This is a genomic window from Flavobacterium sp., from assembly GCF_004295795.1.
Lineage (GTDB): Bacteria > Bacteroidota > Bacteroidia > Flavobacteriales > Flavobacteriaceae > Flavobacterium.
The window spans coordinates 56,369-106,130 of the sequence record NZ_SEBR01000021.1 but is presented as its reverse complement, the minus strand read 5'-3'; the positions used below and the strand labels follow the sequence as shown (position 1 = coordinate 106,130).

The 49,762-nt window shown below is 46.7% G+C and carries 42 protein-coding genes (1 of these 42 only partly in view); 10 read left to right on the top strand and 32 right to left on the bottom strand.

All coding sequences use genetic code 11. The annotated features are described in order from the left end of the window. Nucleotides 1-1,464 precede the first annotated feature (1,464 nt). The 5 genes from EOO49_RS15630 to gcvP form a co-directional block, all read right to left on the bottom strand. Nucleotides 1,465-2,313, bottom strand: a complete 849-nt coding sequence (locus tag EOO49_RS15630; protein WP_290847367.1) for a glycosyltransferase family A protein — start codon at nucleotides 2,311-2,313, stop codon at nucleotides 1,465-1,467. A gap of 48 nt (nucleotides 2,314-2,361) precedes the next feature. Next, nucleotides 2,362-2,892, bottom strand: a complete 531-nt coding sequence (locus EOO49_RS15625) for a methyltransferase domain-containing protein (RefSeq protein WP_290847365.1) — start codon at nucleotides 2,890-2,892, stop codon at nucleotides 2,362-2,364. A 166-nt stretch (nucleotides 2,893-3,058) separates the two neighbouring features. Next, entirely contained in the window at nucleotides 3,059-4,120 is a 1,062-nt protein-coding gene (locus EOO49_RS15620) for a 3-oxoacyl-ACP synthase III family protein (RefSeq protein WP_290847363.1), read from the bottom strand. 125 nt (nucleotides 4,121-4,245) lie between these two features. Further along, on the bottom strand, nucleotides 4,246-4,623 hold the full coding sequence (locus tag EOO49_RS15615) for a group III truncated hemoglobin (protein ID WP_290847361.1): 378 nt from the start codon (nucleotides 4,621-4,623) through the stop codon (nucleotides 4,246-4,248). Between the two features lie 686 nt (nucleotides 4,624-5,309). Beyond that, nucleotides 5,310-8,159: an aminomethyl-transferring glycine dehydrogenase gene (gene gcvP, locus EOO49_RS15610; protein WP_290847359.1), complete on the bottom strand. Its 2,850-nt coding sequence runs from the start codon at nucleotides 8,157-8,159 to the stop codon at nucleotides 5,310-5,312. A gap of 142 nt (nucleotides 8,160-8,301) precedes the next feature. On the opposite strand from gcvP, the gene EOO49_RS15605 reads away from it, so the two are divergent. The 3 genes from EOO49_RS15605 (at nucleotide 8,302) to EOO49_RS15595 (ending at nucleotide 9,689) form a co-directional block, all read left to right on the top strand. Then, nucleotides 8,302-9,123, top strand: a complete 822-nt coding sequence (locus tag EOO49_RS15605) for a hypothetical protein (RefSeq protein ID WP_290847357.1) — start codon at nucleotides 8,302-8,304, stop codon at nucleotides 9,121-9,123. Beyond that, nucleotides 9,120-9,254, top strand: coding sequence for a hypothetical protein (locus EOO49_RS15600; RefSeq protein ID WP_290847356.1), 135 nt, complete (start codon nucleotides 9,120-9,122; stop codon nucleotides 9,252-9,254). Before EOO49_RS15605 ends, EOO49_RS15600 begins: the two co-directional genes overlap by 4 nt. Before the next feature lie 114 nt (nucleotides 9,255-9,368). Beyond that, on the top strand, nucleotides 9,369-9,689 hold the full coding sequence (locus tag EOO49_RS15595; RefSeq protein ID WP_290847354.1) for a hypothetical protein: 321 nt from the start codon (nucleotides 9,369-9,371) through the stop codon (nucleotides 9,687-9,689). On the opposite strand, the gene EOO49_RS15590 is transcribed toward EOO49_RS15595, so the two are convergent. From EOO49_RS15590 to EOO49_RS15540, 11 genes are read right to left on the bottom strand one after another with little or no spacing between them, the layout of a single operon-like run. Beyond that, nucleotides 9,686-10,138, bottom strand: coding sequence for an SRPBCC family protein (locus EOO49_RS15590; protein ID WP_290847352.1), 453 nt, complete (start codon nucleotides 10,136-10,138; stop codon nucleotides 9,686-9,688). The two genes, EOO49_RS15595 and EOO49_RS15590, sit on opposite strands and share 4 nt — an antisense overlap. Before the next feature lie 17 nt (nucleotides 10,139-10,155). Beyond that, nucleotides 10,156-10,518: a hypothetical protein gene (locus EOO49_RS15585; protein WP_290847350.1), complete on the bottom strand. Its 363-nt coding sequence runs from the start codon at nucleotides 10,516-10,518 to the stop codon at nucleotides 10,156-10,158. 9 nt (nucleotides 10,519-10,527) lie between these two features. Then, entirely contained in the window at nucleotides 10,528-10,875 is a 348-nt protein-coding gene (locus EOO49_RS15580; RefSeq protein WP_290847348.1) for a hypothetical protein, read from the bottom strand. Beyond that, nucleotides 10,872-11,315 carry a hypothetical protein gene (locus EOO49_RS15575; protein ID WP_290847346.1) on the bottom strand — a complete coding sequence of 148 codons (444 nt, stop codon included), beginning with the start codon at nucleotides 11,313-11,315 and terminating at the stop codon, nucleotides 10,872-10,874. The genes EOO49_RS15580 and EOO49_RS15575 overlap by 4 nt, the downstream gene beginning before the upstream one ends. A 10-nt stretch (nucleotides 11,316-11,325) precedes the next feature. After that, on the bottom strand, nucleotides 11,326-11,823 hold the full coding sequence (locus tag EOO49_RS15570) for a hypothetical protein (RefSeq protein ID WP_290847344.1): 498 nt from the start codon (nucleotides 11,821-11,823) through the stop codon (nucleotides 11,326-11,328). A 9-nt stretch (nucleotides 11,824-11,832) separates the two neighbouring features. Beyond that, nucleotides 11,833-12,330: a hypothetical protein gene (locus EOO49_RS15565; protein ID WP_290847342.1), complete on the bottom strand. Its 498-nt coding sequence runs from the start codon at nucleotides 12,328-12,330 to the stop codon at nucleotides 11,833-11,835. 2 nt (nucleotides 12,331-12,332) lie between these two features. Further along, a complete protein-coding gene (locus tag EOO49_RS15560) occupies nucleotides 12,333-13,241 on the bottom strand; it encodes a TIGR01777 family oxidoreductase (protein WP_290847340.1) in 909 nt (302 codons plus the stop codon). Nucleotides 13,242-13,266: 25 nt separating this feature from the next. Further along, the gene (locus EOO49_RS15555) at nucleotides 13,267-14,082 is read right to left on the bottom strand and encodes a hypothetical protein (RefSeq protein ID WP_290847338.1); all 816 of its coding nucleotides are present in this window, start codon (nucleotides 14,080-14,082) and stop codon (nucleotides 13,267-13,269) included. A gap of 52 nt (nucleotides 14,083-14,134) precedes the next feature. Beyond that, nucleotides 14,135-14,890, bottom strand: a complete 756-nt coding sequence (locus EOO49_RS15550) for a DUF2071 domain-containing protein (protein WP_290847336.1) — start codon at nucleotides 14,888-14,890, stop codon at nucleotides 14,135-14,137. Nucleotides 14,891-14,932: 42 nt separating this feature from the next. Further along, nucleotides 14,933-15,436, bottom strand: coding sequence for a transcriptional regulator (locus EOO49_RS15545; protein WP_290847334.1), 504 nt, complete (start codon nucleotides 15,434-15,436; stop codon nucleotides 14,933-14,935). A gap of 51 nt (nucleotides 15,437-15,487) precedes the next feature. Next, nucleotides 15,488-16,249: a LuxR C-terminal-related transcriptional regulator gene (locus tag EOO49_RS15540; RefSeq protein WP_290847332.1), complete on the bottom strand. Its 762-nt coding sequence runs from the start codon at nucleotides 16,247-16,249 to the stop codon at nucleotides 15,488-15,490. A gap of 139 nt (nucleotides 16,250-16,388) precedes the next feature. Here EOO49_RS15540 and EOO49_RS15535 point away from each other — a divergent pair, with 139 nt between their 5' ends. Then, the gene (locus EOO49_RS15535) at nucleotides 16,389-16,733 is read left to right on the top strand and encodes a YEATS-associated helix-containing protein (protein WP_290847330.1); all 345 of its coding nucleotides are present in this window, start codon (nucleotides 16,389-16,391) and stop codon (nucleotides 16,731-16,733) included. Here EOO49_RS15535 and EOO49_RS15530 read toward each other — a convergent pair. The 7 genes from EOO49_RS15530 to EOO49_RS15500 all read right to left on the bottom strand — a co-directional run bounded on the left by EOO49_RS15530 (nucleotide 16,730) and on the right by EOO49_RS15500 (nucleotide 23,717). Continuing rightward, nucleotides 16,730-17,494 (bottom strand): LuxR C-terminal-related transcriptional regulator, encoded by a 765-nt coding sequence (locus EOO49_RS15530; RefSeq protein ID WP_290847329.1) that lies wholly within the window; start codon nucleotides 17,492-17,494, stop codon nucleotides 16,730-16,732. The genes EOO49_RS15535 and EOO49_RS15530 overlap by 4 nt on opposite strands. 154 nt (nucleotides 17,495-17,648) lie before the next feature. Beyond that, entirely contained in the window at nucleotides 17,649-19,676 is a 2,028-nt protein-coding gene (locus EOO49_RS15525) for a M3 family metallopeptidase (RefSeq protein WP_290847328.1), read from the bottom strand. Nucleotides 19,677-19,785: 109 nt separating this feature from the next. Beyond that, nucleotides 19,786-20,274: a 5-(carboxyamino)imidazole ribonucleotide mutase gene (gene purE, locus EOO49_RS15520; protein WP_290847326.1), complete on the bottom strand. Its 489-nt coding sequence runs from the start codon at nucleotides 20,272-20,274 to the stop codon at nucleotides 19,786-19,788. Nucleotides 20,275-20,308: 34 nt separating this feature from the next. Continuing rightward, nucleotides 20,309-21,463: a 5-(carboxyamino)imidazole ribonucleotide synthase gene (locus EOO49_RS15515; RefSeq protein WP_290847324.1), complete on the bottom strand. Its 1,155-nt coding sequence runs from the start codon at nucleotides 21,461-21,463 to the stop codon at nucleotides 20,309-20,311. Nucleotides 21,464-21,620: 157 nt separating this feature from the next. Further along, on the bottom strand, nucleotides 21,621-22,004 hold the full coding sequence (locus EOO49_RS15510) for a hypothetical protein (RefSeq protein WP_290847322.1): 384 nt from the start codon (nucleotides 22,002-22,004) through the stop codon (nucleotides 21,621-21,623). Nucleotide 22,005: 1 nt separating this feature from the next. Beyond that, nucleotides 22,006-22,401 carry a hypothetical protein gene (locus EOO49_RS15505; protein WP_290847321.1) on the bottom strand — a complete coding sequence of 132 codons (396 nt, stop codon included), beginning with the start codon at nucleotides 22,399-22,401 and terminating at the stop codon, nucleotides 22,006-22,008. An 86-nt stretch (nucleotides 22,402-22,487) separates the two neighbouring features. Beyond that, a complete protein-coding gene (locus EOO49_RS15500) occupies nucleotides 22,488-23,717 on the bottom strand; it encodes a cation:dicarboxylase symporter family transporter (RefSeq protein ID WP_290847319.1) in 1,230 nt (409 codons plus the stop codon). Nucleotides 23,718-24,043: 326 nt separating this feature from the next. Between EOO49_RS15500 and EOO49_RS15495 the strand changes: the two genes are divergently transcribed. Further along, the gene (locus EOO49_RS15495; RefSeq protein WP_290847317.1) at nucleotides 24,044-24,478 is read left to right on the top strand and encodes a VOC family protein; all 435 of its coding nucleotides are present in this window, start codon (nucleotides 24,044-24,046) and stop codon (nucleotides 24,476-24,478) included. A gap of 22 nt (nucleotides 24,479-24,500) precedes the next feature. Here EOO49_RS15495 and EOO49_RS15490 read toward each other — a convergent pair whose 3' ends face one another. From EOO49_RS15490 to EOO49_RS15470, 5 genes are all read right to left on the bottom strand, one after another. Next, nucleotides 24,501-24,752 carry a hypothetical protein gene (locus tag EOO49_RS15490; RefSeq protein WP_290847315.1) on the bottom strand — a complete coding sequence of 84 codons (252 nt, stop codon included), beginning with the start codon at nucleotides 24,750-24,752 and terminating at the stop codon, nucleotides 24,501-24,503. A gap of 215 nt (nucleotides 24,753-24,967) precedes the next feature. Beyond that, nucleotides 24,968-25,510, bottom strand: coding sequence for a hypothetical protein (locus EOO49_RS15485; protein WP_290847313.1), 543 nt, complete (start codon nucleotides 25,508-25,510; stop codon nucleotides 24,968-24,970). Between the two features lie 73 nt (nucleotides 25,511-25,583). Continuing rightward, nucleotides 25,584-26,105, bottom strand: a complete 522-nt coding sequence (locus EOO49_RS15480; protein ID WP_290847311.1) for a hypothetical protein — start codon at nucleotides 26,103-26,105, stop codon at nucleotides 25,584-25,586. 105 nt (nucleotides 26,106-26,210) lie between these two features. After that, nucleotides 26,211-28,289: a TonB-dependent receptor gene (locus EOO49_RS15475; protein ID WP_290847309.1), complete on the bottom strand. Its 2,079-nt coding sequence runs from the start codon at nucleotides 28,287-28,289 to the stop codon at nucleotides 26,211-26,213. Next, entirely contained in the window at nucleotides 28,286-29,554 is a 1,269-nt protein-coding gene (locus EOO49_RS15470; protein ID WP_290847307.1) for a sorbosone dehydrogenase family protein, read from the bottom strand. The genes EOO49_RS15475 and EOO49_RS15470 overlap by 4 nt, the downstream gene beginning before the upstream one ends. A 180-nt stretch (nucleotides 29,555-29,734) precedes the next feature. Between EOO49_RS15470 and hpt the strand changes: the two genes are divergently transcribed. The 4 genes from hpt to obgE all read left to right on the top strand — a co-directional run bounded on the left by hpt (nucleotide 29,735) and on the right by obgE (nucleotide 33,960). After that, nucleotides 29,735-30,265, top strand: a complete 531-nt coding sequence (gene hpt, locus EOO49_RS15465) for a hypoxanthine phosphoribosyltransferase (RefSeq protein ID WP_290847305.1) — start codon at nucleotides 29,735-29,737, stop codon at nucleotides 30,263-30,265. Between the two features lie 388 nt (nucleotides 30,266-30,653). Continuing rightward, complete coding sequence (locus tag EOO49_RS15460) at nucleotides 30,654-31,226, top strand: adenylate kinase (protein WP_290847304.1); 573 nt, start codon at nucleotides 30,654-30,656, stop codon at nucleotides 31,224-31,226. Nucleotides 31,227-31,595: 369 nt separating this feature from the next. Further along, nucleotides 31,596-32,873, top strand: a complete 1,278-nt coding sequence (locus tag EOO49_RS15455; RefSeq protein ID WP_290847302.1) for a hemolysin family protein — start codon at nucleotides 31,596-31,598, stop codon at nucleotides 32,871-32,873. A gap of 85 nt (nucleotides 32,874-32,958) precedes the next feature. Next, nucleotides 32,959-33,960 carry a GTPase ObgE gene (gene obgE, locus EOO49_RS15450; RefSeq protein ID WP_290847300.1) on the top strand — a complete coding sequence of 334 codons (1,002 nt, stop codon included), beginning with the start codon at nucleotides 32,959-32,961 and terminating at the stop codon, nucleotides 33,958-33,960. Nucleotides 33,961-34,012: 52 nt separating this feature from the next. On the opposite strand, the gene EOO49_RS15445 is transcribed toward obgE, so the two are convergent. Together EOO49_RS15445 and EOO49_RS15440 are read right to left on the bottom strand one after the other, a co-directional pair. Then, a complete protein-coding gene (locus EOO49_RS15445; RefSeq protein ID WP_290847298.1) occupies nucleotides 34,013-35,047 on the bottom strand; it encodes a fibrobacter succinogenes major paralogous domain-containing protein in 1,035 nt (344 codons plus the stop codon). Between the two features lie 368 nt (nucleotides 35,048-35,415). Beyond that, nucleotides 35,416-35,790 (bottom strand): hypothetical protein, encoded by a 375-nt coding sequence (locus EOO49_RS15440; protein WP_290847296.1) that lies wholly within the window; start codon nucleotides 35,788-35,790, stop codon nucleotides 35,416-35,418. Between the two features lie 592 nt (nucleotides 35,791-36,382). Between EOO49_RS15440 and EOO49_RS15435 the strand changes: the two genes are divergently transcribed. Continuing rightward, the gene (locus EOO49_RS15435; protein WP_290847371.1) at nucleotides 36,383-38,527 is read left to right on the top strand and encodes a S46 family peptidase; all 2,145 of its coding nucleotides are present in this window, start codon (nucleotides 36,383-36,385) and stop codon (nucleotides 38,525-38,527) included. A 258-nt stretch (nucleotides 38,528-38,785) separates the two neighbouring features. On the opposite strand, the gene EOO49_RS15430 is transcribed toward EOO49_RS15435, so the two are convergent. Together EOO49_RS15430 and EOO49_RS15425 are read right to left on the bottom strand one after the other, a co-directional pair. Further along, nucleotides 38,786-45,217 (bottom strand): alpha-2-macroglobulin family protein, encoded by a 6,432-nt coding sequence (locus EOO49_RS15430; RefSeq protein ID WP_290847294.1) that lies wholly within the window; start codon nucleotides 45,215-45,217, stop codon nucleotides 38,786-38,788. A gap of 194 nt (nucleotides 45,218-45,411) precedes the next feature. After that, nucleotides 45,412-49,762: the 3' portion of a PKD-like domain-containing protein gene (locus tag EOO49_RS15425; protein WP_290847292.1), read on the bottom strand. It continues 3,788 nt past the right edge of the window; only the last 4,351 of its 8,139 coding nucleotides appear in the window; the start codon falls outside the window, past its right edge — the gene reads right to left on this strand; the stop codon is at nucleotides 45,412-45,414.

The following is a 49,762-nucleotide window of genomic DNA, read 5'->3' as shown; positions in this document are numbered from 1 at the left end:
TTTTCGGCAGCTGCGCTGCCGCAGGCTTTGATTTTCTTTCGTCGCCTGCCAGCGGGGCTTACTTTTACTTCATTGATTTTTATTGTTTTTTAAAGGATTCAGTGAACCTCGTTCCTCGGTTTGCCTCGCCGCAAAAGTAACAAAAGGGCTCGCGGCACGACCGATTTTGGCGACCTGACAGCCTTGGAAATTCGGAAATGAAAGGAACTCGCGGGAGAGTTTTTGTGTAACGACTCATTTTTTAGGTCGCTCAAACAACCTTTCATTTCTGCGAATTTCCAAGACGTCAGGTGCCCGCCAAAACGCTCAAATGCCGGACTGATCGGAAAGTGTCTATTGACATTTTTCCTCCGCTGACGCTGTGAAAAAATGTGTCTCCGAAACACCAAATTTCCTCAATCGCAAGAATCGTTTCCATAACGTCGTCACCGGAAACTTTTGGCTTTGAAAACCCGTGCTTCGAAACAACGAAAGAACCATTTGGAAATTGGTGAGAAGCTGCATTTTCCTAAGACCTAACAAATCTCCGAGATTTGTTAGGTCTGGCCGAAGTTCTGGGAAAAATCCGGGAGTCGATTACAGATTTTCTGTAAAAAATGTTAAGGGTTTTGATCCGAATAGTTGTTTCACGCAAAGGTGAAAGCCTGAGATTTCTCGATCAACGCCAACCCAATTTCGTCGTCAAAGACATAGCTGTTTTTTTTATATAGACAATAGGAACTTTATATTTTCTAAAATCCGTGTTTCGAGACATCCGAATCCCGTCAAAAGCTGCATTTTCCTAAGACCTAACAAATCTCCGAGATTTGTTAGGTCTGGCCGAAGTTCGGGGAAAAATCCGGGAGTCGATTACAGATTTTCTGTAAAAAATGTTAAGGTTTTTGATCCTGATGGTTGTTTTGTGCCGACATAAAACCCAAGATTTCAATCAAAGCCAACCGATTGTTCCGTCAAAGACACACCTGTTTTTTGTTACGGAGACAATCGAGAAGTTCTCGAAACCGAAAACTTCCTACGAAGACAGTTTTTAGCGCCGCGAAGCAAGCTAAAAAGCAAATAAATACTTCCAATTAGTCCGCGGCCTAAGCAAAAACGCGGGCACCTGACATCTTGAAATTTGGGAAAAAAGAGGCGTAAGCGGCACAGCGTATTGTTCGCCTCTTTTACTCCGCAAGCTCCGTCAGTTCGCGTTGCTCGGGTCAAAATTTCAAGGCTGTCAGGTCGCGTTTTTGGTTCAGCCGAAAGGCCTTTTTGCTACTTTTGCGGCCAGGCAAACCGAGGTTCACTGACCCGAGCGCAGCGAACTGGCGAAGCAATCCTTTAAAAAACAATAAAAATCAATGAAGTAAAAGTAGTCCCGCGGAAGGCGACGAATCAAAATCAAAGCACACGACGGCGCGGCTAGCGAAAGAAAAATAACGGAAAATAAAATAAAAGATTCGGCAGCGAAGCTGCCGCAAAAAATTAAAAAAGTTTGTTTTTCATTTTCCGCCAACGATAAGCCCGAACAAATTTCCCTTGTTCCAAAGTAACAAGCATCGCTTTCCCGTCAGCTTTAGCCTTTAAAAAACCATTGAGATAATCGAAAAAAAGAAGTGGTTTTTTCTTGCGCATAGCGAGTTTCGCTGACGCGACAGCCGTGATGAAAAAACCATAACCCAAAGTATAAAAAGCCGCACCTTGCTTGTATCGCGCAGCCTTATCATACGTCGAACCCGTCGGTTTGAGATGCTTTACGCGAAGCTCCGCCAGCGTCACGACCTTCCAGTCGTAAAATTTGCAAAGCAACTCATCGACCGTGTCCCAACCCATTGCTGGCTTGAGTCCGCCGATTTGCTCGAAGCACGCTTTGCGATAAGCCTTGAATGCACCGCGGATATGGTCTTTGTCCGTGAGGTTTTCCAAAATCCATTCGCCGTTTTTTTCGATGTAGGCGAATCCTCCGGCCATTCCGATTTTTTCGTCCGATTGGAACTTGGCTAATATCGTCTCAAAATAATTTTCGGGAAAAATCAGGTCGGCGTCGGCTTTTACGATGACGTCGAAGTCTTTGTCGGCGACCGCGAAGCCTTTCTCAAAAGCCCGTATTACTTTGCTTCCGGGCAAATGAACGGCCTCGGAAGTCGTATTTACAAGTTTGATCCAATCGAATCTGGAAGCGAATCCGGAGACGATTTGCGCAGTGGAATCTGTAGAGTTGTCGTTGACGACTATAACTTGTTTGGGCAAAATTGTCTGCGCAGCCAATGAATCCAACGTCAAGGCGATGAATTTCTGTTCGTTGTAAGCGGGAATGACAATCGAGTAAGTCATGGTTAAAAGTCCAAATTCCACAAAACGGATTCCAATCTTGCTCCGGATTTAATTGTCATTTTGTTTCTCGGCGTAAACAATGTAATAACGATTCGTGATGCGTCTCAAAAAAGGTCGGATTCCGAACTTTTTCACAGGATTTGTCCACTGTTGGCGATCGATGATTTTCCAGCCGGTTTTCTCCAAAAGCCAGTCGAGTTGCCAATCTTCGAATTCGTGGTAATGCCTGTCCCAAGGATCGGTTTTGGAGCGATAGGCAGGCGAAAACCAAAGGCGCATCGGGATGGAAATCAACAGTTTGTTGGATTTTACGGTTTGTAGAATCGTGTAAGGATTCAGGAAATGCTCGAAAATCTCAAAAGCCGTAACTACGTCGTATTCGTTGTTTTTCAAAGCCGATTGGTCGTTGTCAAGATCTTCGCCCGAAGTGTTGGCAACCGAAAAACCTTCCTTTTTCATGATTTTTGAAAACGGATTGTCCACGCCCAAATCGAGAACTTTTTCGTGGATGGAAACGTGTTTTTTTAAGAACGCCAACGTGAGACGGAAGCGTTTGTCTGGATACGTATTTTCGTACATGAATCGATTGCCTAGCCCCGATTTAAGCGGATAGCCCGCAGTTGGAGCGGCTTACTTTTTTGAGGTTTGCCGAAGCGACCAGCGGAAGCTCTTGGCAAGCCTTCAAAAAATTGCCGATACAACGAGGACTAATAGCGGAAAGCGGGAAATTGCTTCTAAAAATTAATCAATATCGGTAGACGAAAGCGTTGATGTTCATGCCCGCGCCAACCGAGGCAAAGATAAGCACATCGCCCTTATGAAGTTCGTGCTCGCCGTCCAATTTTCCTTTCACGAGCAAATCGTAAAGTGTCGGGACGGTCGCCACGGACGAATTTCCGAGTTTGTGGATAGACATCGGCATGATGTCTTTGGGCGGTGTTTGTCCGTAAAGTTTGTAGAATCTTTGGATGATCGCCTCGTCCATTTTTTCGTTGGCCTGATGGATGAGGACTTTTTTTACTTCGGAAATGTCGATGCCGCTTTTCTCCAGACAGGATTTCATCGCGAGCGGCACCTGACTCAATGCGAATTCGTAGATTTTGCGTCCGTGCATTTTGATGTAGCGCACGTCCGGATCGAGTTCTTTGTTGTAGGAATTTCCGAAATAGAGATAGTAAGCTTCGTCATAAGTGAAAGTCGCCGATTCGTGTGCAATCAAACCGACGTCATCGCCCGCCGCTTCTATGATTGTCGCTCCAGCGCCATCAGAATAGATCATCGAATCGCGATCGTGTACGTCGACGACTCTCGAAAGCGTTTCGGCACCGATCACCAAACAGCGTTTCGCCATTCCGGACTTGATGAAAGCATTGGCCTGAAGCACGCCTTCGATCCATCCGGGACAACCGAAAAGGATGTCATAAGCGACACATTTCGGGTTTTTTATGCGAAGCTTGAATTTGACGCGAGTGGCCAGACTCGGCAAAATGTCAGACTGGATCGCGCCTTTTTTGACGTCTCCGAAATTGTGTGCCATAATGATGTAATCGATGGTTTCCCTGTCGATTTTTGCGTCTTCGATGGCGCGTTCGGCAGCTTGGAACGCGATGTCGGAAGTTGTCAGATCATCGCTCACGTACCGTCTTTCCTCAATTCCCGTAATGTCCTTGAACTTGCGGATTACGACCTCGCCGGGATAATGTAGCGGCGTTCCGTCTTCATTTAGAAATTGATGTTGGCCGAAATCGGCATTGCTCATGGTCACTTCGGGAATGTAACTTCCAGAACCGGTTATTCTGACGTTCATTTAAAGGGCAATTAAGTAACATAAAGGTAACTTTTCTAGTGTTTCGGTATTCTGAAATGATAGAAAACGGGTAGGAATTGCGATTTTGTTAAAAAATTACCGCGAAAAAAAAGGATGCTGAAATTTTACTGTGAATTTTGCGCCAGTTTTGCCTGCATTATTGTTCCGATACTTAGCGCCCGCGTTTTTGCTTTTTCGGAATTTTCGCCCTCGAAGTGCGCGTTCACAGTACTGTCAAACGTCTTGAGCCACGTTTGGAAATGCGTTTTTTCAAACCCGACTTTCTCGTTCAGGGCGAGATGGATTTTCATCACGTTCTTTTTGTAATCAGCCGTTTGAAACAAGATTTGTTCCCAAAAATCAACGATTGTCGGCAGGTGTTCTTTCAAGTCTATTTTGGCGATGTCGATAAAGACCCGACGCATTTCCTCGTCCTCAAGCAACGACTCGTAGAATTTTTCCAACAGGAATTCGAGGTCTTTTCTGCTTTGGATGTCTTTCATCGTTTTGCGAATTTGACGTTACTTAATGGCCGCGAACTTTGACACGAAACTGGTGATTTCGCTTTTACGGGACGACAAAAATCCAAGTTTGCGTTAGATTTTGACGGTTCGAAAAAGCCTTCGATTCTTAATGACCTTAATGAACTTAATGTTTCGAAAAAGCCACAAATCCATGAATCTTATCCGGGTTCGCCTTAACCATTCTTAACCGCCTACTGGTAAAAAAAAACCGCGAATTCGCGAATTCACAACTTGGCGTGAGATTTTGATCGGTTAAAAAAAGCCACGAATGCACGAGTCTTATCGGTTTTGCCTGAACTATTCTTAACCGCTTACTGGTTAAAAAAACCGCTAATTCGCGAATTTCCAGTCTTGCGTCAGATTTTAAACGGGTAAAAAACCGCCATCAATCTTAATGTCCTTAACGAACTTAATGGTTCAAAAAAAAGCGACGAGTAAACGAATGTTTTGCGGTTTGGCCTTAAATTGAATGGTTCGAAATGCCTTCCAATCTTAATGCCCTTAATGAGCTTAATGGTTTAAAAAAAGCCACAGGTATACAGATGTGCAGTTTTGTTAACGAATTAACGGTTTAAAAAAAGCTTCTGAATAGTTGAAAAAAAAGCCACGAATGCACGAATAAAACAGTATCCGTACACTCGTGGCTTAAAAAAGTATTTCGTGGTTTAAGATTCCATGTAAGCCTCGATCGGTGCGCAGGAACAAATCAAGTTCCTGTCACCAAAAGCATCGTCAACGCGGCGAACACTTGGCCAAAACTTGTTGTCGGCGATGTACTCGAGCGGGAACGCGGCTTTCTCGCGGCTGTAAGGCAAGTCCCAAGTATCGGCAGTAAGCATCGCCAAAGTGTGTGGAGCGTTTTTCAACGGGTTCACTTTGTTGTCGGCAGTCGCTTCTGAAATCTCTTTTCGGATGGAAATCATGGCGTCGCAAAAACGATCCAACTCCTCGAGATTTTCCGATTCGGTCGGTTCGATCATAAGCGTTCCGGCAACTGGGAAAGAAACCGTCGGAGCGTGGAAGCCGTAATCCATAAGGCGTTTGGCGATATCGGTCACTTCGATTCCATTCTCCTTGAACGGACGGCATTCAATAATCATCTCGTGAGCCGCGCGTCCCATTTCGCCTGTGTAAAGTGTCTCGAAATGGCCCGAAAGTCTTTCTTTGATATAATTGGCGTTCAGGATCGCGTGTTCCGTAGCCGATTTCAAACCTTCGGCACCAAGCATCGTGATGTATCCGTAAGAAATCAAACAGACCAAAGCCGATCCGTATGGCGCGGCAGAAATCGCAGAAATCGCCTGATCGCCACCAGTAGGAATGATAGGATTCGTAGGAAGGAAAGGCACCAAATGCTCGGCGACGCAAATCGGGCCAACTCCAGGTCCGCCGCCTCCATGAGGAATAGCGAAGGTTTTGTGCAGGTTCAGGTGACAAACATCGGCACCGATCGTAGCAGGATTTGTAAGTCCTACCTGGGCGTTCATGTTCGCTCCGTCCATATAGACCTGTCCGCCGTTTTCGTGGATGATTCGCGTCACTTCGATGATCGAAGCTTCGTAAACGCCGTGAGTCGAAGGATAAGTCACCATCAGACAGGACAGATCGTCTTTGTGCTCAATCGCTTTTGCACGCAAATCCTCGACGTCGATGTTTCCGTTTTCGGTAGTTTTCGTAACGACGATGTGCATTCCGGCCATTGCTGCAGACGCAGGATTCGTTCCGTGAGCCGAAGCCGGGATCAAACACACATTTCTATGGCCTTCACCGTTCGCGATGTGGAAAGCACGAATTGCCATCAGTCCCGCATATTCGCCTTGAGCGCCAGAATTCGGCTGAAGCGACGTTCCGGCAAAACCAGTAACGACATTCAACTGATGTTCGAGTTTTTTCAACATCGTCTGATACCCTTGGGCTTGCTCAATTGGCGCAAACGGATGGATCGCGTTCCATTGTGGCAAGGAAAGCGGCAACATTTCAGAAGCGGCGTTGAGTTTCATCGTACAAGAACCAAGCGAAATCATCGAGTGGTTCAACGCCAGATCCTTGCGTTCCAGTTTTTTTATGTAGCGCATCAAAGCCGTTTCGGAGTGATGGCTGTTGAAAACCTCGTGTTTCAAGAACTCGGAAGTTCTTTCGAGATTGTCAGGATAATTCGTATTCGAGGCGAGTTCCGAAACCGTAAAAGCGTCTTTTGAAACCGCTTCGGCGAAAATCGCGATGATTTGGTTGATGTCTTGTGTCGAGGTCGTTTCGTTGAAAGAAATCGAGATCGTATCGGCATCTACGTAGAAAAAATTAACTTCGTTTTTCTCGGCGATCGCTTTTACTTTGGATGCATCGGCTTTGACGAGAATCGTGTCGAAAAAGTGCGAATTGGTTTGGTAAACCCCGAGCTTGTTCAAAGCGTCAGCAGTCGTAACGGCAGAAGCATGCACCTTTTCGGCAATGTATTCAAGGCCTTTCGGACCGTGATAAACCGCATACATTCCGGCCATGACGGCCAAGAGAACTTGAGCGGTACAAATGTTCGAAGTCGCTTTTTCGCGTTTGATGTGTTGCTCGCGTGTCTGCAAAGCCATACGCAAAGCGCGGTTTCCGTTCACGTCGATCGTCACACCGATGATTCGGCCCGGCATCGAGCGCTTGTATTCTTCTTTGGTCGCGAAGAATCCGGCGTGTGGTCCGCCGTAACCCATCGGGATTCCGAATCTTTGGGTAGTTCCCACTACGACGTCGGCGCCCATTTCTCCCGGAGAAGTCAGTTTTACCAACGACAAAATATCGGCTGCGACCGCAACCTTGATGTCTTTCGATTTCGCTTTCCGGATGAATCCCGCGTAGTCGAAAACCTGTCCATATTTGCCCGGATATTGCAAGATCGCCGCGAAGAAATCATCCGCGAAAGCGAACTCCTCGTGATTTCCTACGACCAATTCGATTCCGATAGGCGTCGCACGAGTTTCCAAAACCGAAAGCGTCTGAGGCAAAATTTCCTCGGAAACGAAAAATTTATTGGCGTTGTTTTTCTTCTGGTCGCGCGTTCTCACGTCGAACAAAAGTGCCATCGCTTCGGCAGCGGCCGTACTTTCGTCAAGCAAAGATGCGTTGGCGATTTCCATGCCAGAAAGTTCGATCACGGTCGTCTGGAAGTTCAAAAGCGCTTCCAGTCGTCCTTGTGCGATTTCGGCTTGATAAGGCGTGTAAGCCGTGTACCAACCCGGATTTTCGAAGATGTTTCGCTGAATTGCCGCCGGAACGATCGCCGGATGATAACCAAGCCCGATGTAAGACTTGAAAATCTTGTTCTGGTTGCCGAGTGCGACAATGTGATTGTAGAATTCGTATTCGGTAAGCGCCGGCTCGAGATCGAGCGGGGCTTTCAGTCGGATATCGTCAGGGAGCGTTTCGTAAACCAGGCGTTCAATTGACTCAACTCCAATGGTTTTCAACATTTTTGTCACATCTTCCTGTCTTGGTCCGATGTGCCTCAAAGCAAAAGCGTCTGTTCTCATAAAAGGGTAAAAAGTGCGTGTTGTTTAAAGTGCGACAAAAGTACTGAATATGTCTAAAAATTAATCTTGCTTTAACGCTGATTTTTAGGAAATTTTCAACCGATTACGTGCTTTTTCAACAGAGTGTGTAATTTTAGGGCAAATGCACCTATTCAGGAAACTTATCGATTTTGCGATCCAGGGCAGTCTTGTCGTGGCGACATCTGTTTTCGCGTTGATTCAGGTCACGCGATTGCGCATGGATTTGCCTTTCGACGAAGCGGTTTCGTGGTTTGGATTTTTCGGAACAATCGTCGGATACAATTTCGTGAAATATGACGCGATCGCGAGAAGTGGAAAACCAGCACTCAGCCGCAAGATGAAGGCGTTCATAGCGTTGAGTTTCGCAAGTTTCGTGATGACCGCATTTTTCTTTTTCAGGTTGGAACGGCTCACGCAACTCATTTCGGTAGCGGTTTTTGGAATCACTGCTTTGTATACGCTTCCGTTTTTCCCGAACCGAAAAAAAGCGCGCGATTGGGCCGGACTCAAGATCTATTTCGTGGCCTTGAGTTGGGTTGGCGTTACTGTCGTGCTTCCTGTGGTAAACGCGTCGGCGCCAATGACCGTCGATTTTTACGTGACTTGCGTGCAAAGATTCATCCTGATCGTCGTGCTTTTGTTCATTTTCGAGATCATCGACCTCAAATGGGACGATCCGCACTTGAAAACCGTTCCGCAACAAATAGGAGTGAAGCGCACGAAATGGCTGGGCTTGTTTTTGCTGTTGGCTTTGTTCGTCCTCGAATTGCTGAAAACGCACAGGAACGAAACGCTTTTTTGGTGCAATTTCGCATTCGGAATGGCGGTTCTGCTATGTTTGTTTTTCGCCAATGAAAACAGGGGAAAATATTACACGATGCTTTTCGCCGAAAGCCTGACGGTTTTATGGTGGCTTGCGCTTGCGATGACAGTGAGCAAATGAAAAAGGAAGTTTATTTTTTAGGATTCGCGTGCAACGGCATCAAATTTTTGGTCGTTTTCCTGGCCTGGATATTTTTTATAGTGACCTATATTTATTTGGGTTTGTTCCGATGGACATTCAACATTCTCTGATAGACTGAAAGAAATTAGAAAACTCCAATCCAGGAAAAAAATCTGTTAAAATTAATAGTCGCATTTTGCGAATATCAAGGATTTTCATAATTTAATATCAGAAAAACCACAGCTATGAAAATGCTTCAGATAACCCAAACCGATGTTTTATTGCTAATCATCATATCCTCAGGTATGTTAGCGGGAATTTTGGCCTACTTGATGGTGCCGGCCCAAAAAAAGGAAATGCAGAATTGCATCAAAAGCATGCTCTTCGGAATCGTATTTTCGCTGCTTTCACTTTTACTCGTGCATTTTGCCCTTTACGATTTCGTCAACGGCGTTCCTTCAGAATTGCAGACTTTGTTCCTTTGGTGCGTTTCGTTCATGCCCGCGTTTTTGTTGGCATTGGCTTATGGATTGGTCGCGAGGCGGCACGAAACATTGGAATTCTAAGTTTTTTCGGCCGCGCGTTTTATGCACAAATTGCGGTTTTCGATAAGCTTCCGCAGATGCGCCTCGAGCAATAATCCATCGAAAATCCATCCGAAAATCCCAAACGGCGTTCCATACCTTATAAGGTCTGTCATTTCGGTCAAGCCGGATGCGTCAACGGTAAAAAAATGCTCGTGCCGAAACGATTTGAAATGGCCGGAAATCATTTCGTCCACGAAAAAACCGTCGGTCATTTGTGTTATTTTGCTTTCGTGCGTCAGATAAAATCCGAAGTGTTTAGCACGCCAGGTCACGGTTTCTCCCAACTCCATCAAGCCCGACATTTTTCCGCCCACGACTTTTTCATCGGTTTGAGAGGTCGATTCCAAGTGAAGATCGACGCTTCGGCTCAAGTCGAAAACGGTCTGAACCGAAGCATCGATCGTGGTTTTGAATTTGAGAATGGTCACCACCAAATTATTAATTATTAATTGTTAACTGAATTGGCTTTGCGCTTTCCGCGGAAGAAAAAGTAGAGGTTCACAAAAAGCATTACGCCCAGGTAAATCGAGAATCCGCCAATTTTGTAGCTCAAATCTTCCATCAGATGGCGGTAATCATATTCCGTCAAACTCAATCGCAAGATCATGAGCGCCCAGCCGATGTTCACGAGGTAGAATCCGGTTTCGAACAATTTGTTGGTTGCCGTCGCGATTTCCTCGCGTCCGTGAAAAATGTCCATCATATAAACCTTGCTGTTTTTGAAAAGCGAACGAGAAACGTAAAACGTGAGTCCGAAAGCGATCGGAAGATAGATGAAATAGCCGATGAGATAAAGTGAAGTGTCCATAATAATAATTTATTGGATTAATTTTTTGACGTGATTCGAAATCAGGAAAATGTTGAGATAATGCAAAACGGTTAAAATCGAGACGATGATCGCGGTTTTTTGCGCAACCGATTCGACGACTTGGGCAAAATTCGAGATCGGTTCCCACGAAGCCAAAGTCGTAGCCGCATATCCCACATTCACCAAATAATAACCCGTAAGCAAAGTGCGGTTTATCTTGACGCACAAATCGCGATGTCCCGGAATGAGCGCGAGCACGAACACATTTCCGTTCCTGTAGCAAATCTGTCCGACGAAACCGATGATGAAGACCGCGATCGCGAGAAAAATGGAATAAGCGAAGAGATTCAGGTTCATGGCTCGAGTTTTTGTCCGCGTTTGTAAATTCTGTAGCCAAACCAGATGCCGTGAATGCCAGACGGAATGAAGCCGAATAGGAAAACAAGCACACAAATATTTCCCGTTTCCGAGACGATGGATTTTTCGAAAACCGATCCGTAAAGGAAACAATGCGCGATCGTCGTTGCCAGTAACGTAATCCAGGCGGCGCAAATCCCGACGAATCCTGACGACCAATCGTGAACGAGAATCGCTCTGGCGGCAAAAGTTCCGGAAATTTGTGCTACGAGAAAGAAGGCCAAAGCGTCCAAAAGCAGCAAATTCCACTCTTTTTCACCGAAACTGAAATTGTTCCATAACAAGATCAAAAGGTCAAGGACGATCGCTACCGAAATGCCAAAAGCAGCTTCGGTTCTTCCGATAAAATCGATTTTTGCAAGATTTCTGATAGTTTTCATTGCGATTGCGTTAGACTTCGACGTGAAGGTTTTTGATCCGATTTGAAATTCGGTAACCGAACCAAAGTCCGTGGGCGAGCAGAAAAGGCGAACTGTAAATGAGTATTCCGGCAGGAATTCCGAGCGTAAATACGGCAAGATCCATCCAAAACAAATCTATATTGAAATTCACAATTGCTTCGTTTATGAAAAACAGCGAACTGCAAATGGAGACGGCAATGAACAACGTCACCGCAGCGCAAATTGGCCCGGCAAGCCACCAAATGTGAGGTTTTCGAGAAATTAAAACTGCTGTGCGTTTTGCCAAAAGTTGCCCAAAAACAAGTAGCGCAATGGCGAAAATTATCGGAATCCAAAGCGTTCGCGATTCGATGGCAAACATGCTATCATCGGTCAAAGTGGCGACAATCAGGATTATGCAGTCGATAGTCAACGCGATTCCGGTTGCGATAAAAGCCTCGCGACTCGCGATTTTCCGGATCATTTTTGTGTAATCGTTCGTTTCCATACAAGTGAATTAAAGTTCGGCAGCTAGTTTTTTGATCTTATTTGAAATACGGTAGCCGAACCAAAGTCCGTGGGCGACCAGAACGGGCGAGCTGTAAACCACGAAAACAGCCGGCAATGCAAAAACCGCCGAGACTATATTTTCCCAAACCGAAACATTTCCTTTTATGATCTCGCCCGTCGCCAACAAAAAGTATAAACCGCAAATCGCAGCCGAGACGAACAACGTCGCAAAAGCACAGATTATGCCGCCAAGCCACCAAGCTCGCGAATGTTTCGAGATAAATTTTGCGCATGTTTGGCCAAAAAGTTGTCCGACGATTAGTAACGCAAAAGCAAAAACAGCGGTTGCCCAAAGTTTTGGATCATAAAACGACTCCGAATCATATTGTTTCCCAAAACCGATAACAAGGATTAAAGTGTCTATCAAAAGCGCAATTCCGGTGGCTAAAAGCGCTTCTTGTTTGCCGATTTTGCGGATCATTTTCGTGTAATCGATCGTTTCCATAATCAATGCGTGAGGTTGTGAAGTGCTTTTTCGAGTGTTCCGTAAACGAAAGTGAAGCCGTTTTCGAGCAATCTTTTCGGAACGACATTTCGGCTTTTCAGCACCAATTCGGTTTCGGTTCCGACGATTTTCGCTCCAAATTCCAGCAGTTTTTTGCCAATCGGAATTCCGGCTGCGACGCCCAAAGTTTTTCTCAGGACTTTCATGAACAAAGCGTTTCGGATCGGTTCCGGAGAAACGACATTCACCGCGCCTTCGAGTTTTTTGTCGATGACGAATGCAACCGCTCGCGCAAAATCTTTCTCGTGAATCCAACTTACGAATTGGCGTCCATTGCCTTGTTGTCCACCAAATCCGAGTCTTGCGATGTTTTTGAGCGCAAGGAAAGCGCCACCTTTTTTGCCCAAGACGATAGAAGTTCTGAGCGCGGTTTTCAGCGTTTTTGGCGTTTCGACGCTGTAGAATTCGGCTTCCCAAGCTTTAGCCACGTCCATAGAAAAATCGCTCCCGATTTCGCCTTCGGTTTCATCCATTCGCTTGTCCAAAGAATGTCTGTAAATCGTCGCTGTTGAAGAATTAAGCCAGTGTTTTGGCGGATTCACGCAAGTTCTCACAGCCAGGTTCAACACAGAAGTACTGTCGATTCTTGACGCCAGAATCTCCTTTTTGTTCGCGTCCGTGTAGCGGCAATCGACACTTTTTCCTGCGAGATTTATCAGGACATCGGCGTTTTCGAGTTCGTTTTCCCAACCCGTCATTTTCTTGGCGTCCCAAGTCACCATGCGAACGTGTCCGACGGTTTTGCTTTGTCCGCGAGTCAAAATCACGATCTGTTCAAAGCGATTTTTGAGGTTTTCGGCCAGGACATTTCCAAGAAAACCTGTACCGGCGGCGATTACTAATTTGTTCATGATCTTGAATTTTTGGGTTTTCAGATTAACGGATTGTAAGATAAGCGACGAATAAGATGCGATACAAAATCCAGGTCAAGCACAGGATTTTTGGCAGTTTCAGCAATTCGATGCGTCGGAAATGTTCGAGAAACATCAAAGTCGCGGTCAAGCCGAAATAATTCACGGCAACGAATTCGCCAACGGTGAAGAACTGGCTCGCAATCAACATCGGAAGCAAAAGCAATGATCCGAACAAAGAAACCGTGAGCAAGTTTCCGCTGTAATCGAGAATGGTTTTGAAGTCTTTTCTGGCGAGGAAAATTGCCTGGAAAACGACTTGTCCGAAAGCCAGAACGAGTTCTGTCGCAAGATTCGTGTGAGCGATTTCCGGAAGCAGATCCGCGAAAGCGTGAAGCGTGAAAGCCGTCGCCAAAACCGCGAAAATAAGGTAAATCACTCGATATTTCACATTGAAATCAGGCAAGCACTGCACGTGATTTTTGGCTGTTTTTGGGTTCGGCATAATGACTTTTCTGTTGTAAGAAATGAATTTGTACAACCTCGTCAGCAAAAAATGAACGGGAGCGAACTGCCCGATTTTTTTCACGATCGGAAAAGAAGCGCCAATGACTTCGAGCAAACTGTCGATGCCGTAAAGTGTGGTTTTGTTTGCGTGATCGACAAGCGCAATTTCGTTCGCAGCGCGTTTTCGGTCGACGAATTCGCAAGCCGTCAGTTCAGAATACGGCATTTTTCCTTGCGCATCGAGCATTCCTACTTTCACGAAAGCACCACTGTAAGCGCGGCACAGCGGACAATCTTCGTCGAAGATCAAGGTTTGGTTGGCCAAAGTTTTCATTGTAGTAAATATTAAAGTTTCAGAAAAAAATGAAACATTTCGTAAAATTTTTTTAGGTCGTGATCCTGATTTTGTTTTCGACGGAGATTTGCGATCCATCGGCGAGAAAAACAGAAGCGGGTTCGAGATCTTTCATAAAAGCGAACTGTTCTCCATAAACGGCTTCGAAATCAACGTCGATCTTGAAATCGCTCACCTCGAATTGTTGCCACCGCGGATGTTTGACTTCATACTCGAAAGTCGTCACGGCATTCTGTTTTGAATAACCGAAATAGTGTTCGGTGATGAATTCGGTTTGCGAACCTTTCGGGATTTCGGTGGCGACCTTTTTCGTGTCTACCGAGAACGTATTCCAGTTGCCGGTTTTCTTCCAGCCGAATTCGTAAGTTTTGGTAAAATCAGACTCCGAAAACGAATGACGCATCGGCAAACGCTCGTATTTTTCCTTGTAAAACGTATTTGCAATAAACGCGATTGCGCTTTTCGGAACGATTTCCTTGACGAAAACCACGCCTCGTTTCCACTGTTTTCCGTCGAAACGCTTCACGTAAAATCGGATGTTCACTTCCTCGAAATTCACATGTCCCGGAACTTTCACGCCAAACACCTGGACTTCGAGGAACAGGAAGGCGACCAAACTCGCGAGACACTTGCCGTTCCACAAATCCAATTCTGTTCCGGCGGGCAAAAACGGTGTCAAAACTTCGGGATTCACTTCGTAATTCGCGAAGGCCAAATGACGCCATTGCGCTTTTAGGAAGCTTTTCGGTTTATCGTTTTTCTTGAAGTATGGAAAGAATCGGTTCATATTAAAGTTTCAGAAAAAAGTGAAATTTTTGCTCAAATTTTTTTACCTCATGATTTTGAGAACGAGTTGTGCAAGCCAGTTGTCTTTGTACTCGGTCGCTTTTTCAAGCATGTTGTCGGCTTTGGATACGAAATCGTACAACTTCCCGGTTTGTTCGGTGAAATATTTTTTGTCAGAGGAACTTCCCGCATCGATCGAAGAAACGTCCTTCAAAACTTTCAACGCCGGTTTGATCTCGCGTTTGCTGCGTTCTCTCGCAATTTTGACCGCGAGTTCGTCCAGGTCTTTTTCGGCAACGAAGAATTCGCGTCTTTCGCCCGGTTTGTATTCCTTGAAAACGATTCCCCAATCCATCAAGCCGCGAAGGTTCATGCTCGCGTTTCCTCTTGAAATCGACAGATCTTCCATGATTTCTTCCATCGAAAGTGAATCTTTGGAGATCATCAAAAGCGCGTGGATTTGTGCCATCGTTCGGTTGATTCCCCACTGTGAGCCGAGGGCGCCCCATGAATCTATAAATCGTCTTTTGGCTTGTTCGAGTTCCATGAGTCAAATGTAGGAACTTATTTTTAAACTTTCAAATATTTCTGAAACTTTCTATATCCAAGCTTCCAGTATCGCTTTCGAGATCAGTTCCGATGCCGATTTGCAGTTGGCTTTACGAAGCATTTGTTTGCGATGCGTGTCGACCGTGAACTTCGAAATGAAAAGATCTTCGGCGATTTTTTTGCTGGTTTTTCCTTCGACGATAAGTTCGAGGATCTGTCTTTCGCGCGGACTGAAAATTCCGGGCGTCGGTTGGAAAATCGTCTTTGGGACAACGTCGTAATACGATGGTTCGCCCTCAAATCCTATAAACGAAAGTCGCGGTTTCGGATCTGTTTTGAGATGCGTGATGTCGCATTGCACGCCAAATGTTCGAATCAGATTCAGTTCTATCTCGTAAGTTATGATGACCAATTGGTTCAGGATTCTCACGTATTTTCCGTCGGCTCTCTGAATTCTGAAATCGTATTGGTATTTGTACCGATGTCTTTTTTCGGACGGCATTTGGGCAATGAATTCGCCCAGAGCGGCCTCGAAATTAAGTAGGTAAGGCGTGTCGTCAGGGTGGATTTTTTCGAGCAGGAATGAAAACGTCGCTTCGTCCGGATGGTATCCCAAAACCGCTTCGATTTCAGGCGACATCATCTCGAAAGTGCCGGCCTGCGTATTCAAGATCCAGTAATAAGCCGGCCCTGGCTGAAAGGCGAGCAGCAGTTTTTTGTGCACTTCGAAATCTATGGAGTAATTTTTCCAGTTGCGTTCCATCGAAATCTCACCATGGATTTTCGCGATTTCACTCTTGAGATTTTTCATCTGGGCAATTTTCTGGAAAAGTAGTCAAAGACGGCGCAAAAAAAATCACTATAACTAGGTATTGCTATGTGTTCGCATATTGTACAACTTTGATGCTAAATCATTAATCGACAGTTGTATGGGTGGCGCGGTAAATTTAATGGATACGAATCCGGGAATCACGGTATTCGTATTTTTCATCTCGGGGATTTTAGGCGGAATTGTCGGTTATTTGATGAACAATTCAGAGGTCAAATGGCGAAAGATCGAATTTCTCAAAAGCTTGATTTTCGGAATATTGACCTCTGGCGCGGCAATCGCTTTATTGGTCGCAATGTACTCCGAGCTTTTTATCCCGACTCAGGAAACCATGCTCAATCTCGTTTTGGCGGGTTGTATCTGTTTTATGATATCGGTGGTTTTCCTCATGTTCGCATATCGGTTTCTGATGCGACTCACATCGGTCAAAAAAACGTCAAAGCCGTTGCGCATCCGCGAAAGCTAGACCAAACCTTCGGTCACGATCTTGATCGCAAGTTCAATCGTGTTTTTCGTATTGGTTTTCGACAGGATATTTTTTCGATGCGTGTTCACCGTATGCTTGCTGATGAAAAGGTTCTCGGCAATTTCCTGACTTTGCTCGCCTTTGAGAATGTGGAAAAGCACTTCTTTTTCACGAGGTGTGAAGATTTCGCCTGACGCCTTGTAAATCTCTTTCGGTTTGACGTCTATGTAAGATTTTTCGCCTTCGAGTCCGATGAAAGATAGAATGGAATCGTTGTTTTTCTTCAGATGCGAGATATCGGTGTGAACTCCGAAAGTGTAAAGCAAGTTGTTGTTTTCGTCATATTTGAGCGAAACGACCTGCTGCAAAATCCTCGCATATTTGCCCGACGCCTTGCGAACCCGATAATCGTAACTGAATTTGTAGCGCGCGAGTTGGTCGTAGGAAAGTTGCTTCACGAATTCTACGACCGCGGCTTCGTGGTTGAGAAATGTCGCCTGGTCTTCAGGATGGATGAGCGACATGATAAAAGGAACGGTCACGTTTTCAGGCTCGTAACCCAAAACGTCTTTCACGGCCGGACTGATGAACCGGAACTCGAGATTCTTGATGTCAAAAACATAGTAATAATAACTCCCAACGTGAAAAACATCCAGCAATTTCTTATGGACTGCCAAATCGAAATCCTTGTCGTCGACGATCATCTCGCGCGTCACATCGTCCCAAACCTTCTGCGCTTCATTATAAAATGACAATCCCATGACAATAGAGTTCTAAGGCATTCGGGGCAGATGCCATTTGTTTTTGAAGCCGTAAAAATAGTCCAGTACGGGCCATTTAAAATACGGAAACCCATAAACGATTCCAGGTTTTTCCCTATTCGCTTACGGATTTCCTTATTTTGGAGGAATTGCTTTACAACAATCCGGCGCGTTTCAACAAAGCGTCGGGTTTTGGTTCTTGTCCGCGGAAGCGTTTGTACAAAACCATCGGATGTTCGGTGCCGCCTTTCGACAACACGTTTTCCTGGAATTTCCGGGCAACGTCAGCATTGAAAATCCCTTGTTCCTGAAAATATTCGAAAGCGTCGGCATCCAAAACTTCGGCCCATTTATAGCTGTAATAACCCGACGAATAGCCGCCTTGGAAAATGTGGGAAAACGACGTGCTCATGGCGTTTTCGGCTACATCGGGATACAATTGCGTCGTGGCGAACTGCTCGGTTTCGAAGTTCTTGAGATTCGTGATTCCCGTCGGATCTTGTCCGTGCCAACCCATATCCAAAAGCCCGAAACTCAATTGGCGCAAGGTCGCCATGCCTTCCTGAAAGCTCGCCGAATCCTTGATTTTGGTAATGTATTCCTGCGGAATCACTTCGCCCGTTTGATAATGGTGCGCAAACAAAGCCAAAGCTTCGGGTTCGTAACACCAATTTTCGAGAATCTGGCTCGGCAATTCGACAAAATCCCAGTAAACCGAAGTTCCGGACAGATTCGGATAAGTCGTATTGGCCAACATCCCGTGAAGCGCGTGCCCGAATTCGTGGAATAAGGTCGTGACTTCGTTGAAAGTGAGAAGCGAAGGTTTGGTTTCGGTCGGTTTGGTGAAATTGCACACGATCGAAACATGCGGACGCTCGTTGTTTCCGCCAATCACATATTGCGATTTGAACGACGTCATCCAGGCGCCGTTTCGCTTTCCTTTTCTCGGGAAAAAGTCGGCGTAAAAGATAGAAACGAGATTTCCTGAAACGTCCTTCACTTCATAAGTCACGACATCCTGATGGTATTTATCGATGTCGTTGATTTCTACAAATGTGAGTCCGAACAATTTATTTGCGACCGTGAACGCGCCTTGCAACACGTTTTCGAGTTTGAAGTACGGCTTTAGTTTTTCGTCGTCAAGCGAGAAAAGTTCCTGTTTTAGTTTTTCCGAATAATAGGCGCCGTCCCATTTTTCAAGGGTTTCGATGCCGTCCTTGTCTTTGGCGAACTGCGAAAGTTGCTTGAACTCGCGCTCTGCCGCCGGACGTGCTTTTGCCAAAAGTTCTTCCAGAAACGTTTTGACCTTCGCTGGGTTTTCGGCCATTCTTTCTTCGAGAACAAAGTGTGCGTGTGTGTCGTAACCCAACAATTTCGCGCGCTCGAAGCGAAGTTTTGCGATTTTGAGCACGATTTCCTGATTGTCGAGTTCATTGTTCCGGAAACCTTTCGACCCGAACGCAATCGCGAGTTTCTTGCGCAATTCCCGGTTGTCGGCATAAGTCATGAAAGGAACATAACTCGGGTAGTCGAGCGTGAAAACCCAACCGTCTTTTTCGAGACTTTTCGCGGTTTCGGATGCGGCTTCGATCACGCCTTCAGGCAATCCCGACAAGTCTTTTTCATCGGTGATATGAAGTTGGAAAGCATGCGTTTCTGACAACACATTTTCCCCGAATTCAAGACTCAATCTGGACAATTCCTTGTCGATTTCGCGCAATTGGTTTTTCTTTTCCCCGGGTAGATTCGCTCCGTTTCTAGAAAAACTCTTGTATTGCTTGTCGAGCAAAGTCGTCTGTTCGGCATTCAGATCCAGGCTGTCTTTTTGTTCCCAAACAGCTTTCACCCTTGCGAACAATTGCTCGTTCAAACGCACGTCATTCCCGAATTCGCTCAGTAAAGGCGACACTTCCTGAGCGATTTTCTGGATTTCGTCGTTGGTTTCGGCCGAATGTAAATTGAAGAAAATATTGGAAACGCGGTCGAGTTGGTCGCCCGAAAAAGAAAGTGCTTCGATCGTATTTCCAAAAGTCGCAGCTTGTGGGTTTGAAGTGATTTCGTCGATTTCTTTCTTTGCCGATGCGATTCCTTGCTCAAAAGCGGGTAAAAAATCGGCGGTCTTGATTTGGGAAAACGGCGCCGTATCGTATTTGGTGGTAAATTTTTGGGTGAGTACGTTCATTTTGATCCTATTTGACCTGTAAGATTTTCAAAACCTCAAAGATCTTTTTGATTAGACTTTTAGTAAAAACAAATTGGTTTGAAACTACAGTGTTTTGGAAACCTGCAGATTAATTCCGGGTATTTAAATCGTCAGAAGCCTTAAGAACCGCCTGTTTTAGGCCTTCTTTATACTCGACTATTTTTTGGAGCACGTCTTTGTCAGCACTTCCGATGATCTGGGCCGCGAGAATTCCCGCATTTTTGGCGCCGTTCAAAGCAACGGTCGCGACCGGAACGCCGCCCGGCATCTGCAAAATGGACAAAACCGAATCCCAACCGTCAATCGAATTGCTCGATTTTACGGGCACGCCAATTACGGGAAGTGGCGACATAGAGGCGACCATTCCCGGCAAATGCGCCGCTCCGCCAGCTCCGGCGATGATCACTGAAATTCCGCGGTTGTGGGCGTTTTTGCTGAAATCGAACAGTTTTTCGGGCGTTCTGTGAGCCGAAACGATGTCGACTTCAGTTTCGATATTGAATTCTTCGAGTATGGAAATGGCTTCCTGCATGACCGGCATGTCAGAAATGGAACCCATGATGATGGCGACTTTCATGTTTTTTGGATTATCGGATTTTCATATTTTCAGATCAGTTCGAAACGACCCGAATCGTATTCTTCACAACTTCAGCGATTTTTCGCGCCTGCGCCATATCTTGGTCCACGATGGTCACGTGTCCCATTTTTCTAAACGGGCGGGTTTGTTTCTTTCCGTAAATATGAGGCGTTACGCCAGGAATGTCAAGAATTTTTTCGATGTTCTCGTATTTCACCTGACCCGAAAAACCTTCGGCTCCAACCAGATTTACCATGACGCCGGCGACTTTGCTGTCAGTATTTCCCAACGGCAGATCGAGAATGGCGCGAATATGGTTTTCAAATTGGGAAGTGTAACTGGCTTCGATCGAATAATGCCCGGAATTGTGCGGACGCGGCGCGACTTCGTTCACCAAGATTTCGTCGTCGTCGGTTTGGAACATTTCCACGGCAAGCAAACCTACGTGGTCGAACTTTTTGGAAACTTCGAGTGCGATCAAACGCGCTTTTTCGGCGACTTCATCAGAAATTCTCGCCGGACAAATCACGTATTCGACCTGATTCGCTTCTGGATGAAACTCCATTTCAACAACTGGATAAGTCTTGATTTGTCCCGATGCGCTTCGCGAGACGATCACCGCAAGTTCGTTCTTGAACGGAATCATTTCCTCCGAAATACATTCGACTTCGGGCAAATTCTGGACGTCGTCGATTGTTCGCACGACTTTCACGCCGTTTCCATCATATCCGAATTCGGCACTTTTCCACACGAATGGATAGGCCAAACTTCCGGCTTTTATCGTCGCGATCAATTCTGAAATGCCCGTGTAACGCTGATAAGGCGCGGTTGGAATGTTATTTCTCTTGTAAAAATCCTTCTGGAAACCTTTGTTCTGGATTTGCTTGAGCGTTTTTGGCGAAGGGTAGACTTTCACGCCTTCCGACTCCAACTGTTCCAAAGCCTCGACGTTCACCATTTCGATCTCGAAAGTCAGCACGTCGACCTTTTTCCCAAACTCGTAAACGGTCTTGAAATCGGTGAGATCGCCTTGGTAGAATTTGTTGCAGCCGATGGCGCTCGGTGCTTCGTCGCTGGGATCGAGAACATAGGTTTGGATGTCAAACTTTCGGGTTTCCGTCAAAAGCATCTTGCCCAATTGGCCGCCTCCGAGAATGCCGAGTTTGAAATCGGAAGAGAAAAAATTCATAGTGGTCGTGTTTTCGCAAAGATAACCTTTAAAGTCGAAAAGTTCGTAGACCAAAAGCGGTCAAAAGGTTATTTTTCGATTTGGATTTTCGCTTCCGCAGATGCGATTTCGGCCTACATCAAATTACCTTTTCCATAAAAAAGCAATGATTTCGCTGTCAGTTCGAAACCGAAACCGAAATCGAGGCGGTAGTATCGGAAGCCGCGCCCAAAGTGTCGACCACCGTGGCGAGCAGATTGTTCCTTTTGTAAATCTGAAGCACATATTCGGAGTCGCTTCCCCTCGGATTCGAAAGTGCGACCGTAGCCGAAGCCGTGAATGGCTGCACGACCCAGATTTTCTGCGTCCAATTGTTGGTCAAATTCGCCGTTGCGACCGTTGCCGGTTGTCCGTTTGCGCCTGTGAACGTGATCGACGAAATGTTGTTGTTTCCGTTCAGCAATCTGTATTCGACAGGCGTTCGGTCGTTTCCGTCAGAATTGTCGCAAGCGATTACCAAAGTCAGAAAGCAAAAAACAGGAAATAGGATTCTAAGTTTCATATCAATGTTTTCCGTGGCCTTTTCCGTGACCGCGGCCGTGGTGTTTCGGGCCTTTCACCTTTTTGACCTTATAAGTTTTGTGCGTGACCCAAGGCGATCTTCCGTGATAATTGTTCACGATTACGGTTCTTGGCGCGCTCGGTCGGTAAGTGCGATAGGCCGAAGGCAGGGCTCGCGAGCGGATCCAGCGTCCGTTTGTTGGGTAAATATACTCGGTTGTCCTGATATCGTAATAAGAATCGATGTCCGGAATGTAATAATATTCGACTCCGGCCGGAGTCGCGGGCGCCCAAACAGGTGGCGTTCCGACATTTACATTGACAGAAACCTGTGCATCCGCGGAAGCGAAAAATCCGAGAGCAAGCAAGAGCGTGAATAAGGTTTGTTTGATTTTCATGATTTGGAATTTAGTTAGGTAAAAATCCGAAATCGCCAAAAACGTTCTATTATACGATTGCCTTACAGATTTGCAATTTGATGTGGTCAGATTTCCCGATTTACTTCGGGTGAAAGCTCTGAAAACTCACCTTCGTTCTTCGAAATCGCTATCGCCGCAACGCCGTTTCCGATAAAATTCGTGATGGCGCGCGCCTCGCTCATGAATTTGTCAACGCCGAGCAAGAACGCCAGACCTTCGATCGGGATTTTGTGGATTGCGGTCAGCGTCGAGGCCAAAACTGCAAAACCGCTTCCGGTTACGCCAGCGGCGCCTTTCGAGGTTATCATCAAAAGTCCGATTACCGTCAGGATTTCGGTCAAAGTCAAGTGAACGTCGTAGAGTTGCGCGAGAAAAATCACGGCCATCGACAGGTAAATCGAGGTTCCGTCGAGGTTGAACGAATAACCTGTAGGCACGACCAATCCGACAACCGATTTACTGCAACCCAGTTTCTCGAGTTTTTCCATGAGATTGGGAAGCGCGCTTTCGGAAGATGACGTTCCAAGCACGATCAAAAGTTCGGCCTTGATGTAATTGAGAAACGAGAAAATGCTCATTTTGTAATACCTCAGGATGCTTCCGAGAATCACGAAAACGAACAATGCCATGGTGATGTACATCGTCAGCATGAGTTTTCCTAGCGGCAGAAGTGTGTGCAATCCGAATTTTCCCACGGTGAACGCCATTCCGCCAAAAGCCCCGATGGGCGCGAAATACATCACGAGTTTGAGTGCTTTGAACACATATTTGGAACAGACGTAAAGAAAATCGACGACCTGTTGGCGTTTCGGATGATAATTGAGCAAAATCCCAACGATTATAGCAGCGACAAGTACTTGCAACGTAAGATTGTCGAGAAAAAACTGCAGCCAGTCGAATTCGGTTTTGGCAGTGCCCGAATAGCTCGCCGGGATTTCGAGTCCGCCGCGGTCAATCTTTCCGGGTTGCATCAAAAACGCCACGCCAACGCCGATTGCGAGCGCGAAAGTTGTCACTATTTCAAAGTAAACGAGCGATTTTATCCCGATTCTTCCAACTTTTTTGAGATCGCCCATGCCCGAGATTCCGAGTACGATCGTGAGGAAAATGATCGGAACTATGAAAATCTTGATCACCTCGACGAAGCCTTTGCCCAGCGATTCCATTTTTACTGCTTTTTCAGGAGCGAAATGTCCGAACAGGATCGCACAGACAATCGCGATCAAAACCCAGAAAGTGAGGTTTGTGAAGATTTTGAACGCTAACGATTCTTTTTTGGGAAGTGTTTCTGACATATGCGAATGTAGGTTTTTCCGCTGAAATTACATCGATGTCGCAAATGACCATCGGCGTTGTCGTTTCTGCACAGTTTTTCTTCGGACTTGCAGTTCTAACTTTGTAAAAGAGGATTTCTTGGAACCGAATGACCTTCGAATGAATGCGAAAAGCGGTGGCGAAAAATCGAATTTTGAATGACGGATAACGAACAATTAATAATTAATAACGAATAATTAATAACGAATAATTAACAACGAACAACGAACAACGAACAACGAATAACGAACAACAAATAACGAACAACGAATAACGAATAACGAACAACAAACTTAGGCACTCAAATATGAAAGCAGTAAACACCTACCTCAATTTCGAAGGCACGACAGAACAAGCCTTCAATTTCTACAAATCGATTTTCGGAGGCGAATTTTCAGCATTGGTAAGATTTGGCGACATGCCACAAAGCCAAGATCAGGAAGGCTGTTCCGGAACGGAAATTCAGGACAAAGACAAAATCATGCACATTTCGCTTGCGCTTCCAACGGGGCACATTTTGATGGCGACCGACGTAACATCGACCGAAAAATTCACACTCAAAGCTGGGAACAACTTCTCGGTTTCGCTTCAGGCCGACGATACATCGGAAGGCCAAAAACTATACGACGCACTTTCAAAAGATGGAAATCCGATGATGCCGTTCGCACCTGCAGATTGGGGCGGACATTGGGGAATGCTCACCGATAAATTCGGGATTCAATGGATGATAGACTGCGAGTGATGGAAAAGTTGACTGCACAAATTCAGCCGACTTTCGAAGCGATGGTATCGGCTATCGAGAAATACAAGGATGAAGATTTCAACAAAATCCCGTTCGAAGGCAGCTGGACAGGCGGACAAGTCTGCGAGCACGTCAAACTTTCGATCGAGGGAATGCCCGAACTTTTCCAAGGCAAAACCGAGGCGTCAAACCGCGAGCCTGACGAGAAAGTCGCAATGGTCGCAGGCGTTTTCCTGGACTTTGACAAAAAGTACGACTCTCCGGAATTTATCATTCCGAAACAAAAATCGTATGACCAAAATCAATTTGCGGACTTCTTTTCGGAATATGGAAAAAATCTCGAGGAATTGGCCGCGAAGCTGAATATGGCAAAGATTTGTCTCGATTTCGAGATTCCGGGTTTTGGCCATGACGCGACTCGAATTTCTTTCTTTCGTGCTTTTTCACACGCAACGGCATACGCGCCAACTCGACAACATAAGGAAGGTTTTACAAAAAGCGTAACAACTGCTTCGCCGCAGCTTTGTAACCGGCAGAATGATCTGGAAAATCCTTGGACAAGACCACTTTCAGGTCAGGGTAAATCCAGTCATAGCGCTTTCCGAGAAGGAACAAAGCCCGCATCGCATAAGCTTTCGTAGCGACTTTTCTCTCATCGATCAACCAGTCGAAAGTAGCCGAGGCGATTTTTTGCAACTGCTCGTCGGTCGCGAAATTGCCTCGTCCTTTTTTGGGGAATTCGGCTCTGGCGATAAAGAGACAAATTTTCGAAATGGAACGCAATGCGCTTTCGTCAGTAAAATTTTCGAGTGAATCACAGAATTTTTCGAGATAAGGTTTGATCCAGTCGATTTTGGCTTCGATTACGAGCTCGAGATTCCAACAGGCTTTGTGGTGGTTTTTGTCAGACACGTCCAAAGCCATGAAAAGCAAGGTCTCGAATTCCTGTCGATTGGCGAGCACATAGCCGGAAATCTTGTCCCGAATTGGTCGGTGCGCCGTGCTGTTCTCTATCTCTTTGCGAAGTTCCATAGTTCCAAAAATAAAAAAGGCCAGGAAAACTCCCGACCTTTTTTGGCGATTTCTATTGTATTCAGGTAATTTCTTATTTGTCGAAAACGTACTCGACAGATCCGTTGGTGTAAATGGCGCCACCTTGTGCATTTCTGTCAGGATATTGTCCGAACAATTGCGTGTAAGTAAGCTTGTCACCTTGTTTTGTCAAGATCAGGTTTACGTTGTCGTTGTTGGCATCGGCATAAGTCACTTCGATCACGATTGTAGAACCGGCCTGACCTTGTGTCAACCAAGTTCCTGAAAAAGTCGAAGAGGCGCATTCGAAAGTTCCAAGGTTTTCGTCAACCAAGACATAACTGTTCACGAACTGAAGTGTTCCGTCGGCGTTCAGCGTCATTTTTCCGCTGTCGAAGCAGTTTGACTCTTTTGTCAAATCGGTGTTAGCCGTTCCATTTTGGTCGAAATCTACACCTTCGGAAACGTTCACTTCTTCAAGGTCGTAAGTTCCAGCGATCGATCCGCCGTTTGTCCCGTCATCATCACTACTACACGAGTTCAACGTCATTGCCGCGCAGGCAAACAGGCCCAGTAAAAATTTGCTCTTTTTCATTTTGTGTTAGTTTTAAATTATTTGTATGGCAAAGATAGGCGCGACATTTGCGGGCTTGTTACACGAATTTTAGGCGATGTTACAGGATTTTTAAGGGCAGAAGTTTCAGAAGTTACAGTTTAAGGCAAGTCCACCGTAAAAATTTTGGGGCATTCCCGGATAATAATACCTTGGAAGTCCGTTAGTTGGCGTTGCGGCGTTTGGCAAAATCATGGCTGCATATTTTTCCTTCGTTAGATTGTTGACACCGGCATAAATTTCAAATCCGATTTTTTGCGTCAGACTCAAACGGTAGCCAACCTTTGAATTCACCAGGCGATAAGCGTCATTGTAAGCCGAATTCGCATCGTTCATCGCTATTTTGTCGGTAAACCGATAATCCGCGGAAGCGTAAAGACCTTTCCAACTCACCAAAATTCCGGCGTTGACCGTGTTTTTCGGCACACCTGTAAGATCTTTTCCCGAAAAATCGGTGCCGTTGTTGTCGAATTCCTCGAATTTATAACGTCCGATGGAAGCGTTCGCGAAAGGTTTGACCAAAACCGCGCCCGAGAGATTCCAAGTGTAATCGGCAGAAAGTTCAATGCCGCGATGCGAGGTTTTGCCCGCGTTCACACCGACATATTGGTCGTCGCCGATTCTTTGGGCAACCAACAAATCCTTGATAGCCATAGAATAGGCCGCAAATTCCACGAAAAGACGCTTGTGTAAAAAGAAAAATTTCCCTCCGATTTCAAAATTATAGCCGTTTTCAGGTTTTATGTCCTGATTCACCGATCCGTCGGGATTCAGGGTTTCCTCGACCGCCGGCATCGAAAAACCGCGACTCGCCGATACATATATGGTCTTGTCGTTTTTTCCTGTCGGATGCAAAAGCACGGAGAATTGAGGAGAGAAAATGCCGTCGTAAGAATAGCTTTCGGAATTTCGGTCGACGACAGGGAAAGTCGTCTCGAGATCGAACATGGTCTTGTTGAAATTGAGTCCGGCTTGGGCTTCGAGATAGTCGTTCGCCTTGAAACGCAATTGGGCGAACGCATTCCAGATCGTGCGGTTTTGCTCGTTCGACGCAATTCTTTGGCCAACCAAACTTCCGTTTCCATCGTTTTGCTGATACAGGTTTTCGAGGTTTTTGCCGTCGAATCCGTCCCGGAAAAATTCCGCTCCTAGTAAATAGGTGAGTTTTTCAGATGCGATCCGTCCGTTGAATTGCGTGCGCGCACCAAATCCAGTCGTGTTCTGGCGCAAAATGTCAAACGGACGCGGTTCGTCGCTTTTCTTGTGATTGTAAAAAACAGAGGTCGCGTTCCTCAAACTCCCGACGATTTTCGTTTCATAAGACAAACCTGCCATCCACGAATCGTATTGCTCGAAACCTTTTGCCGCAAGCCATGTCGCAGCTGCCGCGCCGGGATTGTTGTCGAAAGTCGGCTTGTCGATCGAGCTCGGAATAAAGGCTTTCATCGCCGTAAAATTTCCGAAATAGGTCAATTTCGAACTCTCGCGTCGGAACAATTCACCGGCCAAAGTCACACCTTCGCGCCTGTATTGCGAATTTTGGCGCCAACCGTCCGATTCCAACCGATGATAACTCACGTTCAGCGAACCTTTTTCGGAATCGAAACCATAAGTCGCCGTATTTTTCAAAAGTCCGTATGAGCCGACAGTCGATGTGATTCGCGCCGAATTTCCGGGCAAACTTCCCGTCTTCGGTTGAAGCAGTATCGCTCCGCCCAAACCTGCGCCGTAAACGCTTGACATCGGACCTTTTATGATTTCGACGCTTTGGATGTTTTCTACGTCGATGTCCTCGATCGTCGTTTCCGAATCGCCAGAAGTCAGCGGAATATTTCCGTAAAAAGCGCGGATTTTGTTTGTTCCGAAAGGCGTTCTCGCACCGATTCCGCGAATGGAAATCCTGTTCGTGTTGAAAGCGCCCGATTGCATCAAAACGCCCGAGACGCGGTTCATCGCCGTCGCGATCTCGACGTTGTTGTTGCGCTTCAGATCTGCAGAAGAAATGATTCCGATCGCTGCCGGAGCGTTGATCAGACTATCGGAAACGTGAAAACTCGAAATCCTGACTTCGGTCAATTTCGTCGCGGTCGAATCGACTTGTGCCAAAAGCGAAAAATGCGCCAGTAGGAGTAAAGGCGCAAGTTTTATTAGATGTCTGAAAATCATTTCTTAGCCGAAATCTGCCAAAGCGTGTTTCCGCTGTCGTCGTTCACCAAAAGCGATCCGTCAGGCAAAACCGTAACGTCTACCGGACGTCCGAAGACGCGCGATTTGTCTTGATTGTGTACGAATCCGGTGAGGAAATCTTCGGGCTGCCCTGGTTTTCCGTCCTTGAATGGCACGAACAAAACTTTGTAACCTGAAAGTTTTGAGCGGTTCCATGAGCCGTGTTGTCCAACGAAAGCGCCGTTTTTGTATTTGGCTGGAAACTGATTCGCAGCATAGAAAGTGAGTCCAAGCGAAGCCGTGTGCGAGTTTACGGGAACGTCGGGAACCAAGGCTTTCTTGACCAATTCTGGCTTTTGTCCTTTCATTCTTGGGTCTTCTATCTGTCCGAAATACGAATACGGCCAACCGTAAAATCCGCCTTTTTTGACCGATGTGATGTAGTCGGGAACCAAATCATCTCCCAATCCGTCGCGCTCGTTGACGGCCGTCCAAAGTTCTTTCGTCACGGGATTCCAGTCCATTCCGACAGGATTTCTGAGTCCGCCCGCGAACAATTGCTCGCCGCTTCCGTCAGGATTTACCTCGAGAATCGCCGCGCGTCTCACCTCGTTTTCCATCCCGTTTTCGCCGACGTTACTAGACGATCCGACCGAAACGTAAATCTTGGAATTGTCGGCATTCGCGAGCAGGTTTCTCGTCCAGTGATTGTTGTATCCGCCGGCAGGCAAATCGAGAATTTTCTTGCCTTTTCCTTCGATTTTGGTTTGGCCGGCTTTGTATGGATAGGTGTAAACGCCTTCTGTATTGGCTACATAAAATGTTTCGCCGATGATCAAAACGCCGTATGGCTGGCTCAAACCGGAGATGAAAACGTTTCGGCTTTCGTATTTTCCGTCCTTGTTTTTATCCTGGAACAGCGTGATTTGGTTCTTGCTGCCGCGTGTTCCGCTTTCGACCACGAAAATATCGCCGTTTGGAGCGACATACGAATTTCTCGGATTTTCAAGGTCGCCCGCGAATTTGGTTACGACGAAACCCTCTGGCGCTTTTGGCGATTCGCCGTTTTGCCAACCGTCGATCCTGCTGTTGTTCGTCACTGATTCGGTTTGGAAAGGCGGCGGAAGCGTAAGGTCGCCAATGGCCGTCTTCACTGTATTTCCCGGACCTTTCGCGAGTTGTTCCTTTTCTTCTTTCTTGACTTGGCCTTGGCACGAAACGAAGATCGCTGCCACGAAAGAAAGTGCAATTGTACTGGTTTTCATGTGTTGTTATTTAGAGTGGTATCGAATTTACGACTTATAAAATTTGGGGTGAAAAATTACGGTTGAAGTTTAAAACACATTTAACATTGATGAAAATTGACTAAAAATCAGGTTTTCCGTATATTTAGTTGCGTCAACCCGATGCATTTTCAGATATTTGCACCTTTATTCCAAACGCAAGTGATACAGCTTCACGACAAAAAATTCGTGCCTTTTATTTCGGAAGAAGAGATTGAATTCGCCATTGCCGAAATGGTCAAGCACATAGAAGACGACCATCAGGAAGAAACGCCTGTCTTTATCGGAATTCTCAACGGCTCGTTCATGGTCGTTTCCGACATCCTCAAAAAATACCGATTCCCTTGCGAGGTGAGTTTCATGAAACTCTCTTCTTACGAAGGAACGTCGACCACGAGCGAGGTCAAGCAGCTTATCGGCTTGAACGAAAGTCTCGAAGGCCGATGCGTGGTGATCATCGAGGACATTGTCGACACAGGAAACACGATCGAGGAACTCAAAGCGTTGTTCAAAGCGCAAAACGTCAAACATCTCAAGATCGCGACGTTGTTCTTTAAACCCGAAGCGTACAAAAAAGACATCAAGATCGATTACGTCGGAATCCGAATCCCGAACAAGTTCATCGTGGGCTACGGACTCGATTACGACGGCCTCGGACGCAATTTGCCTTTGGTGTATCAACTTGCTGAGTAGGTGCAGTAGCAGTAGCAGTAGCAGAAGCAGAAGCAGAAGCAGTTGCAGCAGAAGCAGTTGCAGCAGAAGCAGAAGCAGAAGCAGAAGCAGAAGCAGTAGCAGTAGCAGTGGCAGTAGCAGTGGCAGTAGCAGTAGCAGTAGCAGAACACAGCTAACGATTCAACCGATGCGAAGCATCAAAAATCCGTGCGATCCGTGGAAATCCGTGAATCCGTGGCAAAAAAAAGAAGCGTAGCTTCGGAACAATTCGTGCATTCGTGGCCAAGCTACTACGATAATAAGCAGCTAAATAAAGAGTTCAACACAACATGTCCATTATCTATCCGTCTATCATCTATAAGTCTATTATCCATAATTCAATTATCCAAAACATAACTACTAACACAAAATGATCAACATCGTATTGTTCGGAAAACCCGGAGCCGGCAAAGGAACACAAGCCGAATTTCTAAAACAGAAGTACAACCTCGTGCACTTGTCAACGGGCGATATTTTCCGATTCAACATGAAAAACGGCACCGAGCTCGGCAATCTGGCAAAAAGCTACATAGACAAAGGCGATTTGGTTCCGGACGAAGTGACCACGAACATGCTCATCGACGCTGTAAAATCGAACCCGGACGCCAAAGGTTTTCTGTTCGACGGTTATCCGCGCACGATTGCACAAGCCGAAGCGCTAGACAAGTTTCTAGCCGAAGCCGGAACCGAAAACACGGCCACGATAGCACTCGAAGCCGACGACAATATTCTTGTGGCACGTTTGCTCGAGAGAGGAAAAACGTCAGGTCGCGCCGATGATCAGGACGAGAACGCGATTCGCAACCGCTATCAGGAATACAACGAAAAAACCGCGCCGCTTATGGATTTTTACAAGGCGCAGGGCAAATTCCACTCGGTTGACGGCATTGGCGAAATCAGTGATATTACCGAGCGATTGAGTTCGGTTATTGATAATTTGTAATCGGATGAGTTGCAGTTGCAGAAGCAGTTGCAGTTGCAGAAGCAGTTGCAGTTGCAGAAGCAGTTGCAGTTGCAGAAGCAGTTGCAGTTGCAGAGGCAGATGCGACTAGCAATCCAACAGATGCGAGGCCTTAAAAATTCGTAAGAGTCCGTGCATCCTTGGAAAAAAAAGAAAGTGCAATTTGAACAACGATTCGTGCATTCGTAGCCAGACGTTGCGATTTTGAATTTTTGGCCACAAATTCACGAATCGGTGGATGAAAAAGTTATAAAAATCCTTGGAAACACGCACGCCAAAGCCAAGTGGCAAGGCAAAAAATAACAGCAGTCCGAATCCTGAGCCAATCATTTCTCAAGGATTCACCAACAAATGGAAATATTAATAATATTACTTCTTATCATTCTGAACGGCGTTTTTTCAATGTCGGAAATCGCCTTGATTTCGGCCCGTAAAAACCGCCTTGAAACGGCTGCCAAAAAAGGCCACAAAGGAGCACAGACCGCACTCGAACTCTCGAACGCTCCAAACAAATTCCTGTCGACGGTACAAATCGGGATTACGCTGATCGGGATTTTGACGGGTATTTATTCGGGCGATAAAGTCACGACCGACGTTCAGGTTTTCGTCGAGCAATTCGCGTCGCTGAAACCTTATGCAGACAACATCGCCGTTGGAGTAGTGGTCGTTGTCCTGACGTTTTTCTCTCTCGTTCTGGGCGAACTTGTCCCGAAGCGCCTAGGCTTGAACTTCCCCGAAAAAATCGCCAAGGCAGTCGCTATTCCCATGAAGTGGATTTCGGTTGCGACCGCGCCATTCATCTGGTTGCTCACAATTTCCACCGACGGATTGCTCAAAATCCTCATGGTAAAACCATCGGCTGATGGAAAAGTCACCGAAGAGGAAATCAAGGCAATTATCAAGGAAGGAACAGAAGGAGGCGAAGTCCAGGAAATCGAGCAGGACATCATGGAACGCGTTTTCCACATCGGCGACAGAAAAGTAAATTCACTGATGACGCACAGGAAATCGGTGGCGTTTTTGCCGCTGAATTCGAATAAGGAGCAAACCCGCGAACTGATGCTGAAAGAACTGCATTCCGTTTATCCGGTTTACGACAAAAATTACGACGACATCGTTGGCGTGGTGAACCTCAAGAGCATTTTCGCCCATTTCGAGGAAGCCGATTTCAACCTGTCGAAAATCATGACAGAAGCGCCTTTCATCATGGAACAGACCACCGCTTACAACGCTTTGGAAAACTTCAAGAAAAGTGGTGTTCATTATGCTTTCGTGGCCGACGAATACGGTGTTTTTCAGGGAATCATCACGTTGAACGACATTCTGGAAGCTTTGGTTGGCGATGCATCGGACTTTTACAAGGAAGATTTCCTGTTGACCGAACGCGAAGACGGAACCTGGCTCGTCGACGGACATTATCCGCTTCACGACTTCCTGACCTTTTTCGAACTCGACGAACTCGTCACGGACTACGAGGTCACGACGGTTTCGGGTTTGATAATGACCGAACTTTCCCGCATCCCAAAACAAGGCGAAAAGCTTGAATGGCAAGGCTTCGAACTCGAGGTAATCGACATGGACGGCGTCAAGATCGACAAGGTCTTGGTTACGTCACTTAAAGAGAATTAACAAGTAATAATGAATAATTAATAATGAAGTGCAATAGAATGCTCGGGCAATTATTAATTATTAATAATTAATTATTCATTAGAAAATGACAGAAGGAAATTTCGTAGACTACGTCAAAATATACATCTCGTCGGGTAAAGGCGGGAAAGGCTCCACGCACTTGCACCGCGAGAAATTCATTGAGAAAGGCGGTCCTGACGGAGGCGACGGCGGCCGTGGCGGACACGTAATCCTAAGAGGAAACAAAGGTTTGTGGACGCTTTTTCACCTCAAATTTGCTAAACACGTAAAAGCCGGACACGGCGGTGACGGCGGATCATCGCGCTCGACAGGTCACGACGGGGAAGACAAATACATCGAAGTTCCTCTGGGAACGGTGGTTCGCGACAAGGACTCGAATGAGATCTTGTTCGAGATTACTGAAGACGGAGAAGAAAAAATCATCGCTTTGGGAGGAAAAGGCGGACTTGGCAACTGGCATTTCCGAACCTCGACGAACCAAACGCCGCGATACGCGCAACCGGGTTTGCCGCCAGAAGAAAAAGACATCGTTCTCGAACTCAAGGTTTTGGCCGATGTAGGTTTGGTGGGATTCCCGAATGCAGGCAAATCGACTTTGTTGTCTGTGCTCACGTCGGCCAAACCGAAAATTGCCGATTATCCTTTTACGACGTTAAAACCCAATCTCGGGATCGTGGCTTACCGCGATTTCCAGTCGTTCGTAATCGCCGATATTCCAGGAATCATCGAAGGCGCTGCCGAAGGAAAAGGTTTGGGACATTACTTTTTGAGACACATCGAACGCAATTCGACTCTTTTGTTCCTCGTGCCCGCCGATGCCAAGGACATAGCCGACGAATACCGAATCCTGCTGAACGAACTAGAGAAGTACAACCCTGAAATGCTCGACAAAGAACGACTTTTGGTGATATCGAAAACAGATATGCTCGATGACGAACTCAAAGTTGAGATGAAAAAAGAGCTTGAAAAATCACTCAAAGGCGTTCCATTCATGTTCATTTCCTCGGTCGCCCAACAAGGTTTGGTCGAGTTGAAGGACAAGCTTTGGCAGATGCTGAATGCCTGATCTGCCTTTTGGAAATAACGAACAGACCGTCGATTTGGCGGTTTTTTTGTTTTTACGGATTTTTGATACATCGAACTGATGCCGCGAACCTGATTTTGTCTTTTGTCCACCAATTGAATTGATGATTGGAGCTTCTAAGTTCGTAGACCATGCCGTCCAAAGTTTGGTTCTCTCTGGTCCAGAACCAAGTGCGGAGATTCAGGTTTTGAAAGCCTAGATTAAGATTGTTCTCCACGTCATAGTTCCCGGCGCCGAGAGCGTAGAAGCCGGCGCTGTTTGTCGTCCCCGCGATATCATTTGTCCAAGAGCCGGTTGCTGTCGTTTTCAACGTTTTTCCGACCATCAAATTATCACTTTCCCGATAGTCGAGGATATACTGGCGGAGATTTTCAAAATCAGCCTGACTCGGCACAGACCAACCCACCGGGCTTATCTTTCTGGCATCATTGATAGCGAACCAGCTGTAAAGTTTGCCATACTCGACTCCATTCGACACGCTATTGGCGTAGTTCAAATAAATTCCGGTTTGAGAAGATGTTTGCGATGTCCAATTTGCCTGGCTTGTGGCGGCTTGAATCGCATCTCCGTTTTGATAACAAGTCGCTTTTAAATTTTCGGCCATCCATTCGCGATCTGCCAGGATTACGGTTGGGTAGTTATTGCCGCATTCGTCCATTACGCCATTTCCGGGTATCGCGAAGGGTTTTGTTTGCAACGTCACATCATTTCCATACACTGTGTCAGTCTCGGTAATGGCGAATGCCCTGACATGATAGGAGACGTCAGGTGCTCTTTCTGTAATGATTGTCTCAAAAGTCCCGTTTCCGGTACCTGCGCTCACTTTATTGGTAAGAACTGTAGGATTTCCTTCGATGTTCCAGCAAATCCCGCGCTGGATTGCCACTGTGTTTCCAGTAGAAGTTACAGTTCCTCCCGTTTTGAACGTGATCTGCGAAGTGGTTGAATTGCTCGCGGCGAACGTAGCTACCGTGAGGTTTGGCGTGTTATCGTTTGAATTACTGTCGTCAGTATCGCTACAAGATGAAATTAGGACTGCGAAAAACAGCGAGAGAATTAGTTTTTTCATAAGTAGATTGATTTAAAAGTGTTGATTATGTGTTGTTTATCCAAATATAAAATTCTGTTTTGAAATAAACACTAAAAATGTTACAGTATTGATTGGTCGATACGTGACCGAAAGAAAAGTTACATGTTTGGATTCCTTGTAATCGGCCATAAAATCGACCTCGGCGACACTTTCGGAGTTGCCCGATAGTTTTCGGGAGTGTTCCTAAGTATCGCCGATTCCGATTTCCGGGCGTGTCTCGACTAAACGAATTGTAACGTGGCGAATAATTGAATCAGTGTTTTCGTGGCGTGTAATAGTAGGCAGTAAGTATTGGCTTCAGCGATTAGAACAGGCGACCCGAAAGCCGCCCATCACTACACCTAACTCTAGTTCATTCCGGATGTCGCGGCTTGATAGAGGTAAGCCCTGAGGCGCTTTGTGGCCGCGACGACATCGGCGCAACTGGTCGTAATCGTGCCCGACACACTTACCGAGGCAACACCTACACTCACGGTAACCGTTACGGTCACTGAAACCTGGCAAGCGCCGCCACCGCCTTCAATAGCTCCTTGATAAACTCTTGCCTGTTCGGAGATAAGCGCATCGGCTTTGGTGTCGAGATCTTTAAAGGATGGGAATTTGAAATCGGAGACGGTTTTTCCCGTCGTGATTCTAAGGGTTGCACTCTCGGATTTGCTTTGCGCATTTCCGGTACAGACCAATAACAACATGGCGAACATACTTAAAACAAAAGTTTTCATAAGGCGTATAAATTAAATTGGTTTTGGTTTGTTGGTCTTACTTCCAAACCTGCACACAAACCTTCAATGCAGGCGAAAGGCATTCAACTCCTGGCTTTGGGTGACGTCTTTCCCAAAGCCGTTCGATTGGAAATCTTGATGTAAAATTAGCGGTGTGTTTTGAATGTCGATTACAGAAAATCTGTAAAAAATGTGAAAATAAGGTGTCCGGGATTTAGTTGCAGATTTTGCAGATTTTGCAGATTTTGCAGATTTTGCAGTTGCAGAAGCAGTGGCAGTAGCAGAAGCAGTGGCAGTAGCAGTAGCAGTAGCAGAAGCAGTAGCAGAAGCAGTAGCAGTAGCAGTAGCAGTAGCAGTTGCAGTAGCAGTAGCGGTAGCAGTAGCAGAAGCAGCGGTGAAAGTGGGCGTCGGCGTGGCAACAAATTTCTCGGACACAAAAACAAACTACAACGATATAGTTTTTCCATTCGGACTTTCCTCAACTCGCATTTTCACTTATCTTCGCACGGCTTTAAAAGCGGAAAGTCAAGGTGTAACATTTTGCGCCTTTCCCCGACTAATTCCGCCGTTAACTAACATTAATTTATCTGAAATGAAAAAAATCATTTTGTTCTTCGCCCTCGCCCTGACAGCAATGCCAATGCGCGCCGACGAAGGAATGTGGTTCCTCATGTTCATCGAGAGGCTCAACCACCGCGACATGCAGAAAATGGGATTGCAGCTCACGGCTCAGGAAATCTACAGCATCAACAACAGCAGTTTAAAAGACGCTATCGTGCAGTTCAACGGCGGTTGTACGGCCGAATTGATTTCCAAAGACGGACTCGTCCTGACAAATCACCACTGCGGTTACGACGCGATTGCCGAGCTTTCGTCTCCGGAGAAAAACTATCTGCGCGACGGTTATTGGGCAGCCAACAAAAAAGCCGAAATGAAGCCCAAGTCTTTGTTCGTGCGCTTTTTCGTTCGTATGGACGACGTGTCGAAACGCATTTTGGGAAAGGTCAACGACAAGATGACCGAGGCCGAACGCAACAAGATCATCCAACAGGAAGTCGCCGCTATCGAGAAAGAGAACAGTGAAGGCGGAAAATATGTGGTTTCGGTGCGTCCGTTTTTCCAGGGGAACGAATATTACTATTTCGTGTATCAGGATTTCAAGGATGTCCGTTTCGTGGGAACGCCACCTGAAAGCATCGGGAAATTTGGTGGAGATACGGACAACTGGGAATGGCCGCGTCACACGGGCGATTTTTCAATGTTCAGAATTTACGGAGACAAAGACGGAAATCCGGCAGACTATTCTGAGAACAACGTTCCGATCCATCCTAAAAAACACCTTTCGGTCAACCTGAACGGCGTCAAGGAAAAAGATTTCGCGATGATTTTGGGTTATCCGGGAAGAACGAACCGTTGGATGCCAGCCGGCGGAATCGAGCAGAACGTGAAATTCGCATATCCGGCTTGGGTCGAAGGTGCGAAGACCGGAATGGACGCGATGAAGAAACACATGGACAAAAGCGATGACGTGCGTTTGAAATACGCTTCGAAATACGCTTCCACAGCCAATTACTGGAAAAACCGACAAGGTATGATCGATGCTTTGACCAAGCACGGAACTGCCAAGAAGAAATCAGAACAAGAAGCGAAATTCAACACTTGGGCGAACAAACCTGAGAACAAGGAAAAATACGGGAATGTAATCGCGACGATTGACAATTTCTACGACAAGACGAATCTTAAAGCGCGTCACGACAACTATCTGTCGCAATTGATGAGAACGACGAATTACGCGACTGCGCCGTCCGTTCTTGGTACGGGATTGATCCAATACTACAAAGAAAACGACGCGAAGAAAGCCGAAATGTGGCCGAAAATCCAAAGTCAGATCGATTCTTACTACGAGGAATTTTACGCTCCGGCCGAAAAAGACATCCTGACGGCACAATTGAATCTGTACGCGGCTAAAGCTTCCGAATACGGATTGGTTCCGACGGTCGAAAAACAAAAACACGAGAACAACGGCGACTTTACGGCTTACGTGAACGATATTACGTCAAAAAGTATTTTCGCCACGAGAGAGAAACTCGAGGCATTTTTGAAAAATCCGGAGCCTGCGAAATTGGAAACCGATCCGCTTTATCTACTTTCAGTCGAATTGCTGGGGAAAATGCGCAACATGAGCGACGAGCAAAAGCAGATGAACGACGATTTCCAGAAAGCTTTCCGTTTGGAAGTAGAAGGTTTGCGCGAATCGAAATTGAATCCGATCCAATATCCGGATGCGAACTCGACATTGCGTCTTACTTACGGAAAAGTTCGCGCTTTGCCGGCCGACAAAAAGAACGACGCCAAAATCAACAACTACACGACCTTCGACGGAATGGTGAAGAAGTACAAAAAGGGCGACGCGGAATTTGATTTGCCACAGCGTTTGCTTGACCTGTACAAGGCCAAGGACTACGGTCGCTATGCCGACAAAAAAGGTTACATGCCGGTAAATTTCCTAACGGACAATGACATCACGGGCGGTAACTCAGGTTCGCCAGTCCTTAACGGAAAAGGAGAACTTATCGGGCTCGCTTTCGACGGAAACATCGAAGCCATGGCCGGTGACGTGATCTTCGACAAAGATTTGCAACGCACGATCAACGTCGACATCCGTTACGTACTTTGGGTAATCGACAAATACGCGGGAGCGAAACACATCGTAGACGAGATGACGATCGTGAAATAATTTCCAGACTTTATACGAGAAAACCCTGCTTTACGGCGGGGTTTTTTCTTTAACAAAAAGTACAGAAAATCTGTAATCGGGGAATTTTGTTATGGGTTATTTTTGTAGACCTAACAAATCTTGGAGATTTGTTAGGTTTGGAAAATCAGGCTAGAAAACCTATTACACAAGCACTGTTCAATTTCGGAAATCAAATTGCACAAAAGTGCTAATTCTAACAACAAAACGCTACCGAAACACTCGCCAAACAATAGAAATTCACTCCCGCGAAGATTTTATGCGAACACCTTTCGAATGCGCAGAAAATTCAGGGGCGTACATGCTTTGGACAGTCGCAATCCCATTCGAGAAATCGCCCGAATTGTTCACGCGAACTTCATATTCGAACTCATAGGAACCGGCTTTCAATCTGTCGAAAAAGAAATGCGTCGCAACATCTTTCGTGCTCTCGTAATAACTGGAATTCGGTTTCCACCGATAACCTGAAAGCACGTCGACAGGCTCGAAACAAGCGGCTCTCATGCTTTTCAGATGCACGTATTCCAAATCTTCGGACACTTTTACAGTAACGCGAACCGTTAGCAAATCGCCTACTTTGAGTTTTGCGTCAACTGTTATTCTCTGGAATTTTTCTCCATCCGACGCATCCGTTTTCCTGAGCAACTCCTGATTCACGGTCAAAATGCCTTTTTCACTCCTGACGACCTTGTCCAAATCCTCGAAGTATTGCCAGTAAAAGCCGCCAAATACGGGCACATCGCTTTTGTTCTCGACTTTCAAAGTTGCCATCTCGGGTGTGATTTCGTTCGCGTTCCAGTCGATTTTCATATAACCTGTCTCGGCTTCTTTCTGGGTTTGGGACAATTTCTCCAATAGGATTTTCTCGCTTCCTACCTTAAAAACCACATCGTCTTTCACATTAATCCAATTTCCGCCTTGCAGCAAAAGCGCATAAACGGCCTCGGTTGTCGATTTCGTGGATGGCCAATGCGAACGCTGTTTGTTCTTGATAAGCCAGGCCTTCATGGCTTGCGCCGATTTCTGGTCGTCCGAAACCTCAAGGAATGTTTCGATCAGCAAAGCCTGAGTTTCAATTGGCGCGCGAAACCAATTCCAGCCTTGCGTGTTTTCGACCCAAAACATGCCGTTCGTCTCATCAGTCGCCGACGTTTCCCGCAAATTATCCACGATCTCTCGGGCTTGTTTCGACTTTCCGAATCGGTGCAAAACCAAAGCCGACATCGCTTTTTGATAAACATCGAGTTGCAGTCGATTCGAAATGATCTCGTTCAGATCGCGTTCGATTTCTTCCGAAAGTGTCGGTTTGAGCGGAATTTCAGCCAGGTAAAAACTTCGGGCGTACAAATAATGCAAATCAGAATAAGTGCCGCGCAGGCGATTTTGTTGTGATTTCACTTCCAATTTGCGTCTGATATAAGTATCGTCAAGATAAGAAATCGCCTTTTTCCCAATTTCGGACAACGGATCGTCTGCCTTCGAAATCCCAAGTTTTTTCAAATGCCCGATTCCCGAAGCGATGTGCCTCGTAATGAATTCGTCCTCGATTCCGCCATCGAACCAAGCGAATCCGCCCGATTCCTTCTGTTTTTGCCTCAATTTTTCCAATGTCGCGCTTTTGGAAGATTTCAACTGTTCCAGATCGAAAAGCAGCGCGAGCCGTTTTTTCTTGTCCGATTCGCTCAAAGCGTCGTTAAACCAAGGCGTTTCGTTGACCAAAATCGACTTGAGCTCTTGGTTTTGCTCGAGTTTCCCTTTTCCGTTTTGACGCCATTTTGTAAAAACGTCGGCAATTTTCGGATTGCTTTCAATCACCGAACTCGCCACGGCATTCGCATAAAAACGCGCAAAAGTCTGTTCGGCGCATTCGTGTTCGTACTCGATAAGGTAAGGAAGTGACCCGAGCGCGAGCCATACCGGATTGCTCGTGAATTCGAGCGTCATCTGATGGTTCTTGAGCGTTGACGACTTGTTGTTTTTCAACTGCTCAAACGTCACTTCTTTGGTAGAATGTTCGCGTATCCAAAGCGGTTTGCTTTCAGTGATCAACATGCGGTTCGAAACCACGGGAATGATGTTTTCTTCTCCATCGGAAAAATCGCCAGACTTGGCCACGACCTTGTAATGCACGCCCGATAAACCTTCGGGAATCGCGATTTTCCAGTCGACAACTGAATTTCCCGTAGGACTCAATCGAAAGGTTTTCAGGTTTTTGGAGTTGGCCGAAATCGCATCTATCGGTTGCATCGTGGCCGCGTCCGAAAGTTGCAACATCGCGTTTCCGTCCAGGACTTTCGCGGTCATGTTCGAGATTTTGACAGAGATCACGATGCTGTCTTTTTCTCGTAAAAACCTCGGGAAATTCGGAGTTAGCATCAAACTTTTTTGGGTTACGATCTTTTGTTGGATTTGTCCCGAAACACCTTTTTTATTGTGAGCGAAAAGCCGAAGTTTCCAAGTCGTCAAACTTTCGGGCGAAGTGAAACTGAATAGCACGTTGCCTTTTTCGTCGGTTTTGAGATGCGGGAAAAAGAACGCCGTTTCACTCAGGTTCGTGCGCGTCCTGACATTTCCCAAGTCGGCGAAAGCCTTTTTAGAAGAGACGACTACCACGCCATTCGCACCTTGACTGCCGTACAATGCCGCACCTTGAGCGCCTTTTATCACGCTTATTGAAACGATGTCGTCCGGATTCATGGCCTGGAATTCGGCCATGGACGTAATCTTTCCGTCAATGACCACAAGTGCCGAATTGTCTGCGGACGTACTGCGATTCCCACGAAGCACGATCCGCGTCGACGCATTTACGCCCGAATTCGTCGTTTCAATCTGCAGTCCGGAGACTTTCCCGACCAATTCGAGTGTCGTTTTTGGCGTGTCGGAAGATTCCATATTTTTTACGATCTGAACTACAGACGTCATCGCGCTGGCTTTTCTTTGGATGCCTTTATCGCCCGAAACTTCAACTGCGTAGATAGAATTATCTTCCTCAACCAAATTCACGTCTTTTCGTCCGTATCCAACAGATGTGATTTCCTTGGCGGAATAACCCAAAACGAAATAGCGGAGCGTCTCGTCGTCCGAAGCTTCGATTTCGTAATAGCCTTCGTCGTCGGTCAGCACATATCGGTCTGTGTTTTTTATGCCAACTTTTGCGTTGGCGATCGCGCCGTATTCATCAGTCACTTTTCCGTAGACCAATTTCGCGTTAGACGGTTTGGCCTTGCGCGCCATTTGCGTTTTGTAAAGCCGATTCGCAGCTTCCCGGCGGTATTTGTCGGGATCGTATCCAAATTGCATCAAAACAGGATTTTCCGGACGCCACGATCCGTAAGAATTTGGAAGTTTCGACTTCAGATTCAAGTTCACCGAACGGTTTTCCGAAGCATTTCGCCTGTTGCCGTGATAATAGGAATAGTCAAAAAATTGAGGTGAAACCCATTCCGATTTGGCGAAAACGTCTAGAGAAGCGTCGTACATCGAAGCCAAAACTTCACTTTCAAGCGCGGCATTTTCCGGCTTGATCCGAAACGAGAAAGTTTGCGGGCTTCCGGGCTCGATGAGGTTTTTGTACGAAATCGTCTCCACTTTCAGCTGCGTTTTCACGATCGGCAAAGTTACCGAAGCAGTCTCGCTTTCAAACGCGTTGTCATAGAACGAATCGGCCAATACGGAAATGCCTGTTTTTGCCGTTTTCGGAATTTCCACCTTGAACGCGAATTCGTGGTTTTTGAGCGTGATGTCTTGTTCGAAAAACGTGTTTTTGGCGTCAGATGCGGCGATATGAACGTTCAAATCTGGCACGGGTGAAGTCACGATAAAGTTCGCGAAACTGTCTTTTTCCGGAAATTCGTTGATCTGCCTTATTGTAAAAAGTTTTGACCGATCGATTTTTTGCTTCGGATCGCGAATAGTGAACTGCCGTTTTGCAGAAACCTCGAACCCGAATTCGTCCTCAACCGAAAAAACCACGTTGTAAATTCCGGGTTCGAGCTTGCTCAAATCGGCTTCGACAGACGTTTTGACTTTCGTATCCACGTGAATCGTTTTTTTGGCAAGCGTGTCGTTGCCGACATCCAAAAGGCTTTCGTCGACTTCGTTGGGGAAAAGTTCCGCGAATTCTGACGCAGTGAAACCCGGAATTTCAGGCGCGTTGAAAAATCTGCTCTTGAAGTTCGAGGCAAGTTTTTGGGTTCGGAAAAATTCGAGTTTTCCTTTCGTAGGTTTCGGTTCGCCGTTGAGGTTGTTCGAAACTACCTCGACGAGATTGTCTTTGGAGATTTCGAGTTCGTGAGCCGAAAAATCGAGTGAAAGCGCATGTCTGGCCACATTGACTTCGCGAGTCGCCGTTCTTGTTTCTCCGTTCAGATCAGTTACGCTAACTTCGAGCCTGTAGTTGTAGACAGGAAGTTCGGCTCGCTGGTCATCCTCTTCGTTTTCACTCGGATTCGTTGGGAATTTGATGGTAAAACGTCCGCCCGCGTCAGAAAAAAGGCTGTCTTGTGAAACGATTTCATCTACGGAATCACGTCCGCCGATAGCGTAACTGATGGTTTCCAAAGTCACTATCCAGGAAACTTTCGCATTCGAAACGACGCTTCCGGCAAGGGATTTCGCGTTTCCGGACACGGTCGCCACTTTTCCCAACAACAAAGTTTCCTTTATCGGATCCAATATCACCTCGAATTTTGGGCGTTTGTATTCCTCGACCTTGAACGAAATGCTGGCGTCGAAGTTTGCTATGCGTGACAATATGCCGTTTTCGTCGGTCAAAATGTTTGCCTCTTTTTCTGCAGAAAGCCGGAAATTGCCGGTAAGCAGATCCTTCGGCAAATCGAATGCTCCCGAAAAAGAACCGAATTCGTTCGAGTTGACTTCTTTCGTGAAAAAAGCCTTGTTATTCGCGTCGTAAGCCTTGACGATCAATCTCGCATTGGCGATCACGCCCGATCCCAAACTGTCTTTTTGCATCAGGATGCCTTTGTATAAAACTTTCTGTCCCGGCCGGTAAATCGCGCGATCGAGATAGAATTGCAGCTTGGCGGACGGTTTTTCGATCTGTTTTTCACGAACATACCGATACTGTGAAACGTAAAGCGAATCGGCGCCCTTGCTGATCCAACCCGTAAGATTTCCTGGTTTTGCGGGTTGGCTGATTCTGAGTTTGTTGTTTCCATCGGAGTAAAACTCGAGATCGCGATCCTTGAACGCAGCTTTTACGCCGAAAACGGGTTTCCCTTTGTCGCGGCTGACAACCGAGAATTCCGTATTTCCAATCTTGTCGCTTTTGATGTAGGCGAGATTGGAAACGACAATAACTTGCGCGTCCTTGATGTCCGATTTTCCGTCGATATCTTTGGCAGAAATAACGACGACATAAGTTCCGACGGGAAGTTCGGGCAAAAGGATTTCGGTGGAATGATCGCGGTAATCGCCCGGATTCTTGAGTGCGATCGATCTGGAAATCATTGGTTTCAACCCTGAAATCAACTTCAGTTTTTCGCTTTGGTTTCCATAGGTGTCGATTTCCTGACCCGCGGCTTTTACCTTGAAACACGAGATTGAAATGCTGTCGAGGTTTCTGAAAGCGAGGCGCGCCCGCGAAGGTTCGCCCGGATATCGAAACCGCGCGATCTCGACGTGAAGACTTTTGGCCACTATCTCATTCTTGAGCTTGAGCGCCTTCATGCTGGCGTTCGAATGGCGTTTCGAGACGATCACGCTGTCCAGCATAGCCAAAGCCTTTACTTTGTTTTCACGCGAGTCGTCTTGCTTGTAGATTTGGGCAAGCGCGAACCTTACGTCGTCTATATCTGTCGAATCTTTGGCATCTTTGCGCAAGTTTTCAAGTGCTTTCCCGGCTTCGCGACTTTTTCCGAAAAGCCAATCCAATCGCGAAATACGGTTGGAAATGTCAGGTCGGTTTTGTTCTCTCGACTGCATCAGCTTGAGCAATTCCCGATGTTTTGGCAGTGAAATCGTATCAAAGTTGGCAAGCGAGAATTTGTCTGGATTTCCTGTCAGGAACGGAAGTGTTTCATCGGTTTTGTATAGAGGTGGACGATATTCGTGGAAATTTTCAATTCTGTAAGTGATGTTTTCCGAAATCACCCAATCGAACAAAGTCCGGTTCGAGAATTTATCCGCAAGAACGTAATCGAAAACAGGCTCGTATTGCGACAATTTCGTCTTCTTGAGCAATTCCTTGTTGGCGAGAGAAGCCGAATAAGCGCGCTCCATTTCCGATTCGAAGTTTTCACGCGACCACAACAGCAGATCATCGGGAATCGAATCGCCGACGGTTTCGGTTCGTTGGTTCTCATATCTGGCGAAACGCAAATAATTTTTGAGGCATTTAGCATAGATGATGCAAAATATAGCGCGGTTCGCACCCGAGCTTTTCGCGGACAAATCCTTGAGTCTGACAAGCGTTTTGATTTGGGCTTGCGCATCCAAAGTCTGAAGGTATTTCGACTGATAGAAGAAACACTTCACGAGTTGGGCGTCGTTCTTTTGGCGCTCGGCCTTTTTCGAGATTTTTTCCACAGCCGCGTTTGCCTGCTTGACGAATCCCAAATCCTCGAGTTTCACGACTTTCTCCCACTCTTTTTTGAAATCCTGGGCGAATGCCGATGTGCTCCAGATCAACAGTAAAATCAGCAGTTTACGCATTGGTGTGTCGTTTTTGAATTGGATTCGGATTTTCGTCAGCTTGTCGTAACGCGATAATTTGCACTTTCTGCTTTTCGCACAAACGACAATAAGCCGACAAAGCAATTGATGCACATTTCCTACAAAAGGTTGGATTGTAACAATAAAAAAAGCCTCCGGTTAAAGAGGCTTTTCCTAAAAATGAAATCGGGGTGTTATTTGGCGACTTTCGACTCGAAAAGTCTTCCGTCGGAAAGTTTGATCTTGGCGATGTAAATGCCTTGCGCAAACAGGAAGTTCTCTTCCATGTTGGCCGATTTTGGCTCGTAAGTATGCACTTTTTTGCCCGTCATGTCGAAGATTTCCACTTGGTCGATTTCCTGTCCGGCCTGAACGAAAATCTTGTCTTTCCTGACATAAGCCACGACACCTTCGGTCAACTGATGCTCGCCTGTTCCCAATTGGGAAGTCGTGTATCGCAACACGAATCGGTCGTTGAACGTGCCCGTCGCCGACGCAAATTGGTAAGGCGTCGTCTTGAGGTCGTGTATAACGTTAAGCAACTTGTCTTCTAGATAGACATTCTGGTTTTCGAACAAGCCGTCAAGATGGTCGATCCCGATAGTGAAAGTCGTCGCAATGGTCGCGCTATAACCCAAAGGAACAGTGTCGCTCGTCAGGAATGGCAATGCTTTTCCTTGAACGGTCAGTCTCGTATTTTCGAGCGTAGAATAGAAGGTAACCGAATTGCCCGCGAAAGTTTCCCCGTCAAAATTGCGGTCTTTCGCGTTGGTCGCGCCTTCGACATAGCCCACGAGGATCTGGCTGAAAGCGCCTTGAACGTTGGCTAGATTGAGCCAAACGCGGTGTCGCTCCGGTTGCACGGTCGAGGATGTAAAGGCGTTCGATGATCTGAAGAAGACATTGTTTTGTCCGCGGACCCGCATCGAGTTGTTGACAACGGCAGTTCCGCTGGCCAATGCCTTGATGAAGAAACTTTGTCCAGTCGCTACTTTTCCGGTTGGAGCCACGCCGCCGTAACCCGCAGGTATTGTCGCCGTTCCGCCTGTTCCGGTGGTGTAAGTCGCGTAATCGGAAGCCGTGTAATTGCTTGAGAAATTTCCGTAGAAAGGATCCGCATAAGCCGCACTTGGAGCTGAATGGTGCGTCCAGAAATAAAGCGTTCCGTCGAGCAACGTCGCATTTGTCGCATCCGCAAGGAAAGCATCCGCGTCAAGCGCCGAAGGATATGGGTTTCCGATTAGGTTGAGCTTGTCGTTCACGATCGCCGGAGCCAAACTTCCAATCGAAACCGGAATCGTCAGGTTGCCGTTGTTGGGCGTTCCGACGAAAGTCGCCGTATAAGGTGCCGTGATCGCAGGATTGTTCGAATAGCCGTTTGGCGCTCTCACGATATAGCCGCGGTTCGAATTCATGATCGTAGCGACACTTTCCTGTTTCCAATTGCCGTTTCCGCCTGCAACAGAAGGATTCCAGCTGTAATATTTGTCACCTTGCGTAAGCGGGGAAAGCATTCCAAGGGTGTAATTCGAACCCAAAGTCACAGGCGAATTCCAATACGTGTAATCGAAGCGGTACACCGGAGGCGTAATTCTTTGGATGCTGGCTATTCCGACGTTAGGCACATTGTCGAGTTGCACAAGGCTCGCGTCATCGGACACAAACAAAATTCCGCCAGTATTGACGTGGACGAAATTCGTGACTTCGATTGTATTGCTTGCGTTGACCGAGAGGTTTCCGCCGTTGAGTATCGTCAGATTCAGCGCGAGTGCGACATAATTCGTTCCCGAAATCACTGGATCGTTCGCCACGTTCGGAATCACGACGCAATTCGAAGCCGTAGGAACGCCATTCGGACTCCAGTTGTTCGGATTGTTCCAGTTAGTCCCAGCCGATCCGTTCCAGGTTTTCCCGTTGCTCGAAACGACAATCGTGTTACTCGTGCCTGTACAAGTCACTGAAGATGCCGTCGAGGAAGAAATCACGTGATAATACAACGTTTGTGTAATGGCCGTTGGCTGATACGAAGTTCCCGTTCCGACATTCGTCCAAGGCGCAACTCCGGTCGTGCTGCTTTGCCATTGATAAGTCACCGTGCCCGGACCTGTCGAAGGCGTCGAAACCGTCAAAGCTCCGGGAATTTCCCCAACGCAAAGGCTTTGGTCGCCCGCAATCACGGCAGGTGTGACTTCTTGAACAGTAACGGAAACCGTGTTGGAAACCACCGGACAAGTCGATCCGCCAGAAGTTCCGGTCACCACAACCTGATAATAGGTAGTTTGTGCAAGTACCGGAGGATCGTATGAAGAACCTGTTGTTCCTGCTCCCGAAATATCCGTGAACGGCCCAAGTATGTCCGTGCTGCTTTGCCATTGGTAAGTAAGTGCGCTACCCGCCGGAAGTGTCGTAAATCCGATCGGGGCTGGATTCGCACCCGAACAGACAATGCGGTTTGGCCCGATGATTCCGGCCGTCGTAGGATTGAGCGTGACCGTGACGCAAGTGCTGATCGCCGGTCCGCAGGTCACTCCGTTCAATGTCGAGTAAGCGAGTCGTCGGTAATAAGTCGTTCCCGAAATCGAGAAAGCTTCATAAGTCGAAAGCACCGCTCCGGAAATGTCAACCCAAGGACTTCCCGCGGCGCAACTTATAGTGTTGCTTTGCCATTGGTAGGTAATTGTTCCCGATCCCGTGGCCGGTGTCAATTCCGCGAAAGCGTCAGGATCGCCACCCGAACAAATACTGTGATTGCTGCCAACCGAACCTGCCGTGATGCTGTTCACATAAACAACGATGCAAATGCTTTCATCGGCACAAGCGGCGATGTTTCCGCCAGGAGTCGTAACGCGTTTGAAGTAAGTCGTCTGCGTCAAAGCGCCCGGAGAATAAGTCGCACCAGAACCCGTAGCAACAGGAGTTGCAGTCCAAGTCGCGCTGGAGCAGCCAACCGTATTGAAATACCAGCGATAGCCAATTGGAGCCGTGCCCGAAGCCGGTGTTACAACCGTGAAAGGAGTCGGGATTGCACCGCTGCAAATCGTTTGTTCGCCAGTTACGACACCCGGATCAATCGAATAGACGTTGATCACGTGAGGCGCGGTCTGAGCGGAACTGCAAGTTACTCCGTTAACCGTGGAAATCGTTTCGCGCACAAACCAAGTCGTCTCGGTGACGCTTCCGGCTTCTGGCGTGTAAGTCAAACCGTTCGCGCCTGCAATCGGCATAAATGGTCCGGCGGCCGAAACCGTGCTGCTATACCATTGATAAGTGATGTCCGTTCCCGTTCCCGCCGCCGTCGAATTGATCGTTACAGGATCTTGTCCGAAGCAGATGTTCTGGGAAGCGACAATCGAGCCCGGTTGAACGCGAGGCGCAATCAGAATCGTAACAGAAACCGGAGTTCCGCCGCAATTCGGATTCGTCGGCGTGTAAGCGCCTCTCGGCGTAAAAGTATAAGTAACAGATTGTACGGATGTTGTAGTATTCACAAGCGTCACAGGAAAATTGTACGAGGTTCCCGCAGGAATCGTTGCCGATGTTGTTCCGGCGGTAGCCGTAACGCCAGTTGCAAGTGCCGATCGGGTCACAGTATAAATCGTTCCGGCATCGGTAATTAGTCCATTCACCGCGATGTTGGTGATGCTTCCCGAGCAAACTGTCGTATTGTTGGCCGGACTCGCGATCGTGGCTTTTGCCGTTGGTCGGATGGTTACGTCGACATATTGAGGCGTTATGCTACATTGGAAATCGCCCACAGCCGATGCCGAAACGTAATCGTAAACACTAGGGAGTATTGCGATTTGTGTCGTGACAGTCGCATTGGTGTTGTTTTGGACGGTAAACGGTAAAGTGGCCGATGAACGTCTGTATGGAATCGGGATAAAAATCACCCACTGAATCTGTATTCCAGATGTCGTTCCCGCCAAAGCACCGGGCGCATTTTGTGCTGGCGTGATAAAGTTCGGATCTGCAGTCCATTGAAAGCGAACAGCCGAAGAAGTCGCATGCTCAGACGAAATGCTCGTGCTGAAACTTCCGCCGGGACATTGAATCGCCGGATTCGTCACGCCATCGAAGGTAAACCCGACGCTGCTGATGACCTGGATAAAGACGATATTACTCGTAACCGAACCACAGCTGTTGTTTACGATCAGTCGGTAATAATAATTCTGTGAGCCGAACAACGGAATGCCTGCAGGTTGATAGGTCGAAGCCGTTCCAACGTTCGTCCAAGGTCCGGCAGGAGTCGTGGCGCGCTGCCATTGGTAAGTGTTTGTGCCAGAACCGCCTCTTGGCAAAGTCGACATAAACAAAGGCGAAGGATCAGACAAAATACAGACCGTTTGGTCAGTAGCGATCACGGGAGCCACAAGCGTAGCATAAACAGTAACCGTAAAGGTCGTGGTCGCCGCACAGCCGTTCGCGCCGGCGGCAGTTACGGTAAAGGTCACGATTTGTGTCGTAGTGGTGGTATTGGTAAGTGTTCCCGTTGGAATATTCCCGCTTCCCGACGCCGGAATTCCGGTGACGTTGGTAGTGTTGTTT

Coding starts and splice junctions, on each gene's coding strand:
- EOO49_RS15630 (WP_290847367.1), bottom strand. CDS start 2,313: ATGACTTACTCGATTGTCATTCCCGCTTACAACGAACAGAAATTCATC.
- EOO49_RS15625 (WP_290847365.1), bottom strand. CDS start 2,892: ATGTACGAAAATACGTATCCAGACAAACGCTTCCGTCTCACGTTGGCG.
- EOO49_RS15620 (WP_290847363.1), bottom strand. CDS start 4,120: ATGAACGTCAGAATAACCGGTTCTGGAAGTTACATTCCCGAAGTGACC.
- EOO49_RS15615 (WP_290847361.1), bottom strand. CDS start 4,623: ATGAAAGACATCCAAAGCAGAAAAGACCTCGAATTCCTGTTGGAAAAA.
- gcvP (WP_290847359.1), bottom strand. CDS start 8,159: ATGAGAACAGACGCTTTTGCTTTGAGGCACATCGGACCAAGACAGGAA.
- EOO49_RS15605 (WP_290847357.1), top strand. CDS start 8,302: ATGCACCTATTCAGGAAACTTATCGATTTTGCGATCCAGGGCAGTCTT.
- EOO49_RS15600 (WP_290847356.1), top strand. CDS start 9,120: ATGAAAAAGGAAGTTTATTTTTTAGGATTCGCGTGCAACGGCATCAAA.
- EOO49_RS15595 (WP_290847354.1), top strand. CDS start 9,369: ATGAAAATGCTTCAGATAACCCAAACCGATGTTTTATTGCTAATCATC.
- EOO49_RS15585 (WP_290847350.1), bottom strand. CDS start 10,518: ATGGACACTTCACTTTATCTCATCGGCTATTTCATCTATCTTCCGATC.
- EOO49_RS15580 (WP_290847348.1), bottom strand. CDS start 10,875: ATGAACCTGAATCTCTTCGCTTATTCCATTTTTCTCGCGATCGCGGTC.
- EOO49_RS15575 (WP_290847346.1), bottom strand. CDS start 11,315: ATGAAAACTATCAGAAATCTTGCAAAAATCGATTTTATCGGAAGAACC.
- EOO49_RS15570 (WP_290847344.1), bottom strand. CDS start 11,823: ATGGAAACGAACGATTACACAAAAATGATCCGGAAAATCGCGAGTCGC.
- EOO49_RS15565 (WP_290847342.1), bottom strand. CDS start 12,330: ATGGAAACGATCGATTACACGAAAATGATCCGCAAAATCGGCAAACAA.
- EOO49_RS15560 (WP_290847340.1), bottom strand. CDS start 13,241: ATGAACAAATTAGTAATCGCCGCCGGTACAGGTTTTCTTGGAAATGTC.
- EOO49_RS15555 (WP_290847338.1), bottom strand. CDS start 14,082: ATGAAAACTTTGGCCAACCAAACCTTGATCTTCGACGAAGATTGTCCG.
- EOO49_RS15550 (WP_290847336.1), bottom strand. CDS start 14,890: ATGAACCGATTCTTTCCATACTTCAAGAAAAACGATAAACCGAAAAGC.
- EOO49_RS15545 (WP_290847334.1), bottom strand. CDS start 15,436: ATGGAACTCGAACAAGCCAAAAGACGATTTATAGATTCATGGGGCGCC.
- EOO49_RS15540 (WP_290847332.1), bottom strand. CDS start 16,249: ATGAAAAATCTCAAGAGTGAAATCGCGAAAATCCATGGTGAGATTTCG.
- EOO49_RS15535 (WP_290847330.1), top strand. CDS start 16,389: ATGGATACGAATCCGGGAATCACGGTATTCGTATTTTTCATCTCGGGG.
- EOO49_RS15530 (WP_290847329.1), bottom strand. CDS start 17,494: ATGGGATTGTCATTTTATAATGAAGCGCAGAAGGTTTGGGACGATGTG.
- EOO49_RS15525 (WP_290847328.1), bottom strand. CDS start 19,676: ATGAACGTACTCACCCAAAAATTTACCACCAAATACGATACGGCGCCG.
- purE (WP_290847326.1), bottom strand. CDS start 20,274: ATGAAAGTCGCCATCATCATGGGTTCCATTTCTGACATGCCGGTCATG.
- EOO49_RS15515 (WP_290847324.1), bottom strand. CDS start 21,463: ATGAATTTTTTCTCTTCCGATTTCAAACTCGGCATTCTCGGAGGCGGC.
- EOO49_RS15510 (WP_290847322.1), bottom strand. CDS start 22,004: ATGAAACTTAGAATCCTATTTCCTGTTTTTTGCTTTCTGACTTTGGTA.
- EOO49_RS15505 (WP_290847321.1), bottom strand. CDS start 22,401: ATGAAAATCAAACAAACCTTATTCACGCTCTTGCTTGCTCTCGGATTT.
- EOO49_RS15500 (WP_290847319.1), bottom strand. CDS start 23,717: ATGTCAGAAACACTTCCCAAAAAAGAATCGTTAGCGTTCAAAATCTTC.
- EOO49_RS15495 (WP_290847317.1), top strand. CDS start 24,044: ATGAAAGCAGTAAACACCTACCTCAATTTCGAAGGCACGACAGAACAA.
- EOO49_RS15490 (WP_290847315.1), bottom strand. CDS start 24,752: ATGATAAATTCCGGAGAGTCGTACTTTTTGTCAAAGTCCAGGAAAACG.
- EOO49_RS15485 (WP_290847313.1), bottom strand. CDS start 25,510: ATGGAACTTCGCAAAGAGATAGAGAACAGCACGGCGCACCGACCAATT.
- EOO49_RS15480 (WP_290847311.1), bottom strand. CDS start 26,105: ATGAAAAAGAGCAAATTTTTACTGGGCCTGTTTGCCTGCGCGGCAATG.
- EOO49_RS15475 (WP_290847309.1), bottom strand. CDS start 28,289: ATGATTTTCAGACATCTAATAAAACTTGCGCCTTTACTCCTACTGGCG.
- EOO49_RS15470 (WP_290847307.1), bottom strand. CDS start 29,554: ATGAAAACCAGTACAATTGCACTTTCTTTCGTGGCAGCGATCTTCGTT.
- EOO49_RS15460 (WP_290847304.1), top strand. CDS start 30,654: ATGATCAACATCGTATTGTTCGGAAAACCCGGAGCCGGCAAAGGAACA.
- EOO49_RS15455 (WP_290847302.1), top strand. CDS start 31,596: ATGGAAATATTAATAATATTACTTCTTATCATTCTGAACGGCGTTTTT.
- obgE (WP_290847300.1), top strand. CDS start 32,959: ATGACAGAAGGAAATTTCGTAGACTACGTCAAAATATACATCTCGTCG.
- EOO49_RS15445 (WP_290847298.1), bottom strand. CDS start 35,047: ATGAAAAAACTAATTCTCTCGCTGTTTTTCGCAGTCCTAATTTCATCT.
- EOO49_RS15440 (WP_290847296.1), bottom strand. CDS start 35,790: ATGAAAACTTTTGTTTTAAGTATGTTCGCCATGTTGTTATTGGTCTGT.
- EOO49_RS15435 (WP_290847371.1), top strand. CDS start 36,383: ATGAAAAAAATCATTTTGTTCTTCGCCCTCGCCCTGACAGCAATGCCA.
- EOO49_RS15430 (WP_290847294.1), bottom strand. CDS start 45,217: ATGCGTAAACTGCTGATTTTACTGTTGATCTGGAGCACATCGGCATTC.